Source organism: Streptomyces sp. NPDC051677 (genome assembly GCF_044453465.1).
Lineage (GTDB): Bacteria > Actinomycetota > Actinomycetes > Streptomycetales > Streptomycetaceae > Streptomyces.
Window position 1 is genome coordinate 169,128 of record NZ_JBITCT010000011.1, and the last position, 55,162, is coordinate 224,289.

Genomic DNA, 55,162 nt, shown 5'->3' on the forward strand with positions numbered 1-55,162 from the left:
GTTCTTGACGACCTTGTACGGGCCGGACGAGACCGGGTGCTCCTCGTACTCGGCGCCGGTGTCCTTGGCCTTCGGGACGGGCGCGAACTGCGTCTGGGTGGCCAGGTAGGGGAACTCGCCCTCGGGCTTGTTCAGATGGAAGACGATGGTCCGGCTGTCCGGCGTCTCGATGGCGGCGAGGCCCTTGGGGTCCTTGTAGGGCCCCTGGTAGTCGGCCGCGCCGACCAGCCAGTCCCGCAGGTAGGGCGCCCCGCCGGAGAGCTCGGGGGCGAAGGACCGCTCGATGCCGTACTTGATGTCGGCCGAGGTGATCGCGGTCCCGTCCTCGTACTTCAGGCCCTCCTTGAGGGTGTACGTCCACACGGTGGCGTCCTTGTTGGGGCGCCCGGTGTCGGTGGCGAGGTCGGGGACGACCTTCGCGCCGGGGGCGCCGTTCTCGCGGTTGCGTGTGGTGAGCGTTCTGAAGACCAGGGTGGGGACCTTGCCGCCGCCGGAGGTGTAGAGGCGGGCCGGGTCGAAGTCCTGCTGCGGGTTGCTGTTCAGGATCGTCAGCGTGCCGCCCTGGTGCGGTGCGGAGTCGCTGGCGGAGGCCTTGGCATCGTTGTCCTCAGGACCGCACGCGGCGGCGCCCGCTGCCACCACCAGGCTGACGGATGCCGCGGCCACGCGGCGCGCTATGGGGGACGGATGACGCATCGAAGAGACGACCTCTCGAATGATGAGATGGAATGACGAGGAGTGAGACGGAAGTGAGCAGACGTCTGCCCGGCGCCAGGTCGTCGAAAAAGCCGTGCCCAAGGCACGGAAAAGGAAGAAAGATCGCGACGCGAACGCCAGAGGCGAGCGTCAGCTACAGAGAATGTCTGCCACGCAGAGTGTGGTCACGCCGATGAGCGCCAGCTCGATGGCGGCGCTGCTGTCGACGGAATGACTAGACCACATGCGCAGCAATATGGAGGAACTTACTGGGCATGTCAACGTGACTCATGCGACGCCCGTGCACCCGAGAGGGTCAACTCTTGGGATACGGCCAGGGGTTGGGCAGACAGTGAATCCCGTTGTGGTCGAGGAATTTCGTCTGCTGCTGCATGACCGGGGCGAGGTCGCCGTTCTTGTCGCACGTGACATGGTTGTAGTGGAGCCGGTGGCCGACCTCGTGGTTGATCAGCATCTGCCGGTAGGCGTACATCGCGTCGCCGTAGGTCTTCGAGCCCTGCGCCCACCGGTAGGCGTTGATCATCACCCGCTCGGTGGCCGCGGAGTCGCAGGAGACGTTGTCCTCGGTGGTGTCCAGGCTCGACTTGGCGCACCACTCGGCGGTGGTGCCGGGGCTGGCGAGCGTGATGACGAAGTCCGGTTTGCCCGAGTAGATCCGCTCGAAGGTGCGGGCGCCGTTGTGGGCCCAGCTGCGGTCGTCGTTGAGCGTCTTCTGCACGGCCTGCGCGAAGAGTTCGCCGTCGAGCCCGAGGCCCTGCTCCACGTCCACGCGGTAGGTGTACTTCTGCCCCGTGCCGGGCGCCTTGTCGACGCCCGGGATCGCGTCGAACTTCCCCGAGCCCTTGAGCTTGGCGCCGAGCGGGTACCGCATGTTCATCCGCTGCGCGTACGTCAGCGTGGCCACGCCGGGGGACACGGACGGGCTCGGCCGGTCGACGCCGCGCGCGGCGTCGTCGAGGCCGTCGCGGGCCTGCTCGGTGGCGGACTGCGACTGGAGGGCGTCGTCGTCGCGCCCGCCGGTGACCTGGCCGGCCACCACGACGGCCAGCACGGTGGTGACGGCGGCGGCCGCGATCCCGGTGAACGTGCGCCCTTTGGCGCCCTTGGCGTCTGTGGCGTCCTGGGCGGACTCGGGCCCGCCGGTGGGCGGCGGACCGTCCCGGTCGTCCCCGTCGAGCCCTGCCGGGGCGGCCGAACGGGAGACGGCGTTCCGCTCGGCGAGACCGGTGCGGCCGGCGTCCGAAGCGTCGAGGGAGACGTAAGGATCCTGTGCACGCGCGCGCGTGGCGGCGTACGGCGTCCCCGCGCGCGTGAAGACGTCGTCGCCCTCCTCGAAGGCGTCGAGGTAGTCCTGGCGCGGGCCCTGACGGGGCCCCTGGCGCGGGTCGCCCGGAGGCATCGGTCGCTGACGCGGTATCACGGGCTGCCCGGTACCCGTCTGCCGTCCTCTCAAGTCACCCCAGCCGCCCCCGGTTTCACGCTGCTCGGGGTGGCCGCCCCGCACCTGCGGGAACCCGTGGGCGGGCGTCCCGTCGGGGAAGCGGGGCAGTCCGTCCGCGGGGGTGCCGTCGTGGCCCGGGGGCGGCGTCTGCACGCGGGCGCCCCGGGAGTCCCCTGGCATAGGCGCCGGGGGAGCCTCCTGCGGCGCGCCGGAGGCGCTCTTCGCGGCGCCCTTGGGCGCGGGTCCACGCCGGCTGTGGCGTCCCACGTCGGCCTCAGCCCCCCGTGGTCTCGGTCGAGGTCGCGGCCCCGGTCTCGGCGAGGAGCTCCCGGACCGCCGTCGCCACCGTCTCGGGGTACTCCATCATCGCCACGTGCCCGGCGTCCGGCAGCGTCAGCAGCCGGGAGTCACGGAAGGCGCGGGCGGCCCGCTGGGCCATGCGGAAGCCGACGAGCTGGTCGCGGCCGCCGTAGACGAGGAGGGTCGGGGCGAGGACGCGCTCGGCCTGACGCCACAGCCCGTGCTGGCCGCCCAGGGTGTACGCGCTGAGCAGCCCGCGCGTGGAGCGCGTCATCGCGTCCCAGAAGTACGGCAGCTGCAGTCGCCGCTCCAGCTCCTCCACCGCATGCCGGAACGCCTCCGGAGAGACCCGTCCGGGATCGCCGTAGCAGAGCGCCGTGACGCCTCGGACGCGCTGTTCGGCCGTCCACTCGCGGGTGAACCGGCTGAAGAGCGCGGCCACGCCGGGCAGACCGACCAGGCCGGTGGGCACCGCGGTCCGCTGGACGCGTAGCTCGGGCAGCGCGGGCGAGACAAGCGTCAGCGTCCGCACCAGGTCGGGGCGGACCGCGGCGACACGCGTGGACACCGCGCCGCCGAGGGAGTTGCCGAAGAGGTGGACGGGCCCGCGGCCGGCCGCGTCGAGGTAGCGGATCACGGCACGCGCGTGTGCCGTGATGGAGTAGTTGCCGTCGTCCGGCGGCGGGGAGTCGCCGAAGCCCGGCAGATCGACGGCCTCGCTCGCCACCACCCCGTCGAGCAGCGCCATCAGCGCCGACCAGTTCTGCGAGGAACCGCCCAGGCCGTGCACGTACAGCGCGGGCTCGAGACCCGCGCGCGCGGGCGGCCGGGAACGGATCGTCAGCGTGACGCCCGGCAGCCCCACCGACCGGACTCGCTCACCCTCGGCGACCCGCACGGCAGTCGCCTTCGGCAGCACACTGGTGGGCGGCACGGAGGGCAGCTCGGTCGAAGACATGCGGCAATGTTACGAGACGATCACGCGCAGCCTTGTGTGTTCGCCGTCACACGCACGGGTCGAACATAGGTCGAGACCGACACCGCACCGGCACCGCTCGTACGCCATACCAGCGCGAATCAGGGGCACTCCGCATACGGATCGCATAGCGTCCGAAACGGGTGTCTCCTAGGCTCGTACCGAGGGCACCCGCTTGTGGCCCTGCAGCTCGCAGGGGCGTTCGGAGGAAGGGAGCCCACCATGGCCGTTGACCCCACCGACCCGGAGACGTTCGAAGAGGACGACGACTTCGGGGAGATCGACGTCGAGGCGCCGGAGAACGACGCCGCCGAGCAGTACACGGACGTCGCGGCGGAGCGCGACGACCCTCTGGAGGACGTGGACCCCGGCCGGGCCAACGAGGCCGATCTCGTCGAACAGGCCCGCGTCGTCTCACTCGACGAGGACGACTATCGCTGACCGGCGACGAGCTGGAGCGGGCCGGAGTATGCCCGGAACATACCGGTTCAAAACCATCTCTACCGCTTTTGCTGCCGTCCGGTCCGTGAAATTCTGCGCTCGCACCGCGCACACCACGGTTACCGAAAAGTACGATGGCGGCGCGGCGCTCACCGCAAGAGGACCACTTTGGGAGGCGGCGTGACAGCCATCGAGCAGACAGAGGCGGCGCGCCCGCGGGGCACACGCCTGCCGCGCCGTGCCCGACGGAACCAGCTGCTGGGCGCCGCCCAGGAAGTCTTCGTCGCGCAGGGCTATCACGCGGCCGCGATGGACGACATCGCCGAGCGGGCCGGCGTCAGCAAGCCGGTGCTCTACCAGCACTTCCCCGGCAAGCTCGACCTCTACCTGGCTCTGCTGGACCAGCACTGCGAGTCCCTGATCCAGGCCGTGCGCGGCGCGCTCGCCTCGACGACCGACAACAAGCAGCGCGTGCGGGCCACGATGGACGCGTACTTCGCGTACGTCGAGGACGACGGCGGCGCCTTCCGTCTGGTCTTCGAGTCGGACCTGACGAACGAGCCCGCGGTGCGCGAGCGCGTCGACAAGGTCGCCACCGAGTGCGCCGAGGCGATCTGCGACGTCATCGCCGAGGACACCGGTCTCTCGCGCGCGGAGTCGATGCTGCTCGCCTCGGGTCTGGGCGGCCTCGCGCAGGTCGTGGCCCGGTCCTGGCTGCACAGCGACCGCAGCGTCCCGCGCGACCAGGCGGTGCAGCTACTGGCCTCGCTGGCCTGGCGAGGCATCGCCGGCTTCCCGCTGCACGGCACCGATCAGCACTGACCGCAGGGCGCTCGGCTTTTTGTTCCCGCCCGCTGTTCGCTCCTGGCGTGGACGGCCACGCCGTGTACGTCCCCTCACCGGGCTAATGTGTGCTGCGTACGGCGCGGACGCCCGCGCACCTCATGACCGTCGGAGGGACATAGCCGTGGAGGTCAAGATCGGCGTGCTGCACGCGCCTCGCGAGATCGTTCTGGAGAGCGGTCAGACTCCCGAGGAGGTCGAGCGCGTGGTGGCCGAGGCGCTGGCCGGGAAGTCGCAACTGCTCAGCCTCGTGGACCAGCACGGCCGCAAGGTCCTGGTTCCGGCCGACCGTCTGGCCTACGTCGAGCTGGGCGAGCCCGCCCCGCGCAAGGTGGGCTTCGGCGCGCTGTAAGCCGGCGGACCAGCTGTAGCCGCAGAACAGGAGAGGGGCCCGACCGGCGTCGGGCCCCTCTCCTGTTTCTCGTTCACGGACGGCACACAGGTCGACCACAGATGAGGATTGCATTCCGCAGGTCACGGGTATGACGGGCTACGACCTTGGTGCACGGCCCAGCCGCTCGGGAGGGACCTACATGATCTTGGAAGCGCTCGGCTCCGCTGTGCTCGGTCTGGTGCTGGCGTGGGCGGCGGTCCACCGCCTCTCCCACCGCCTGCCGGTCCGCACCCTCGTCCTCGCGACGGGCGTCGCCGGAGCCCTGTTCGGTGACTTCGTCACCCACAGCGCGCTGGGCTCCGGCTCCGTCCTCGCGAGCCTGCTCGGCGCGGCGGTCGTCTCCGCCGCCTCCCTCTCCCTGCTGCTGCGCCCGTCCGGCCACTTCCGCCGACGATCGGCGCCGGCGCAGGTCTGAGTCTTCTAGGCGGCCAGCCCCAGCGCCGCCATCCGCTTGGTGTGGGCCTCGGTGATGCGGGAGAACATCCGGCCCACCTCGGCGAGGTCGAAGCCGTCCGCGACGCCGCCCACGAGCATCGTCGACAGGGCGTCGCGGTCCGCGACCACCCGCTGGGACTGCGACAGGGCCTCACCCATCAGCCGCCGCGCCCACAGCGCGAGCCGCCCGCCGACCCGCGGCTCCGCGTCGATCGCCGCTCGCACCCGGTCCACGGCGAAGCCGGCGTGTCCGGTGTCGTCGAGCACCGCCAGCACCAGGGCGCGGGTGTCGCTGTCCAGACGCACCGCGACCTCACGGTAGAAGTCACTGGCGATCGAGTCGCCGACGTACGCCTTGACGAGGCCCTCCAGCCAGTCGGAGGGCGCCGTCTGCCGGTGGAAGCCGTCGAGCGCGGCGACGAACGGGTCCATCGCCTGCGTCGGCTCCTCGCCGATCTCCGTGAGCCGGTTGCGCAGCCGCTCGAAGTGGTGGAACTCGGCGGACGCCATCTTCGCCAGCTCCGCCTTGTCCTCCAGCGTGGGCGCCAGCTTGGCGTCCTCCGCGAGCCGCTCGAACGCCGCCAGCTCGCCGTACGCCAACGCACCCAGCAGATCCACGACCGCGGCCCGGTACTGCGGGTCGGCGGAGGCCGTCGCCCAGTCCTGGGCGGCGATACCGGTGGCGGTGTTCTCGGGCTTGTCAGAGGTCGTCATGAAGCGCACAATAGCCCGCTCGCCGCACGGTGGAAGTCCCTGGTCAGTCAGTGTGACAACGAAGACGTACGGGACCACGCCAGGCACTGTGACAACCACAACGTGACCGAATCGGCCATCACATGTGCACGATTCCGGGGTATGGTGGTAATGCGCCTGCCGAATATTCGACGGGCCGCACGTATGAGGATGCCCGGTCGGTGGCCCGATCGGCTCCGACCCGACAGCCCTCCCTGACCGTACGGCACTGTGCGTACGACGATCGGAGGGAACCCCTCAGCGGTACGAGCGCTAGAGCGTCGGCAGAGGTCCCGTGCCATACGGCAGTGCCCCCAAGGGCCGCCCGTAGGGCAGCCGACGTCCCCCGGCACGGTCCGTCAAAGACCCCCGCGCTCGCCTCGCACCGCGCACACAGAAGAGGCAGCACCCTGACTACGACGTTTCGAGAGCTCGGAATCCTTTCCGAGACCGCCGAGGCCCTGGAGGCCGTCGGCATCACCACCCCCTTCCCCATCCAGGAGATGACGCTCCCCGTGGCCCTCACGGGCACGGACGTCATCGGCCAGGCCAAGACCGGCACCGGCAAGACGCTCGGCTTCGGCCTCCCGCTCCTCGAGCGCGTGACCGTCCCCGCCGACGTCGAGGCCGGCCGCGCCCAGCCCGAGGCCCTCACCGACGCCCCGCAGGCGCTCATCGTCGTCCCCACGCGTGAGCTGTGCACGCAGGTCACCAACGACCTGCTGACCGCGGGCAAGGTGCGCAACGTACGCGTCCTCGCCATCTACGGCGGCCGGGCCTACGAGCCCCAGGTCGAGGCCCTGAAGAAGGGCGTCGACGTCGTCGTCGGCACCCCGGGCCGCCTGCTGGACCTCGCGGGCCAGAAGAAGCTCGACCTCAAGCACATCAGGTCGCTCGTCCTCGACGAGGCCGACGAGATGCTCGACCTGGGCTTCCTGCCCGACGTCGAGAAGATCATCAACATGCTTCCGGCGAAGCGTCAGACCATGCTGTTCTCGGCGACCATGCCGGGCGCCGTCATCGGTCTCGCCCGCCGCTACATGTCGCAGCCCACGCACATCAACGCGACCTCGCCCGACGACGCGGGCAGGACCGTCGCGAACACCAAGCAGCACGTGTACCGCGCGCACAACATGGACAAGCCCGAGATGGTCGCGCGCATTCTGCAGGCCGACGGCCGGGGGCTGGCCATGGTCTTCTGCCGCACCAAGCGCACCGCGGCCGATCTCGCCGACCAGCTCCAGCAGCGCGGCTTCGCCTCCGGCGCCGTCCACGGCGACCTCGGCCAAGGGGCCCGCGAGCAGGCGCTGCGCGCCTTCCGCAACGGCAAGGTCGACGTTCTCGTCTGCACCGACGTCGCTGCTCGCGGCATCGACGTCGAGGGCGTCACGCACGTCATCAACTACCAGTCCCCCGAGGACGAGAAGACGTACCTGCACCGCATCGGTCGTACCGGCCGCGCGGGCGCCAAGGGCATCGCCGTCACGCTCGTCGACTGGGACGACATCCCGCGCTGGCAGCTCATCAACAAGGCGCTGGAGCTCGACTTCAACGACCCGCCGGAGACGTACTCCACCTCCCCGCACTTCTTCGAGGAGATGAACATCCCCGCGGGCACCAAGGGTGTCCTGCCGCGCGCGGAGCGCACCCGCGCCGGGCTCGACGCGGAGGTGCTGGAGGACCTGGGCGAGCCGGGCGGCCGCGCCGGACGCGGTCGCGGTGACCGCAATGACCGCGGTGGCCGGGGCGAGCGCGGTGGCCGGGGCGACTCCCGCTCCGGCGCCGGCGAGCGTTCCGGCGCCGGTGAGCGTTCCGGCGCCGGTGAGCGCGAGCGTGCCGCCCGTACGCCGCGTCGCCGCCGTCGTACGCGCAACGGCTCCCCGCTCGACGCGACGTCGGCGCCCGCCGCGACCACGGCGCCGGAGCAGGCCGCACTGGCCGAGCCGGCGTCCGTGACGGAGGAGGCCGCCGGCCCGCGCACGCCGCGCCGTCGGCGTCGTACGCGCAGTGGGTCGGCGCAGGAGGCCGTCGCTGTGACGGCCACCGCCACCGCTGCGGCCGTCGAGCCCGTCGCCGAGGCCGCGGAAGCGGCCGTGACGACGGCGGAGAGCCCGGTTCTCGACACCCCGGAGTCCGCTCCGCAGGTCCCGGCGCAGCCGCGCCGTCGCCGTACCCGCAAGGCGGCCGCCGCTGCCGAGACCGTGGTCGACACGGTGGAGGCCACAGAGGCGCCCGAGGCGGTCGAGGCGGTCGAGGCGGTCGAGGCCAAGCCGCGCCGCCGCACCCGGAAGGCGGCGGCCCCGGCCGAGGCCCCGGAGGTCACCGCGGCCGTCGAGCCCGAGCCCCAGCCCGAGGTCAAGCCGCGCCGGACCCGTAAGACGGCTGCCGCGGCCCCGGCCGAGGCCGCGGTCGACACCGCCGAGGCGGTCGAGGCCAAGCCGCGCCGCCGCACCACCCGCAAGGCCACCGAGCCCGAGACGACGGTCACCACGGCCGACATCCCGGCCCAGGCCACGCAGGAAGCCGCAGCCACCAAGCCCCGCCGCACCCGCAAGACGGCAGCGACGGCCCCGGCCGACGCCGCAGTTGCGGTCGCGGTCGACACGGCCGAAGGCACGGAGGCCGAGGCCAAGCCGCGACGCCGCACCACGCGCAAGACGGCGGCCTCGGCCGAAGCCGCCGTGGACACGGCCGAGGCCACGGAGGCCAAGCCGCGCCGTACGCGCAAGACGGCGGCAACGGCCGCCACGGCTGCCGCGACCGTCGAGGCCCCGGAAGCCACCGAGGCAGCGGCCAAGCCGCGCCGGACCCGCAAGGCAGCGGCCACGGCTCCGGCCGAGGCCGTGGTCGCGGTCGACGCGGCCGAAGGCACGGAGGCGAAGCCCCGCCGCACCCGCAAGACGGCAGCCTCGGCCGCCAAGGCGGCGGAGACGGAGCCGGTCGCGGAGGCCGCAGAGGTCAAGCCGCGCCGGACCCGTAAGACGGCTGCCGCGGCCCCGGCCGAGGCCGCGGTCGACACCGCCGAGGCGGTCGAGGCCAAGCCGCGCCGCCGCACCACCCGCAAGGCCACCGAGCCCGAGACGACGGTCACCACGGCCGACATCCCGGCCCAGGCCACGCAGGAAGCCGCAGCCACCAAGCCCCGCCGCACCCGCAAGACGGCAGCGACGGCCCCGGCCGACGCCGCGGTCGCCGAGGCCGAGGCGAAGCCGAGGGTGCGTCGCACCCGCAAGGCGACGGCCGCCGCGGAGCCCGCGGACGGCTGACCGACCGGCACGGTACGACAGTCCGACGGCCCGGCCCCTCCTCGGTGAGGGGCCGGGCCGTCGGCGTGCGCGGCACGCGCTCCCGGTAGCCTCGGCACGTGACCACGCCGAGCAGCAGCACCCCCTTCCCCCCGCCCCCCGGCGCGCGTGCGTACTCCCTGCGGACCGAGCGGGGCGAGTTCGCCGTCGTCGACGCGCCCGTGGCCGCCGGTGTCGAGCCGCGCGGTGTCGCGCTGCTGCTGCCAGGCTTCACCGGGAGCAAAGAGGACTTCCACCAGGTGCAGGAGCCGCTCGCGGCCCGCGGCTACCGGAGCATCTCCGTGGACGGGCTGGGGCAGAACCAGTCCGACGGGCCGGCCGAGGACGAATCCCCCTATGCCCAGGCGGAGTTGGCGCGGGACGTACTGGCGCAGGCGGCGGCCCTCGGCACGCCCCTGCACCTCGTCGGGCACTCCCTCGGCGGTCAGATCGCCCGCGCCGCCGTCCTCCTCGACCACTCCCCCTTCGTCTCGTTCACGCTGGTCTCCTCGGGTCCGGCCGAGATCTCGGAGTCGCAGCAGCGGCGCGTGAAGCTGCTGCACGAAGCGCTCGCGGTGATGACGATGCCTCAGGTGTGGGAGGCGATCCTGGCGATGGGCCCGCCGGAGGAGGTCGGCGGACCGGCCCGCGGCTTCGGCGACCCGGAGCAGTTGCGGCTGCGCTGGCTCAACCACAAGCCCGCCCAACTCCTCGTCACCGGCCGCCAGTTGTGCGCCGAGCCGAACCGGGTCGCCGAACTCGCCGCCGTCCCGCTGCCGTTCCACGTCCTGTCCGGCGCACGGGACGACACCTGGCCGGTCACCCTCCTGGACGGCATGGCCCTAAACCTGCGTGCGCACCGGACCGTCGTGCCGGCCGCCGAGCACTCACCGAACCTGGACCAGCCCCTGCCGACGGCCCGCGCACTCGCCGATTTCTGGGACAAGCACCTCCGGCAGATCTAGACCGCGACGGATCCAGCACGGCTAGTACTGCGTCTGCACGTGCTCCCAGAAGCCGTCCCGCAGGGCGCGTCTCAGGTCCGCCTGGCCGCGCAGGGAGTACTGCAGGATGCCCTCGGCCTCGACGAGGAGGTCCTGGTCGACGGAGCCGGGGAGGTAGGGGTGGCCCGGCAGCAGCTCCGCCAGGGCCTCCCTGCCCCGCGCGGCGAGCCACTTCGCCGCGATCTGCGCGCCGGCGAAGCGGACGGCCTCGCGGCTGGGCCGGCTCGCGCCGTTCGCCTCGTAGGCGGGGACGGTGCGCCGCGCGACGTAGGGCTTGAAGAAGTCGAGGTCGAGGGTGCGCTGGCTGTCGACCTCCCAGAGCAGCGGCTCGGCCTGGTTGCGGCCTTCCGGCGCCTCGATGCCCCAGAGGTGGACGCGGGCGCCGTACCCCTGCGCGGCCTCCACCGCCGAGACCAGGTCCTCGTCGCCGCCCAGCAGGGCCGCGTCGCTGATGGCACGATGGCGGGCCAGTGACTCCAGGTCCGTCCGGATCAGGGAGTCGACGCCCTTCTGCTGGTTGTTGGCGTTCAGGTTGCCCAACCGCACCTTGACGTCCGGCAGTTCGGCGATGGACTGCTGCTCGGCGGTGTGGATGCGGCGCCGGGCGCCGTCGTACCAGTAGACGCGCAGCAGCCGACTGTCGGCGAAGATCGAGCGGGCCCGGTCGATGAGCGCCTCGATCAGGCCCTCGGCGTCGAGGTCGAAGGCGCGGCGGTCCTCGGTCCCGGCCACCAGGCGCCCCGCGGCCGCGTACAGGTACCCCGCGTCGACGAAGATCGCGTGGGTCGAGGGCGTCTTGGCCACCTCGGCGAGCATGCGCGTCAGCAGCTCGTTCGTGCGGTCGATGCGGGCGGCGAGGGCCGGGAGGTCGTCGTTCATCGCCTCCATTGTCCCGGTGGTCACGCTGCGAACACAACCGGTCCCGTTCAGTCTCCGCAAACCCTCTTACCCGTTAGTAGTTAGCTGTTCGAAAAATTTCTTTAGCGTAGGGAATGTTTGTAACACGCACCGCGTTGACTCCTCATGTACGCAGCAATCCCCCTCCGGGGATGACCAGACGAAGGGAGAAGCAGTGCGCTTCGAAATCATGCGACTCGACGACGTCGACGGCACGCCCGTGGACAGCACCGTCGTGGACGCCGCCTCCGTCAACCGGATCGTTCAGCAGGCCGCCGCCATCGGGCAGCGGCTGTGGATCCGTCCGGCCGACACCTCGGCCTCGTAACACGGGTCCTTCCACACAGGTTTCAGAGCCCCCTGCAGCCGGCTTCAGTTCAAGCGGCCGTAGGGGGCTCTGCGCGTACCGGCGCCCCGCTCAGCTCGCCCGGATCACCTGGGTGACGCCGTTGATGATCTGCTGCACGGCGATCGCGGAGAGCATCATGCCCGCGAGCCGCGTCACGAGGACGACACCGCCGTCCTTGATGACACGGATGATCAACAGCGAGTAGCGCATCACCAGCCACAGCACGGCATGAATGGCGAGGATCGCCGTCCAGACCGACACCTGGGAGGCCACGCCGTCGGCCTTCTGCACGGCGAGGATCACGGACACGATCGCGCCCGGTCCGGCCAGCAGCGGCATGCCCAGCGGGACGAGCGCGACGTTGACGTCCTTGGTCTGCTTGGGTTCGTCGGTCTTGCCGGTGAGCAGGTCGAGCGCGATCAGCAGGAGCAGCAGCCCGCCCGCGATCATCAGCGCGGGCACCGAGACGTGCAGGTAGTCGAGGATCTGGTGACCCAGGAGCCCGAAGACGGTGATCACACCGCCCGCCACACAGACCGCCTGGAAGGCCATCCGCTTCTGCACCTTGCCGGGTCGCCCGGCGGTCAGCGCGAGGAAGATCGGGGTGATCCCCGGGGGATCCATGATGACGAAAAGGGTGAGAAAGAGAGAGCCGAAGACAGCGACGTCGAACATCAGTACAGAAGCCTTGCGCGAAAGGGGGTGAGTGGAGGGGCGGGGCGAGCGTCAGGCTCCGCCGGTCCCCGGCACCGGAAACGCCCCCGCGGCCCGTCGGGTGATCTCCCCGTACACCTCGGGGTCGGTCGTGTACTCGCCGAGCACGCACGTCTTGCGGCTGCCGTGGTAGTCCGACGAGCCGGTGACCAGCAGCCCCAGATCGGCGGCCAGCCCGCGCAGCCGTGCCCGGGTGTCCGCGTCGTGGTCCATGTGGTCGACCTCGATGCCGTCGAGGCCGGCCGCGGCCAGCTCGGCGATCGCCGCCTCCGGCACCGTGCGCCCCCGCTTGTCGGCGCCGGGGTGCGCGAAGACGGTGACCCCGCCCGCGCCCTTGACCAGCCGGATCGCCTCGAAGGGGTCGGTCTCGTGCTTCTCGACGTAGGCCCGGCCGCCGTCGGACAGCCAGTCCTCGGTGAACGCGTCGCTCACGGTCGGCACGACGCCCAGCTCGACCAGCGCGGTGGCGACGTGCGGCCGCCCGACGGACCCCTCACCGGCGATCCGCTCGACCTGCTCCCAGGTGACGGGCACACCCAAGGCGTTGAGCTTGGCGACCATCCCGCGCGCCCGCGGCACCCGGTCGTCGCGCACCAGCTCACGCTCGGCGAGCAGGACGGGCTCCTCGGGATCGAAGAGGTAGGCCAGCATGTGCATGCTGATGCCGTCGATACGACAGGACAGCTCGGCGCCGGTGACGAGCGTGAGCCCCCGCGGCAGCGCGGCGATGGCCTCGGCGTATCCCCGGGTGGTGTCGTGATCGGTCAGGGCGACGACGTCCAGGCCCGCGGCGGCGGCGTTGCGCACCAGCTCGGCCGGGGTGTCCGTACCGTCGGAGGCCGTGGAGTGACAGTGCAGATCGATACGCACGACGCGGACTCCAGGCGATGACAGGACGGACGGGGACGCTCCAGCATAGCGCCGATTCGAACACCCCTGTCACACCCGAAGCCGGGGTTCGCCCCCTACACACACGGCACGAGCCACTCACCCAAGGGGCGCGGGCTGTATCAATGGCGGCTGCGCCGCGCGGGCGCGACCGGCCACGACGGCGCGGCAGGGAGCCACAACCGCCGGCCCACACGGCACCGCCCGGCCCCGCGGAGCGTCACGGCTTGAGCAAGCGCGGGGACAACGCCCCGCACGGCACCAGCTCGACCTCCGCCCCCGCGTCCCGCAGGTCCGTCAGCACCAGCTCGTCGTACATCAGCAGCCCCGACTGCTCGGGCCACACGACCGCCCACAGCCACAGCCCCCGCGCCTCGCCCGCGAAGACAGCGCGGTCGTCCGGAGTGGCGGAGACATGCCACAGGGGGGTCGGCCGGCCCGCGGCCAGCACCTTCGCCTGCGGGGGTTTCTCGACGCTCATATAAGGGCCCGGGTCCGGCCCGTCGACACCGGCGTACCGTGCGCCGAGGCCGACGCCCAGCTCCTCGGCGACCAGGATCAGCTCGCCCATGCCGCCGAGCGGGCCGGGTCCGGAGCAGGCGACGACGGTGGCACGGCCTCCACTGCGGTCGTCGCCGGCGTACGTCACGCCCGTGAAGAGCCAGCCGACCGGCAGCGGCCACGGCATCCACACCGGGACCTGCGTGCGGTGCACGACAACACTGAGGGCCTCGACGCTGGGCGGGATCACGGGCTGCAGCGGATGCACCGTCCCGTGCACATCGCACTGCCAGGAGTCGGAGAAGAGTCCGGGAGCCCTGACCCGGCCACCACACTTCGGGCAACTGGGTTCGCCCCTCATAGGGCCCCACGGTCCTACCCGAGCCCGCCCACGTCAAGGACGATCACCCGTCCGGACGGAACCAGTTGAACCGGCAGCATTTACGTGTAGCTTGCATTAATTAGCTGAGCTAACTTACTATGTGCATACACCAACCATCTCAGCGGGTGAGGGGAACCATGGACACGTTCGACGCCGGAGCCGGGAGCATCCTGCGGCAGCCGAAGGCGGTGTGGGCGACGGCCGGCGCGTCCGTCGTCGCCTTCATGGGCATCGGCCTCGTCGACCCGATCCTGCCGTCCATCGCCCAGGGCCTGGACGCCACGGCCGGCCAGGTCTCCCTGCTCTTCACCTCGTACTTCCTGATCACCGCCTTCGCGATGCTGGTCACCGGCTTCGTCTCCAGCCGCATCGGCGGCCGCCGCACGCTGCTGCTCGGCCTCGCGCTCGTCGTCGTCTTCGCCGGCCTCGCCGGCACCTCGGGCTCGGTCGCCGAACTGGTGGGCTTCCGAGCCGGCTGGGGGCTCGGCAACGCGCTCTTCGTCTCCACCGCCCTCGCAGTGATCGTCGGCGCGGCGGCCGGCGGCAGCGCGGCCGCCATCCTGCTGTACGAGTCCGCCCTCGGCCTCGGCATGGCCTGCGGGCCGCTGCTGGGCGCGCTGCTCGGCGACGCCAGCTGGCGCTACCCCTTCTTCGGCACCGCGTTCCTGATGGCGATCGGCTTCCTGTGCATCACGGCGTTCCTGAAGGAGCAGCCGAAGCCGGCCCGCAAGACCTCGCTCCTGGACCCGATCAAGGCGCTCGGCCACGGCGGACTCGCCTCCGCCGCAGCCTCCGCGTTCTTCTACAACTACACGTTCTTCACCGTGCTCGCCTTCACCCCGTTCGTACTGAACATGACCCCGTACAAGTCGGGGGCGGTGTTCTTCGCCTGGGGACTGCTGCTCGCCGTCTTCTCGGTGATCGTGGCGCCGCGGCTCCAGAAGCGGTTCGGCTCGCTGCAGGTGCTCGGCGGCTCGCTGGTGCTGCTCGCCGTCGACGTGCTCGCCCTCGGCTACGGCGACCACACCACGGCGATCGTCTGCACGATCCTGTCGGGCGCGTTCATCGGCGTGAACAACACGGTCTACACCGAGTTGGCGCTCGGCGTCTCCGACGCCCCGCGTCCGGTGGCGAGCGCCGGCTACAACTTCGTGCGGTGGTTCGCGGCTGCCGCTGCGCCCTACTTCGCGCCGAAGATCGAGGAGTGGACCGACGCCCGCATCCCGTTCGCCGTCGCGGCCGTGACGGCGGTCCTCGGCGCGGTCGTGGTCGTCGTGCGACGGGAGGCCCTCACGCACGAGGCGGAGGAACTGCAGCCGCGGCACGCGGCCGAGGACGGGGTGGCCGTCTTCGCGAACTGAGCCGGCCGACCCAACTGAAGGTTTTCAGGCACGTGTTGGTGACTTCGGTCACCCGGCCTCAGTCGAGCGGGACGGACCTGCGGGAGGGATCCCGCAGGTCCGTCCCGCTCGTCAGCCAGCGCTCCTGGAGGGCCTGGGCGCCGTGCACGCGTTTCCAGGCGGCCTCGTTCGGGGTCATGGGAAGCAGGGGCAGGAAGCGCACCGGGTCGAGGGGCTCGCCGAGGTCGAGGTCCTCGACCAGACCGCCCGGCTCGGCGACCAGGACCGAGGTGAACGGGGCGCCGGGCCACAGGGGTTCGCCGACGTCGAGGGAGGCGCCGGGGGCCACGACCACGCCCTCGACCTGCGGGGACGCGGCGAGCACGGCGAGCGGGCGGAGCACCTTGTCCGTGTCGGCGGCACCGGGGCGGACCGACAGGACCAGCTCCGCGCGCGGGCCCTTGACCGGGTCCGCCAGCACCGCCGTGGGGTCGCTCATCGGCTGCGCGGACATGCCGAGCGTGGCGTAGCGGACGACGTCGCCCTCGTGGAAACGCAACACCTCGACGCGGTCCGTACCGAGGAAGGTGACCGCGGCGCGGGCGTCCGGCTCGCCCAGCGCGGTGCGCAAACGAGCCTCGACCAGAGGAAGAACATCAGCCATGCGGCGAGCATAGAACTGGTCGGCGCAGGGCAAAGCAGCGCCTTGACACTTCGGTCGGCTGGTACTCTGGGCCGGTAGTTCGGGGCAGCACGCTGAAGCGTCGCGATCTTGCCCCGACGCAGACGAGACTCCCTTACGAGGGACCGGCTGGAGGAGGTGGGGCTGTCATGGATCGAAGTCACCCGTGCAGTACCACTCGCTCTTCCGGCCGCTGATGCAGCTGCTCTGGCCTCTTCGCCTCCGGCTGGTCGCCAACTCTCGCGCTCATCTTCATGCCGAAGAGCACTTCGTTTCGTTCTTGCCTGATCTGTCTGATCTGAATCTGATCTGAATCAGTAGCGAAGCTCGCCACCGCGACGGAGCGGTGCTCCCCGCTTTGTGGACGTGCCAAACATCCTTCCCCAGTCTTGAGGGCCGGGGAGACCCAGTCAGGACGTCCCCATTCCGGGCAGTTCCACCCGTCGTGGCGGTCTTTCTTTGCTCGTCGCGAAGGAGCCTGCCATGTCGATGATCCGCGACCTCCGTGCCGTCGTCCGCCCCGCCCGTCCCTCCCTGCGCAAGGGGGGCGGGCGCATGGACAGCGGCGCCTACGACACCACCCGTGACCCGGCGACGCCGTCGGCCGTCGTCGACTGCGCCGTCTACCGTGACGGCTCGCGCGTCGCGTTCCCGCAGCCGCCGACCCCGCAGGAGGCCATGCGTCAGGTGCGGCGCGACGGAGGCTTCGTGTGGATCGGCCTGCACGAGCCGACCGAGGCCGAATTCGCCGGTATCGCAGCCGAGTTCGGGCTGCACCCGCTGGCCGTGGAGGACGCGGTGCAGGCGCACCAGCGGCCCAAGCTGGAGCGCTACGACGACTCGCTCTTCACCGTCTTCAAGACGATCCACTACATCGAGCACGACCGGCTCACCGCCAACAGCGAGGTCGTCGAGACCGGTGAGGTCATGTGCTTCACCGGCAAGGACTTCTTCATCACCGTCCGGCACGGCGGCCAGGGCTCGCTGCGTGCGCTGCGCCACCGGCTCCAGGACGACCCCGAGCTGCTCGCCAAGGGCCCCTCGGCCGTGCTGCACGCGATCGCCGACCACGTCGTCGACGGCTATGTCGCGGTCGCCGACGCCGTGCAGGACGACATCGACGAGGTCGAGACGGAGGTGTTCTCGCCGGGCCGCAAGGGCACCCCGCGCGGCACGGACGCCGGGCGGATCTACCAACTCAAGCGTGAGGTCCTGGAGTTCAAGCGTGCGGTGTCGCCGCTGCTGCGGCCGATGCAGCTGCTGAGCGAGCGGCCGATGCGGCTGGTCGACCCCGACATCCAGAAGTACTTCCGGGACGTCGCCGACCACCTCGCCCGGGTCCAGGAGCAGGTCATCGGCTTCGACGAGCTGCTCAACTCGATCCTCCAGGCCAACCTCGCGCAGGCGTCCGTCGCGCAGAACGAGGACATGCGCAAGATCACCTCCTGGGCCGCCATCATCGCCGTGCCGACGATGGTGTGCGGGGTGTACGGCATGAACTTCGACTACATGCCCGAACTCCACTGGAAGTTCGGCTACCCGGTCGTCATGGCGGTCATGGTGGGCATGTGCGTCGGCATCCACCGCACGCTGAAGCGCAACGGCTGGCTGTGAGTGCCGCCGGGCGGGCCCTGGCTAGGCTGGCGTCATGACAAGAGAGCTGCTCGACCAGGCCCTCGTCGAGGAGGCCACCAAGAAGTCCGGCCTCATCTGGGTCCGGGGCGCCGGCGAACCGGCCGCGCGTGCGCTGTGGCACGTGTGGCACGAGGGCGCGGCCACGCTGGTCGGCGACGGGCCCGGTGAGCAGCCGCTGCCGGGGCTCGTCGAGGGCGGCTCGGCCGAGGTCACCGTCCGCAGCAAGGACAAGGGGGGCCGGCTGGTCTCGTGGACGGCGACGGTCGTCCAGCTCGCGCCCGGCGGCGAGGCCTGGGAGGCCGCCGTCGCCGACCTCAAGGGCAAGCGGCTGAACGCCCCCGACGGGGAGGCGATGACCGAGCGCTGGGCACGGGAGTGCAGGGTGCTCCGCCTGGAGCCGACGGGGGCCACGCTGCCCCTGCCGGACGGGGATCTGGCGGCGCGGCCGGTGCCGTCGCCCGCCACCACACGTGAGCCGATCCCGGCGGGGCTGCCGAAGCTGCTCCTTGGGAAGAGACGCGGCAAACGGTAGTCACGACGTCGGCAGCTGCTTGCCGTAGTCCACCGTCTCGTCCTTCGCCGGTTCCTTCAGGGCGAAGTCCTTGCCCCAGGCGGAGAAGCTCAACGTGCCCGCGCCGCCGGCCCGCACCAGGCGCAGCGGGTACGGCTCGCCCTCCAGGGACACGTCCAGCGTGCCGCCGGAGCCGCCGTCGCCGGTGATGCGGATCGTGCGGACGCCGGACTGCTCGTGGTGGCCGTCCGTGTCCAGTGCGCCGTGCAACGTCAGCAGGCCGTCGAGGAGGAGGTCCTTGTCCGTGAAGCCGCTGAACTTCTTGTACGAGGGGTCGCCCGCCGGCACCTTCACGAACTTGCCCTCGAGCTTGTCGCCCGCCGCCTTGTCCGAACCGCCGTCGTCGGACGTGCCGTCCTCGTGGTTCCAGAACTCCGCGTCGGCCTTCAGGAACAGCTGCTCGCCGACCCGCAGCAGCTGGAAGGTGGCCCCCTCCGCGGTGACCGACCCGCTGCCGCCGTCCGCCTTCAGGCTCATGTCGAGCTTGTACGTCTTCCCGCTGGTGACGACGCTCCCCGACAGTCGCACCGCGTCCACGGCGCCGGCGGCCGTCCGCGCCTTCGTCTGGATCTCCTTGGCGGGCAGCTTGCCCACGCCGTTCGTGCCCGCGTCCGGATCCTCGCTGCACCCGCTCGCTCCCAGGCCCACGACCAGTGCGCACACCGCGCTCACCAGTGCGGTCCGACGAGTACGGCCCTGGGAAATCGCAGTCACAGAGAAGGCTGCCTTTCTGCGGGGGTGTGCTGAGCGGCGTACGGCAGCGTACCGGGGTCGCGGGGCGCCGGCGGAGCCAGTCCGTCCGGACCGCCCACCAGGGCGTCTCCGATCGGGACGGGCTAGCCTGAAGCCCGCACGAGCGGGCAATTGGGAAAAGGACGGAGGTGCGGACATGGCAGCGGGCACACCGCGGATCTTCGTGTCGCACCTCGCCGGCGTCCCCGTCTTCGACCCGAACGGCGACCAGGTGGGGCGCGTGCGCGATCTGGTCGTCATGCTGCGCGTCGGGCGGCGGCCCCCGAGGGTGCTCGGGCTGGTCGTCGAACTGTCCACGCGGCGCCGCATCTTCCTGCCCATGACCCGGGTGACCGGCATCGAGTCCGGCCAGGTCATCACCACCGGCGTGGTCAACGTCCGGCGCTTCGAGCAGCGGCCCACCGAGCGGCTCGTCTTCGGCGAACTGCTGGACCGGCGCGTCAGCCTCGTCGAGGCCGGGCAGCCGGGAGAGGAAGTCACCGTCCTCGACGTGTCGCTGCGGCAGCTGCCGGCCCGCCGGGACTGGGAGATCGACCGCGTCTTCGTGCGCAAGGGCCGGAAGGCGAGCGCCTTCCGGCGGGCCAGGGGCGAGACGTTGACGGTGGAGTGGTCGGCCGTCACCGGGTTCTCGCTGGAGGAGCACGGGCAGGGCGCGGAGAGCCTCCTCGCCACCTTCGAGCAGCTGCGTCCGGCCGACCTCGCCAATGTGCTGCACCACCTGTCGTCGAAGCGGCGCGCCGAGGTCGCCGCCGCCCTCGACGACGACCGGCTCGCCGACGTCCTGGAGGAGCTCCCGGAGGACGACCAGATCGAGATCCTCGGCAAGCTGAAGGAGGAGCGCGCCGCGGACGTCCTGGAGGCCATGGACCCCGACGACGCGGCCGACCTGCTCGCCGAGCTGCCGACGGCGGACCAGGAGCGGCTGCTGAGCCTGATGGAACCCGCCGACGCCGCCGACATGCGGCGCCTGATGGCGTACGAGGAGCACACCGCGGGCGGGCTGATGACCACCGAGCCGATCGTCCTGCGCCCCGACTCCACCGTCGCCGACGCCCTCGCGCGGGTGCGCAACCCCGACCTCTCCCCCGCCCTCGCCGCCCAGGTCTACGTCTGCCGCCCGCCCGACGAGACGCCGACCGGCAAGTACCTCGGCACGGTCCACTTCCAGCGCCTGCTGCGCGATCCGCCGTACACGCTGGTCAGCGCGCTCCTCGACGAGGATCTGCAGACTCTCGCGCCGGACGCGGCGCTGCCGGTCGTCGCCGGGTTCTTCGCGACCTACGACATGGTCGCGGCGCCCGTCGTGGACGAGGCGGGGTCGCTGCTCGGCGCCGTGACCGTGGACGACGTCCTGGACCACATGCTGCCGGAGGACTGGCGGGAGACGGAGTTCCACCTCGCCGAGGACGGCGCCGGCGGCGGGACGGACGGCGAAGGGGCGGGTCCGCATGACTCCCGAGCGTGAGAGCGGGCGCGGCGAGCGCACCCCGACGGCCGGCGCACCCCACAACCGCACCCCGGCCGGCGCCACGGCGACCAGCCGTCCCCGCGCCCGGCTGGACCAGCCGCGCCCGCCCCGGCGGCGGCTGCTGCCCGAGTGGGACCCGGAGGCCTTCGGACGGCTGTCGGAGCGCATCGCACGGTTCCTGGGCACCGGGCGGTTCATCGTCTGGATGACGATCGTCATCATCGTCTGGGTGCTGTGGAACATCTTCGCCCCGCGCGACCTGCGCTTCGACAACTACCCGTTCATCTTCCTGACCCTGATGCTGTCGCTCCAGGCCTCCTACGCGGCCCCGCTGATCCTGCTCGCGCAGAACCGGCAGGACGACCGCGACCGGGTCAACCTGGAGCAGGACCGCAAGCAGAACGAGCGGTCCATCGCCGACACCGAGTACCTGACCAGGGAGATCGCCTCCCTGCGGATCGGCCTGGGCGAGGTCGCCACCCGGGACTGGATCCGCTCGGAGCTGCAGGACATGGTCAAGGAGCTGGAGGATCGGCGGGACGGGCACCGCGAACATGCCGTATTCCCGGCAGAACGGTCGCGGGGACGTGACGTAGACGACCGGTGACGGGCTTTCCGGGGCCAGGCTACCGGGCCGTACCATCGACCTATGGTTAGCGAAGACGCGGTGCGCGAGGCACTGGCGACGGTGAACGACCCCGAGATCAACCGGCCCATCACCGAACTCGGGATGGTGAAGTCGGTGGAGATCGGCGCGGACGGGGCGGTCGCGGTCACCGTGTACCTGACGGTCTCCGGCTGCCCGATGCGCGAGACCATCACGCAGCGCGTGACCGACGCGGTCTCGGCCGTCGAGGGCGTCACCCGCGTCGACGTCACCCTCGACGTGATGAGCGACGAGCAGCGCAAGGAGCTGGCGAGCGCCCTGCGCGGCGGCCAGACCGAGCGCGAGGTCCCCTTCGCCAAGCCCGGCTCCCTCACCCGCGTGTACGCGGTCGCGTCCGGCAAGGGCGGCGTCGGCAAGTCCTCGGTGACGGTGAACCTGGCGGCGGCGATGGCGGCCGACGGCCTCAAGGTGGGCGTCGTCGACGCCGACATCTACGGCCACAGCGTGCCGCGCATGCTGGGCGCCGACGGCCGTCCGACCCAGGTCGAGAACATGATCATGCCGCCGTCGGCGAACGGCGTGAAGGTCATCTCCATCGGCATGTTCACCCCGGGCAACGCCCCGGTCGTGTGGCGCGGCCCGATGCTGCACCGGGCGCTCCAGCAGTTCCTGGCGGACGTGTACTGGGGCGACCTGGACGTGCTGCTGCTGGACCTCCCGCCGGGCACCGGCGACATCGCGATCTCGGTGGCCCAGCTGGTCCCGAACGCGGAGATCCTGGTCGTGACGACGCCTCAGCAGGCGGCGGCCGAGGTGGCCGAGCGGGCGGGCTCCATCGCCGTGCAGACGCACCAGAAGATCGTCGGCGTGGTCGAGAACATGTCCGGCCTGCCCTGCCCGCACTGCGGCGAGATGGTCGACGTCTTCGGCACGGGCGGCGGCCAGAGCGTGGCCGACGGCCTGACCCGCACGACCGGCGCGAACGTCCCGGTCCTCGGCTCCATCCCGATCGACGTCCGCCTGCGCGAGGGCGGCGACGAGGGCAAGCCGGTCGTCCTGACCGACCCCGACTCCCCGGCGGGCTCCGCCCTGCGCGCGATCGCGGGCAAGCTGGGAGGACGCCAGCGCGGCCTGTCGGGGCTGTCGCTGGGGATCACCCCGCGCAACAAGTTCTAAATCGTGTCCGCAAAGTAGCGCCGGCTGCCCGGAGGGCAGGGCTCGCGGCGTCCGGTGCGTGCGATCGCAAGGCGGAGGGTCACCCTCGTACCGGGTGTACGTGGGCGATCCCGACAACGCGGCGAGCGGGCGTGCCGGGCGTCGCGAGCCAGGCGGGACTTTGCGGACACGACCTAGGCCCGTTCCAGGCCGGTCGCAGGCCGGTCGCAGGCCCGTCCTTCGTGCGACAGCGGGGGCGCCGTCCGCCATGGACGGCGCCCCCGCTGTCGTACAGGGTCGCGTGCCTGATCAGGCGTATGCCTCGATGTCCTTGATCATGGCGAAGCCGAGGCCGTACGCGCTCATGCCCCTCCCGTACGCCCCCACGTGCACCCCTTCCCGCGTCGAGCCGGCCAGCACCCAGCCGAACTCGGACTCGCGGTAGTGGAACGAGGTCGGCACGCCGTCGACCGGCAGGGACAGCGTCGACCAGTCCGAGCCCGCGAGATCGTCGGCGAGGACCCAGGCCGTCTCGGTCTGCTGGTCCAGCCAGTCGTCGCGCAGGCTGTGGTCCATCTGGCCCGGCCAGGTGAAGGACAGCAGGCCCACGCCCGCGAGCCAGGCCGCCGAGGACACCGAGGTGGCCTCCAGCAGGCCCGTGCCGTCCGCGCTGCGCCGCACGGGGTTCGCGGCGACGGTCACGACGACCGCGAACTTCCCGCGGTCCTCGCCGGCCGTCTCGTGTCGTACGGAGGGCTCGTCACCGTGTCCGATGGAACCGTGCTCCACGGCCCCGTCGGCCGCCGTGCCCACCTGCATCAGCCAGCGCGGCCCCGTGAAGGCCTCGTCGAGGCCGTACCAGGGGAAGGGTGCCTCCAGGTAGCCGTCGACCGTACGCCGGGCGGAGGGGACCTGTTGTCCGCCCTCCGCGGCCGGCGTCTGCGCGACTGCCCGACTCGTCGTCTCCATGTGCCCGGACGCCTCCTCGTTCTCGACGGAGCGACCGGCCCGCCCCCCTTCGGGCGTACTCGTCCGCTCCGCACAACAACCAGGCAGCATAGCCACCCCGCTCCGGGCTGCCGGGAAACCGCCCGGCGCGTGGAGCGTGCGCCCCCTCACATCGGGGGGCGCGGGTGACTCAGGTGGCGTCCGCGTCGAACGGCGGCCGGTCGTCCTTGCCGGGCTCCTCGGGCTTCTTGGTCATGTCGATGCGACCGCCGTCCGAGGAGGAAGAACCCGAGGACGAAGAGCCCGAGGACGAAGAGGAGGAGGCGTCGGTGTCGCGGCTGTGGACCGCGTCCGTGACCTCCGCCATCTCCTTCTTCAGGTCGAAGCCGTTGCGGATCTCCTTCAGCCCCAGCTCGTCGTTGTCCAACTGCTTGCGGATGAACGTCTTGGGGTTGAGGTCCTCGAACTCGAAGTCCTTGAACTCCGGGCCGAGTTCGGTGCGGATGTCCGCCTTGGCGCTCTCCGAGAACTCTCGGATCTTCCGGACGGTGCGCATCACGTCCTGGATGACCTTCGGGAGCTTGTCCGGACCGAAGACGAGCACGGCCAGGACGATGATCGTCACCAGCTCGAGCGGTCCTATGTCATTGAACACCTGAAGCTCCTTGCGATGTCCGCGGTCCTCGGCCCTCGGCCCTCAGTGGTCAAGTTCGGGTCTTCCGTGGTCCGGGCCGGGTCCACGGTACCTGTCGCACCTGTCCGACCGGTACCGTCCCGGGGCGTCCGAGTAGGTGTACGCGACCGGTTTTCCGCGTTGTTTGCCTTGTGGAGCCGGGTTTCGGCGTCCGACCTGTGACGTTTCTGTCAATCGTGGGGATGCCGGACCTCAGCCGGCGCCTGACGAACCGAGGACCAGTGTGAGGGTGCGTTGCGCTCCGCCGCGCTCGACGGTCAGTTCCAGCCGGTCGCCCGGGCGGTGGGCACGGGTCTTGACGATCAGCTCCTCACCGGAGTGGACGCGCTGGCCGTCGACCTCCGTGATGACGTCCCCGGCGCGGATGCCTGCCCGGTCGCCGGGGCCGCCCGCGGTGACCGGGGCCCCGCCGTCGGCGCCGCCGGTGCCGACGCGGGCGCCGTCGCCCGCGTAGTCCAGGTCGAGGGTGATGCCGATGACCGGGTGGGTCGCCTTGCCGGTGTTGATGAGCTCCTCGGCGACGCGCTTGCCCTGGTTGATCGGGATGGCGAAGCCGAGGCCGATCGAACCGGCCTGGGCGGTGCCGGAGTCGCTGCCGTCGGCGGCGGAGCGGATGGCGGAGTTGATGCCGATGACATGGCCCTGCTTGTCGAGGAGGGGCCCGCCGGAGTTGCCGGGGTTGATCGGCGCGTCGGTCTGCAGGGCGTCGACGTACGACACGTCGCTGCCGTCGCCGCTGCCGCCGCCGGCGGTGATGGGCCGTTCCTTCGCGCTGATGATGCCCGAGGTGACGGTGCCCTCGAGGTCGAAGGGGGCGCCGATGGCGACGACCGGGTCGCCGACCTGGACGTTGTCGGAGTTGCCGAGGTAGAGGGGCTTCAGCCCCTTCACCCCGGTCACCCGCACCACGGCGAGGTCGTAGCCGCTGTCCCGGCCGACGACCTCGGCCTTGGCGGTCGTGCCGCCGTTGAAGACGACGGTGATCTCGCCGTTGCTTCCGGCGGGCTCGACTACGTGGTTGTTGGTGAGGATGTAGCCGACCGAGTCGAGCACGAAGCCGGTGCCGGTGCCGGACTCGTCGCCGCCGCTGACGTGCAGCGTGACGACGCTGGGCAGGGCCCGCGCGGCGATCCCGGCCACGCTGTCCGCGGCCCGCCCGGTGGGCTCGGCGGAGGCCTGCGGCAGCTGGACCCCGTTGAGCCCGCCGTTGCGCTCCAGATAGGCCCCCACGGCGCCGCCGAGGCCCCCTGACACCAACGCGACGGCCAGCGCGCCCCCGACCAGCCTGCGCCGCACCTGCCTGCGCCGCTCGGCCGCGCTGAGCACGTGCACACCGGCCTGCTGAAGGGGCCCGCCCACGAGCCCGCCGGGCGGGGGCCCTTGGGCAGCGGCGGCCCCGGGCAGAGGCGCTCCGGCAAAGGGGGTGGGCGACCAGGGGTCGTACCGGTGCCAGGGCGTGGGGCTGGTCGGAGGCGGGGAAGCCGGGAGAGGGCCAAGACTCGGGCCGGCGTCGGCTACCGGCCCGAGGGCAGGTGCGGTGTCGGCCTGGCCGGCCGGCGGCATGGTCGCCGCCGGGTGCTGAACGGGCGGCGCGAGCGCCCAAGGCCCAGGCTCGCCTACCGGCCCGAGAGGAGGCAAGGCGTCGGCCTGACTGGCCGGCGGTATGGTCGCCGCCGGGTGCTGAACGGGCGGCGCGAGCGCCCAAGGCCCAGGCTCGCCTACCGGCCCGAGAGGAGGCAAGGCGTCAGCCTGGCCCGCCGGCGGTATGGTCGCCGCCGGGTGCTGAACGGGCGGCGCGAGCGCCCAAGGCCCAGGCTCGCCGTACGGCGGTGTGCTGTAAGGGTCCGGGTCATGCAGCGGCTTGGGCCGCCCCTCCCCGACGGACGGCGCAGCGGCCCCCACGTCGGCCGAGAAGCCCGCGTCTGCATGAACACCCGAACTGGCCACCACCGGCCCGTCAAAGCCAACGACGTCCCCCACAACATCCGAACCAGCCGAGCCCCCCGGAACGGCCGGGCCCGCCGAAACCTCAGAAACGGCCAGGTCCGCCAAGACCGGTGGGACTGCGGGGTCCGCCGAGACCGCCGGATCCACCGAGATCGCGGGGTCCCCCGAGAACTCAGAGACGGCCAGGCTCGCCGAGACTGCCGGGTCCCCCGAGACTGCCGGGTCCCCCGAGACCGCCGGGTCCGCCGAGACCTCGGAGCCAGCCGGGTTCGCCGGGGCCCCCGAGGCGCCCAGGTCCGCCGAGATTGCGGGGTCCGCCGGGATCCCCGAGACCGCCGAGGCTGCTGGGTCCGCCGGAACATCCCGGTCCGCCGAGACCGCGGACCGGGCCAGGTTCGCCGGGGCTCCCGGGTCCGCGAGGACATCCCCGTCCCCCGAGACCGCCGAGACCGCCGAGACTGCGGGGTCTGCCAGGACATCCCCGTCCGCCGAGACCGCGGAGCCGGCCAGGTTCGCCGGGACCCCCGGGTCCCCCAGATCCGCTTGGGGGATCGTCGTGCTTGTCGGGCGGCTCAGTTCGTAGTCGCCGTCGTTGCTGGGGGCGTGGGTAGCGTCGGCCGGGCCGGAGGACAGGTCGGAGTCGGCGTCGCTGGGGGCGTGGGTAGCGTCGGCCGGGCCGGAGCCGGTGGCGGGTCCCGCTGCTGTGTCTGCTGTGTCTGCTGTGTCCGCAGGATCCGCCGGGCTGTTCTGTCCGCTCGGCGCCGGGTCGGCCAGTTCGAAGTCGCCCTCGGGTGTCCGGGATGACTGCGGTCGAGGCCGGCTCCACCACTTCGCCCTCGTGGGCTTCCCCTCGTCCATGCTCTCCCCCACACTCCCCCCGCCACGGCACCCGGCCCGGCGAACTCCGCCTTCACGCCCGGCTGCCTGGCAGGGCGCGGTCCACCCCGGATTCAACCAGGTTCGCGGCGGAGCGGCGCAGGGCCCCGGTCAGCGGGTGCGCTGCGAGTAAGGGGAGGACGAAGGGGACGGAGCGGAGGTGCTGTCGGGGGCGGGCGCGGTGAGCAGTCCGAGGCCGGTGATCTCGGGTGGGGTGGTCCAGGAGGTCAGGGCCACCGGCGGGATCGCGCCGAGCGGACGTATCAGCGGGGACATCGCCGCCGCGCCGGCCACCATGGGGCTGGTGAGCCGGTGCAGTGCCTGCTCGCCCCGGTCGCCGGCAGGCGTGGGCACGCCCGGCAGCAGCGGCGCGGAGACCTCGGTCGGGGCCACCGGGCTGTCGCCGGACTGGCCGCCCTGGGAGAGCAGGGGACCCACGGCACGGCGCCGCTGGCTGTCCGTTGTCGCCGAGGAGCCCGTGCTCGGGGTGCGGGCCGGTGTCACGTTGCTCCCGTTGCCCGAGCCGGCGCGACCGTCCGCGGTCGTGTCGACCGGTGCGACGGTGGTCATGCCGCCCAGCGCGATCGCGGCCAGCGACACCGCGCCGGCGGCGACGAACGCGAACCGCATGCTCCGCGACCGCTCGGTGTCATGGCGGTCGCCGCCACGGCCGACGGGGTGGATGCGGAAGCCCCGGTCCGAGGCCGGGGACGGTGACAGGACGGAGCCGTGATCACGGGCCGGTACATAGCCGAACTCGAACGGCTCGTCCCGTCTGGGTCCTCTTACTCCGAAGACTCCGTCGGCGAAGCCTCCCCCCGCGCCCCCGCCGAACGGCGAGCCGTCGCCGTCCGGATCACCCCCGGGGAGCCCCTGGAGACGGGCCAGGAAGCTCTCGGAGGGGGCCGGCGGGGCGACTTCCGCGAAGACGTTCTTCAGCCGGCGCTGCGCGTCGACCTCCGACTTGCACTTCGGGCAGGTCGCCACATGCGCCAGTACCCGCTCGCGGGTGTCATGACCGAGCTCGCCGTCCACCAGGGCCGAGAGCCGGTCTCCGAGGTGCTGCTCCGCGAGGAGCCTCTCGGCTGCGTTGTTCCGGGATTCACTCACGCGGTCGCGCCCCCTCCTCCCAGAGCGGGAACGCGGGCCGCGAAGGGGCGGCGCTCGGCGCGCGCGTCGGGCGCGCGGTGCGCGAGCGCCTTGCGCAGCTGCGAACGGCCGCGGTGGATCCGCGAGCGGACCGTGCCCAGCTTGACGCCGAGGGTCGCGGCGATCTCCTCGTAGGAGAGGCCTTCGATGTCGCACAGGACGACCGCGGCGCGGAACTCGGGCGCGAGGGTGTCGAGGGCCTGCTGGACGTCGGCGTCGAAGTGGGCGTCGTTGAAGACCTGCTGCGGGGTGGGCTCCTTGCTGGGCAGCCGCTCGGCCGCGTCGTCGCCCAGCGCGTCGAAGCGGATGCGCTGCTTGCGGCGGACCATGTCCAGGAAGAGGTTGGTGGTGATGCGGTGCAGCCAGCCCTCGAAGGTGCCCGGCGTGTACGTCGACAGGGAGCGGAAGACGCGGACGAAGACCTCCTGGGTGAGGTCCTCGGCGTCGTGCTGGTTGCCGGTCAGACGGTAGGCGAGCCGGTAGACCCGGCCGCTGTGCATGCTGACGATCTCCTCCCACGTGGGCGGAGTCCATGCCTGCCCGTCCGCGTCGGTGGAGAAGGTCGCGGTCTGGGCGCGGCCGGCGGTGCCGGCGGCGTGGCTGGAGTCAGCAGCGGTGTCGTTCACGGATTTCGGCCTGCCCGCCGACCTGAGAAGGCGCCGCAGCGCTCCTCCCTGATGCACAGGCGCGGCCGCACCTCCCCTGTCGGCTCTGGTGGTGTCCAGTGGAGCCCCTACCATAGCCACCTCGCCCGTTAGCTCCGGATAAGCGGTTTTACGAGAAATTGATCTGTGCTGGGACGGCTCATGCTGCTGCGTCAGCACTTGCTCGACGCCCGGTCCCTCATCGTGATCCAACTGTGTCCCCCCGTCGGCGTTCCCACCCCTTCAAACGCCCGGTCCCATCTGCGGGTTCCCGGCGGCAACGGATACAGTCACGCCGAGGCAACCACGGGGACAGGAGAGGGTCATTACCGGCAACCGGCAGGCAAGCTGGGCGTTCGCCGACGCCTATGCCGCCGAGGACGAAGCGCTGCTCTGGGCCCGTGACCGGGCCCGTGAGGCAGGGCTGCGCTCGGTGTCGCCCAGCACGGGCGCCGCGCTGCGGATGCTCGCCGCCACCGTGGACGCGAAAGCGGTCGCCGAGATCGGCACCGGGACCGGCGTCTCCGGGATCCACCTGCTGTACGGGATGCGTCCGGACGGCGTCCTGACGACCGTCGACCCCGAGCCGGAACACCAGCAGTTCGCCCGGCAGGCCTTCCGTGCCTGTGGCTTCGCCAGCAACCGGGCCCGGTTCATTCCGGGCCGGGCGCTCGACGTCCTGCCCCGCCTCGCGGACGCCGGCTACGACCTCGTCTTCTGTGACGGCGACCGGCTGGAGCTTCTGGAGTACCTCGCTGAATCGTTGCGCCTGCTGCGCCCGGGCGGGCTTGTCGTCTTCGAGGGCGTCTTCGCCAACGGCCGCACGGTCGACTCCGGTCCGCAGCCGACGGAGGTCATAAGGATCCGGGAGCTGTTGCGGGCGGTGCGGGAGAGCCAGGAGCTGGTGCCTTCCCTGCTGCCGGTGGGCGACGGGCTGCTGTGCGCGGTCAAGCGCTGAGGCCGCGGTCCGGCTTTGGGCCTTTCGGGCCAGGCGGCGCCGGTCAACCGCGGAAAAGCCCGGAAACCTGACAAACCAATCGCTCCGGCATCCTCACGGCTGCCGGAGCGATTGAAAGAGTGGGGTCGCTTGCGCGTCAGCCGACGACCTTCTTGAGGGCGTCGCCGAGTGCGTCGGCCTCGTCAGGGGTCAGCTCGACGACGAGTCGACCGCCGCCTTCGAGCGGAACGCGCATGACGATGCCCCGCCCCTCCTTGGTCACCTCGAGCGGGCCATCACCCGTTCGCGGCTTCATGGCCGCCATGCTCGTTCCCCTTCCTGAAACCAGCTCATCGCCAAAGCCGACGGCCCATGGAGGGCAGCCGCGGTCCAGCGTGGGACACACGACACCGGCATCGAACACATTGCTTCCAGGCCATTATCCCGCATCTCAGGACCCGATGACCAACATCAGTCGGCATCGCTTGGGCAACGCGCGCGAGCAAAACCACTCAATTCGGCGATGTGACTGCGATACTGCGCGCCCGCACGGACTTCCACGCACCGGAAACCGTCCCGAATTCTTTGACGCAGGTCACACGCCGGGTCCGGTCCTCGGACGACGATCTCCGCCATGCTGTCCTCGTACACCGGACGTACTGACCAGTAGTACGTCGGAGCCGCGACACGGAGGGGATACGCCATGGCCGACACCGTGCTCTACGAGGTGAGCGACGGGCTCGCGACGATCACGCTGAACCGCCCCGAGGCGATGAACGCGCTGAACATCGCCACCAAGGCCGCCCTCCGGGAGGCGGTCCGGTCCGCCGTGACCGACGACGCCGTACGGGCCGTGCTGCTGACGGCGGCCGGTGAGCGGGCGTTCTGCGTGGGGCAGGACCTCAAGGAGCACATCGGGCTGCTGGCCGAAGGCTCCGGGAAGGTCATGAGCACGGTCAAGGAGCACTACAACCCGGTCGTGCGGGCGCTGACCGAGGCGCCGAAGCCGGTGGTCGCCGCGGTGAACGGGGTCGCGGCGGGGGCGGGCTTCGGGTTCGCGCTCGCCGCGGACTTCCGTGTCGTGGCCGACACGGCGTCCTTCAACACGTCGTTCGCGGGGGTGGCGCTCACCGCCGACTCGGGGGTCTCCTGGACCCTGCCCCGGGTGATCGGGCCGGGGCGGGCCGCCGATCTGCTGCTCTTCCCGCGCAGCATCACGGCCCAGGACGCGTACGAACTCGGCATCGCCAACCGGGTCGTCCCCGCGGACGCGCTGCGCGAGGAGGCCGAGAAGGTGGCGCGCGCACTGGCCGAGGGGCCGACGGTCGCCTACGCGGCGATCAAGGAGGCCGTCGCGTACGGGTTCTCGCACTCGCTCTCCGAGACGTTGGAGAAGGAGGACGAGCTGCAGAGCCGGGCGGGGGCGTCCGAGGATCACGCGATCGCCGTGCAGGCCTTCGTCAACAAGGAGAAGCCGAAGTACCTGGGCCGCTGACTCACGGGGCGATGCGTGCAGCGCACGTCTCCAGGTGGTCGTTGACCAACCCGCACGCCTGCATCAGTGCGTACGCCGTCGTCGGGCCCACGAAGCGCAGTCCCCGTTTCTTCAGGGCCTTCGACAGGGCCGTCGACTCGTCCGTCACCGCCGGGACGTCCGCCAGGGTTTTCGGGGCCGGGCGGGCGGTCGGGTCGGGGGCGTGGGACCAGATCAGGTCGTCCAGGTCGCCGGAGGCCCACTCGGCCAGGACGCGGGCGTTGGCGAGGGTGGCGTCGATCTTGGCGCGGTTGCGGATGATGCCGGGGTCGGCGAGCAGGCGCTCGCGGTCCTCGTCGGTGAAGACGGCGACCGAGGCGATCTTGAAGTCAGCGAAGGCGGTGCGGAAGCCGGGGCGGCGGCGCAGGATCGTGATCCAGGACAGGCCGGACTGGAAGGCCTCCAGGCTCAGGCGTTCGAACAGTGCGTCGTCGCCGTGGACCGGGCGGCCCCACTCCTCGTCGTGGTAGGTCACGTAGTCCGGTGTGGACAGGGCCCAGGGGCAGCGCAGCGCGCCGTCCGCGCCCGCGAGGGCCGCGCCGTCGCTCACTGGTGGTCCTCCGGGGCCTGCTTCTCCATGGAGACGTGCGGCGGCCCGGCCGGGGTCCTGGCGCCGGCCAGGGCGGACTCCAGGTCGGCGATGCGGGCGTCGCGCTCGGCGAGTTCGGCGGCGAGGCGGCTGAGGGCGTCGTCCACGTCGGCCATGCGGTAGCCGCGGGCGGCCAGCGGGAAGCGGAGGCGGTCGATGTCGGTCCGGTCGACCGGGCGGTCCGGGGGCAGCGGGTCGTGCAGCCGCTCGGGGGCGACCTCCGGCAGCGGGCCGGTGCCCTCGCCGCCGCCCACCACGGCGAGGGTCACCGCGGCGACCACGACGGCGAGCGCGATGACCAGGAACAAGAACATAACCATCGGTGGGTCCCCACACTCGGTGTGCTCGGAGTGGATGTGTGTGGGTCCGATCGTGCCATGCGGGTCCGACAGCTAGGGTCGCAGGCGGTGGATGTGCAGGCCGGACTAGGAGAGGTCACAGGGGATGCTCAGGCTGGGCAGGCGTGAATTCGGCGCGCACGAGCCGGTGATCATGGCGATCGTGAACCGCACCCCGGACTCCTTCTACGACCAGGGCGCGACCTTCCGTGACGAGCCGGCCCTCGCGCGCGTGGAGCAGGCGGTGTCCGAGGGCGCCGCCGTCATCGACATCGGCGGCGTGAAGGCCGGGCCCGGTGACGAAGTGACGGCTCAGGAGGAGGCCAGGCGGACCGTCGGCTTCGTGGCCGAGGTGCGGCGGCGCTTCCCGGACGTGATCATCAGCGTGGACACCTGGCGGGCCGAGGTCGGGGAGGCGGTCTGCGAGGCGGGCGCGGATCTCCTGAACGACGCGTGGGGCGGCGTGGATCCTCGGCTGGCGGAGGTGGCGGCGCGGTACGGGGTCGGGCTGGTGTGCACGCACGCGGGCGGCGCCGAGCCGCGGACGCGTCCGCACCGGGTGACGTACGAGGACGTCATGGCCGACATTCTGCGGGTGACCGTGGGGCTGGCGGAGCGGGCGGCGGGGCTGGGGGTGCCGAGGGAGTCGATCATGATCGATCCCGGGCACGACTTCGGGAAGAACACCCGGCACAGCCTGGAGGCGACCCGGAGGCTCGGGGAGATGGTGGAGACGGGGTGGCCGGTGCTGGTGTCCCTGTCGAACAAGGACTTCGTCGGGGAGACGCTGGACCGGCCGGTGAAGGAGCGGGTGGTGGGGACCCTGGCGACCACGGCCGTGTCGGCGTGGCTGGGGGCGCAGGTGTACCGGGTGCACGAGGTGGCGGAGACGCGGCAGGTGCTGGACATGGTGGCGTCGATCGCCGGCCACCGGGCTCCGGCGGTGGCGCGGCGGGGACTGGCGTAACCCCGCCGCGCTCACCGAAGACCGTCGTCAGCGGCCCGCCTCCTTGGAAACCAGGGCCACCGCCTCTTCCACGTCGTCCGTGACATGGAAGAGGAGGAGGTCCTTCTCCGCCGCCTTGCCCTGGGCGACCAGGGTCTTCTGCAGCCAGTCGATCAGGCCGCCCCAGTACTCGGTCCCGAAGAGGACGATCGGGAAGCGGGTGACCTTCTGGGTCTGGACGAGGGTGAGGGCCTCGAAGAGCTCGTCGAGGGTGCCGAGGCCGCCGGGCAGGACCACGAAGCCCTGCGCGTACTTCACGAACATCATCTTCCGCACGAAGAAGTAACGGAAGTTCAGGCCGATGTCGACGTACGGGTTGAGGCCCTGCTCGAAGGGGAGCTCGATGCCGAGGCCGACGGAGACGCCGCCCGCCTCGCTCGCGCCCTTGTTGGCCGCCTCCATCGCGCCCGGGCCGCCGCCCGTGATGACGGCCCACCCGGCGTCGACGAGGGCGCCGCCCAGACGTACGCCCGCCTCGTACTCCGCGGAGTCCACGGGGGTGCGGGCGGAGCCGAACACGCTGATGGCCGGGGGGAGTTCGGCGAGGGTGCCGAAGCCCTCGATGAACTCCGACTGGATGCGCAGGACCCGCCAGGGGTCGGTGTGAACCCAGTCCGAGGGAGCCCGTTCGTCCAGCAGTCGCTGGTCCGTGGTGCTCGCCTGCACCTGATCCCGCCTGCGGAGGACCGGTCCCAGGCGCTGCTCGTCCGGCGGCTGCTTCTTGCCCTCGGGGTTGCCTGTAGCCATGGTGAGCTCCCTCCGCTTGCGGGTTGTTCCATCTCAGCGTAGATCTACGCGGGTTACGGGCGGGGGACGTCGGCGTGTCCGCCGTGAAGCGTTGGCGGGCCGGGCCGGCGGATCAGGCCGTCAGCCAGGTCCGCAGGCGTTCCTCGCCCGCCAGGATCTTCGCTGTTTCGACGCGTTCGTCCCGCTTGTGCGCCAAGTGCGGGTTGCCGGGGCCGTAGTTGACGGCGGGGACGCCCAGGGCGGAGAAGCGGCTGACGTCCGTCCAGCCGTACTTGGGCATCGGGGTGCCGCCGACCGCCTTGATGAAGGCCGCCGCGGCCGGGTGGGACAAGCCGGGCAGGGCGGCGGGGCTGTGGTCGTCGACGACGAACTCCTCCACTCCGCAGTCGGCGAAGACCTCGCGGACGTGCGCGACGGCCTCCTCCTCACTGCGGTCCGGCGCGTACCGGAAGTTGACGGTGACGACGCAGCTGTCGGGGATGACGTTGCCGGCCACTCCGCCGGCGATGCCGACCGCGTTGAGGCCCTCCCGGTATTCCAGGCCGTCGATGACCGGGTAGCGGGGCTCGTACGCGGCCAGACGGGCCAGGATCGGGGCCGCCGCGTGGATGGCGTTGGAGCCCATCCAGGAGCGCGCCGAGTGGGACCGCTCGCCCTTCGTCTTCAGCAGGACCCGCAGGGTGCCCTGGCAGCCGCCCTCGACCTGGCCGTCGGAGGGTTCGAGGAGCACCGCGAAGTCGCCCGCCAGCCACTCCGGACGGGCCTCGGCCACGTGCTTCAGGCCGTTGAGGTCGGCGGCGACCTCCTCGTTGTCGTAGAAGACGAAGGTCAGGTCGCGGTTGGGGGCCGGGACCGTCGCCGCGATGCGCAGCTGGACCGCGACGCCCGCCTTCATGTCGCAGGTGCCGCAGCCCCACAGGACCCCGTCCTCGTCCAGGCGCGAGGGGACGTTGTCGGCGATCGGGACCGTGTCGATGTGCCCGGCGAGGACCACGCGCTCCGCACGGCCCAGGTTCGTGCGGGCGACCACGTTGTTGCCGTAGCGGTCCACCGTCAGGTGGGGCAGCGCGCGCAGGGCGGTCTCGACGGCGTCCGCGAGGGGCTTCTCGGTGCCGCTCTCGGAGGGGAGGTCCACGAGCTGTGCGGTGAGCAGCGCGGCGTCCAGCGTGAGGTCAAGCGGGGTGTCGGCCATGCCGTCGACCCTAACGCGCCAGTCGGCGGTCCCGCTGTTCCCCGCTGTGCGCACCTGCCTCCTACTCCTCAGTACTCTCCAGTACCTTGTACGCGTGCCAGAGCCGTCCCCTTCCCCCAAGCGCCGCGGCCGCCTCCTTCGTTTCGGGGCGGCCTGCGTGGTCCTGTCCGCCGTCGCGGGTTATGTCGTCGTGCAGTACGTCACCGGCGGCACCGGTGATCCGGGCTGCAGAGTCGTTTCTGGCGACGCGAACGGGACGAGTTACGAGTTCACGCCCGAGCAGGCGGTGAACGCGGCCACGATCGCCGCCGTCGGCACCGACCGGGCCATGCCCGAGCGGGCCGTGGCGATCGCGCTCGCGACCGCCATCCAGGAGTCGGGGCTGCGCAACCTCGCGCACGGCGACCGTGATTCGCTCGGCCTGTTCCAGCAGCGGCCCTCGCAGGGCTGGGGCACCGAGCAGCAGGTCACGGACCCGGCGTACGCGGCGAACATCTTCTACGAGCACCTTGCCAAGGTGCGCGGCTACGCCGAGCTCCCGTTGACCGTGGCCGCGCAGCGCGTGCAGCGCAGCGGCTACCCGGAGGCGTACGCCAAGCACGAGCCGGACGCCACGGTGCTGGCCGCCGCGCTGACCGGGACGTCGGCGGCCACGCTGACCTGCGACGGTCGGGCGGGCGCCACGACCGCCACGGGCCCGGCCGCGGTGCGGGCGGCGCTGGCACGGGACTTCGGGCGGGCCACGCGCCAGGAGGCGGGTGCGGCGGAGTCCGATGCCGAGGACGCCTCGGCCGCCGGCGCCGAGACCCCCGTCGCCCAGACGAGCGGGCGGACCGTGACGCTGCCCGTGTCCGAGGCCACCACCGGCGGTGGGCGCAGTGCCGGCGAGTGCGGCTGGCAGCTCGCGCACTGGGCGGTGGCCAACGCCTCGGCCCTGCGCATCGAGCGCGTCTCGTACGCGGGCCGGGAGTGGGTCTCCGGGAACACCGACAGCAAGTGGCGGGCGACCGGTTCGACCACCGCGGAGGCCGCCGGGACGTCCGGCGAGGCCTCGGGGGCGGGCGGCGACACCGACAGCGTGCGGATCGTCACCGCTCAGTAGTACGGGTCCTCACCCGTCCGGGTCGTGTGCGGGCCGTTCGGACGGGCGGGTGCTCAGGTTTTCGCGCCGTCACCCTCGCGCGCTGCGAAACCCTTGAGGACAAAGGGCTTCAAGGGTTTGGCGGACTTTCACATCGGGCGGTTTTTGCCCGTTTTTATCCGCAGCCGATAATGCGACGCATTGCCAACTCTTTACGTCGGCCGTGCGCAACCTTCGCGGGCTTCGAGCGGTAGTCACTGCGTCCGGGCCCGGACAGACAGCCAGTCAGTGAGTCAGTCACAGACAGTTCTTGTTCTCTCCCGTCGAAGGAGCATCATGTCCCTCCCCCTGACCCGCCGGATCGCCCGTGCCGCGCTGCTCGTCGCTGCAGGAGCGGCCGCCGGGGTCGGTGCGGCCGGCTCCGCCAGTGCGGCCCCCAGCCTTCCCGCCGCTCCGAACCTCGGCGGACTGACCGCCCTGGACACGGCGAACGTCGGCAACACGGTCGACGGCGCGACGCAGCACGTCACCGGGCTCGCGGGTGAGACCGGCGGCAAGGCCGTCAAGCAGGCGGCGCCGGCCGCGAGCAAGACCGGCGGCAAGGCCGTGAAGATGACGGTGCCGGCGGCGCAGAAGACGGCAGGCGAGGCGGCGGGCTCCGCCGGGGACCTCCTCGGGGACACCGCGTCGACCGCCACGAAGGGCGGGCTGCCGACGGACTCGCTCGCCAAGGGCGGGCTGCCGGGTGCGGAGACCCTGCCGGTGAAGAGCCTGCCGCTGGGCTAAGACGCCCGCACCGCAGCGAGAAGGGACCCGGGGCTGCCCCGGGTCCCTTCTCGCTGCCCGTCGGCCGCGGGCTGGCGGGGGCTGTTCGCGCCCACGCGGCGGAGCCGCAGATCGATACAGCCCCGCACCCCTCAGGTCAGTCGTTCCACCGCTGCCCGAACGCGCTCGTCCGTCGCCGTCAACGCCACACGGACGAACTGCTCGCCCGCCGTGCCGTAGAAGTCGCCGGGGGCGACCAGGATGCCTCGGTCCGCCAGGTGGGCGACCGTGGCCCAGCAGGACTCGTTCCTCGTGGCCCAGAGGTAGAGGCTGGCCTCGCTGTGTTCGATGCGGAAGCCGTGCCCGATCAGCGCCGCCCGCAGGGACGCGCGGCGGGCCGCGTAGCGCTCGCGCTGTTCGCGGACGTGGACGTCGTCGCCGAGGGCCGCCACGACCGCCGCCTGCGTGGTCGCCGGCGTCATCATGCCGCCGTGCTTGCGGATCTCCAGCAGCGGGCCGAGGACGGCCGGGTCGCCCGCCAGGAACGCCGCCCGGTAGCCGGCCAGGTTGGACCGCTTGGAGAGGGAGTGCACGGAGACGATGCCCTCGTACGAGCCGCCGTTGACGTCCGGGTGGAGGACCGAGACCGGGTCGGCCTCCCAGCCCAGCTCCAGGTAGCACTCGTCGGAGAAGAGCAGGACGCCGTGCTCGCGGGCCCAGGCGACGATCCGCGTCAGCTCCTCCTTGCCCAGCACCCGGCCCGTCGGGTTGGACGGCGAGTTGAGCCAGAGGAGCTTCAGGCCCTCGGGGTCCAGGGCCGTCGGGTCGTCGTAGACCTCGTGGTCGGCGCGGGCCAGGCGGGCGCCGACCTCGTACGTCGGGTAGGCCAGGCGCGGGTAGGCCACGCGGTCGCCGGGGCCGAGACCCAGCTGGGTCGGCAGCCAGGCCACGAGCTCCTTGGAGCCGACGATCGGCAGGACGTGGCGGTGGGTGACCTCGCGGGCGCCCAGCCGGCGCTCCAGCCAGCCGGTGATCGCGTCGCGCAGCGCCGGGGTGCCCCACACCGTGGGATAGCCCGGCGAGTCCGCCGCGTCGATCAGCGCCTTCTGGATCAGGTCGGGCACCGGGTCGACCGGGGTGCCGACGGAGAGGTCGACGATGCCGTCCGGGTGCGCTGCGGCCGTCTTCTTGTACGGCTCCAGCTTGTCCCAGGGGAAGGTGGGCAGGCGGTCGGAGACTACGGAGGACACGGTTACGGGCTCACTTTCGTACGTACGGCAAACGCCTCGGTCCCGTACGGCGATCGGGCGTGATCAGGCCGTACGGGACCGAGGCGGCGCGTTGTGCGGGCCGCTGATGCGGATTACTCGGCCTGCGGCGGCAGCGCGGCGACGAAGGGGTGGTCGCGCTCGATCAGACCCAGCTTGCTGGCGCCGCCGGGCGAGCCGAGGTCGTCGAAGAACTCGACGTTCGCCTTGTAGTAGTCCTTCCACTCCTCCGGAGTGTCGTCCTCGTAGAAGATGGCCTCGACCGGGCAGACCGGTTCACAGGCGCCGCAGTCGACGCATTCGTCCGGGTGGATGTACAAGGACCGCTGGCCCTCGTAGATACAGTCGACCGGGCACTCTTCGATGCACGCCTTGTCCTTCACGTCGACACAAGGCTGCGCGATGACGTAGGTCACGCTGTCGTTCCTCCTCGATAGGGCGCTGGCGGGCCTCCTCAGGCTCCGCCGCCTGGCGCGCGGGAGCGCGGCGTCGTCGATGCCCGCCTCTAGTATCTCCGTTCTTGGCCATGATCCGAACAGGAGGGGTGAACTGACCAGTGGGAATATCGTCTGCCGGACGCCTTGAGGTCCGTATCACCACTGCTGACGTGGGAAAACGTGTCTCCGTCCGATGTCTGACCAGCCCTGGGGTAACCGAGGGGAAATTCACCGACACGGTGGGTGTTCTCACATCATGGGACGCCGGTGTGCTCACGATCACACGGAAGAGCGGGGAGACCGCCCTGATTGACGAGTCCTCGCTGGTCGCCGGGAAGGTCGTGCCGGGCGCGCCCGCCCGGCGCCGGGGCCCGGCCGCCTCGTACGAGGAGCTCGCCCGGGTCGCCGCGCGGGCGTGGCGGCCCGTGGAGAGCGAGCGGCTCGGCGCCTGGGAGCTGCGGGCCGCCGCCGGATTCACCCGGCGCGCCAACTCGGTGCTGCCGCTCGGCGACCCCGGCGTGCCGCTCGACGCGGCCCTGGACGTCGTACGGCGCTGGTACGGCGAGCGCGGGCTGCCCGCCTATGTGCAGACGGCGACGGGGGCCGAGGGCGCCCAGGAGTTGCTGTGCGCGGAGCTGGAGCGGCGCGGGTGGGTGCGTGAGGTGACGGCGGAGCTGTGGGTCGGCGCGCTGGCGCCGGTCGCGGACCGGGCGGACGCTGAGGGTGTGGCGCTGGCCCGGGAGGCCGACGAGGCATGGCTGGCGCGGTATCAGCGCAAGGGGGTGAGCGAGGTGGCCCTGAAGGTGCTCGGGAGGGGGCCGTCGGTGTGGTTCGCCTCCGTGCCCGGGGCGTCCGGCGAGGCTCCGGCCGCGATCGGGCGGCTGGTCGTGGACGGGCGGTGGGCCGGGTTCGCCGCCGTCGAGGTCGACCCGGAGCAGCGGCGCAAGGGGCTCGCCACGACCGTGATGGCCGCGCTGGCCCGGCGGGCGCTCGCGGAGGGGGCGTCGGCGGCCTGGCTGCAGGTGGAGACGGAGAACGCGGGGGCGCGGGCGATGTACGCCGGGCTGGGCTTCGGCGCGCATCACGCGTACCACCACTATCGGGAGCCCTCGCTGGAGTCGTCGCTGGAGTCGTCGTGAGCGGGTTCGACGCCGGGTTCGGCTTCGGTGAGGTGCGGCGGCGGTTCGCCGAGGAGGCGCGGGCCGAGCGGCCCGATCTGGCCCTGCTGTGCCTGCTGATCGGCGCGGCGGCCGATCCGGAGCTGGACGAGGCCGGTCTGGACGCCGCCCAGATCGAGCTGGACCGGCTGGCGGGGCAGCTGCCGTACCGGCCCGGCGGTCCGCGGGCGTGGGCGGTGGCGCTGCGGGAGCTGCTCGGCGAGGGGTACGGGTTCGGCGGCTCCGCCGCGGACTACGACCGGCTGGAGTCGTCGCTGCTGCACCAGGTGCTGGTACGGCGGCGGGGGCTGCCGATCCTGCTGTCGGTGGTGTGGGTGGAGGTGGCGCGGCGGGCCGGGGCGCCGGTGTACGGGGTCGCGCTGCCCGGGCACTTCGTGGTCGGGTTCGGGCCGCCCACTGACCTTGAGCGGCAGGTGCTCGTCGATCCCTTCGACGGGGGGCGGGTGCTGTCGGGCGGCGACGCGGAACTGCTGGTCGCCGGGGCGACAGGGGCTCCTCTGGAGCCGTCGATGCTGACGCCGGCCGAGCCGTTGGAGGTGGTGACGCGGATTCTGAACAACGTCCGGTCGTGGGCCGCGGCTCGTCCTGAGCGGTCGGATGTCGCTCTGTGGGCCGTGGAGTTGGCGTTGGCGGTGCCTTCGCATCCGGCCCGGCTGCGCTACGAGAAAGGGCAGTTGCTGGTGCGGCGGGGGGATTTCCTGGGCGGGGCCGCGGAGTTGGAGGAGTACGCGGAGCTGGTGGAGGTCGTGGACGAGGGGGCGGCGGAGCGGGTGCGGAAAGAGGCGTTCGCTGCGCGGGCGATGCTGAACTGACGCCTCAGCGCCGTGGGGGTTCTGCGGTCGTGCCAGTGCCGGTGCCGGTGCCGGTGCGTTGTGGCTGGTCGCTCCCCCTACTCTCGGCGGAGTCGCACATCGAAACAGGCCCGCGCCCCTGGGCGTGCTGCCCCCTGGCCTTGCCTGGTCCCTGGCCTTGTCTGGACGGCTCCCGCCCGCGACTCGGGCTTCACAGCCAGCCCTTCTCCCTTGCCGTCCGGACCGCCTCTGCTCTGTTGCGTACGGCGAGTTTCTGGATCGCTGTGGAGAGGTAGTTGCGGACCGTGCCCTGGGAGAGGTGCAGGGCTGCCGCCAGTTCCGCGTTGGTCGAGCCGTCGGCCGCTGCGCGCAGGACCTCGCGTTCGCGGTCGGTCAGGGGGTTGGCGCCCCCGGCCAGGGCCGCTGCCGCGAGCGTGGGGTCGATGACCCGCTCGCCCGCCAGGACCTTGCGGACGGCCTCCGCGAGCTGCGCGGCGGGCGCGTCCTTGACGAGGAAGGCGTCGGCGCCGGCCTCCATGGCGCTGCGCAGGTAGCCGGGGCGGCCGAAGGTCGTGAGGACGACCAGCTTCAACCGCGGGAGCTCCTTGTGGAGTTGGGCCGCCGCCTCGATGCCGGTGCAGCCCGGCATCTCGATGTCGAGGAGCGCCACGTCGACGTCGTGGGCGTGGGCGGCCGCGAGCACCTCGTCGCCGCGGGCCACCTGGGCGACCACCTCGATGTCCTCCTCCAGGCCGAGCAGGGCCGCCAGGGCCTCGCGGACCATCGACTGGTCCTCGGCCAGGAGGACCTTGATCGTGCCACCACTCATGAGCGGGATCCTACGTGGCCACCGGTCCTGCCGGGACCCGGGCGGTCAGCCGGAAGCCGTGCTTGACCCGGCCCGCCTCCAGGGTGCCGCCCGCCTTCTCCAGACGTTCCGTCAGGCCGGTGAGGCCGTTGCCGGGTCCGTTGCCGGAGCCGCCGGAGCCGTCGTCCTCGACGGAGAGTTCGACGACGGGGCCGTCAAGGGTCTGGCGGCGCACGAGGTCCACCGTGCAGCGGGCGGCGCCGCTGTGGCGTACGACGTTGGTGATCGCCTCGCGCAGGGTCCAGGCGAGCGCGGACTCGGTGTCCTCGGGGACGCCGTCGAGGTCCGGTTCGGCCGGGATCGCCGCGGTGATCCCGGCGGCCGTCAACGCGACCTGCGCGCCCGCGAGTTCGGGGGCCAGACGGGGGCGCCGGTAGCCGGTGACGGCCTCGCGGACGTCGACCAGGGCCTGGCGGCTGACCTGTTCGATGTCGGCGACCTGCTGGGCCGCCTTGTCGGGGTGGTCGGGGAGCATCCGGCCGGCCAGCTCGCTCTTGAGGGTGATGAGGGAGAGGGAGTGGCCGAGGAGGTCGTGCAGGTCTCTGGCCAGACGCAACCGTTCCTCGTTCGCGGCGAGTTGGGCGACCGTGGCACGAGCCTTGCGCAACTCGACCGTGGTGCGGACCAGTTGGCTCACGCCGGTCATCGCGAAGCCGATGAGCACGACCAGCACGAGGAGGTTGAGCGCCTCGTCCTCGCCGGTGCGCAGGCCGACCACGAGCAGCACCGCGCCCGTGGCCGGGATCGTCCAGAACGCCACCCGCAGCGGGAGTGCGATCCCGCAGGCCACGGAGACGTAGCAGAACAGACCGAGCCAGGCGGAGCCGAGGGTGAGGCAGAGGACGACGGCGAGCACCGCCATGGAGCCGATCAGGGTGGTGATGAGCTTCGAGGTGTAGGGCGCGGCCCCCATGTCCCGGAAGAGCAGCGACAGGTACACGGCGACGAACACCGCCAGGCCCAGCCAGCCGGCGACCGTGGCGCCGGTGGTGTGGTTGCCGGAGACGAGGTCGTGGACCGGCGAGCTGAGGAACACCAGCCAGACGCCGATCCACAGCAGCTTGCGCCGCCACAGCTCGCGCCGGTTGCGGGCCGCCTGGCCCAGTGCGATCGGCGGCCCCGGCCGGGTCTCGCCGCACTGGTCGTCGGTCATGACGCTCACGCCTTCAGCGTGTCCTTCCGGTACAGCCAGGCCGCGCCGCCCGTGAACAGGGCGAAGAAGACGACCAGGATGACGATGTCCTTGGCATGCGGGGCCTGGCTCTGTTCGATCGCCTGCCCCAGGGCAGCGTACGCGTGCGTGGGCACCCACTTGGCGATGTCCTGCAGCCAGGTCGGGAAGGTCGTCGTGGGCATCCACAGACCGCCGAGGATCGACAGGCCGAAGTAGGTGATCATCGTGATCGGGCGGACCGCGTCCCCGTTCGCGAGGTAGCCGATCGCCACGCCCAGGGCGGCGAAGACGAGGCTGCCGGCCCAGATGGAGCCGGTCAGCGCCAGCCACTGCCAGGCGTCCAGCCGTACGTCCTTCACGACCGAGGCGACGGCGAAGACCACGACGATGGACGGAAGGCTGACCACGGCGGCGCTCGCGGTCTTCGCCAGGACGTAGCCGCGGCCGGGGAGGGTGGTCAGGCGCAGCTGCCGTACCCAGCCGCTCTGGCGCTCCTTGGCGATGCGCTCGCTGTTGCCCATCAGGACGGCCGTGAGGGCGCCGAAGGAGGCCATCGAGACCATCACGTAGGTCGGGAGGGTGAGGCCGGTGCCGTCGATCTTCTCCGTGCTGTCGGAGCTGCCCGCGATGAGCAGGAACAGGACCGACGGGTAGATCACCGAGAAGAACAGGAACTTGCGGTTGCGCAGGGCGCGGATGAGTTCCAGCTTGATCAGGCCGTTCACTTCGACTTCGCCTCCTCGGCGGTGGTGAGGGCCACGAAGGCCTGCTCCAGGCCGAGCCCGGCGACTTCGAGGTTGCGGGGGTAGAGGCCGAGGCCGTAGACCGCGTGGACGGTGGCGTCGGCGTCGGTGGACTGGATGCGGACGGTCCGGCCGGACACGTCCAGGGTGCTGAGGAACGGCAGGGCGCGCAGGGCGGCCTCGTCGATGTCGCCCTCCAGGTCGAAGGCGATCCTGCGGGCGCCGGCCTTGGCCTTGATCTCGGCCGCGGTGCCGTCGGCCAGGAGGCGGCCCCGGTGCAGGACCAGGACGCGGTCGGCTATGGCGTCGGCCTCTTCGAGGTAGTGGGTGGCGAACAGGACCGTGCGGCCCTGATCGGCCTGCTCGCGCATGGTGGCCCAGAACGCCTGCCGGGTGGTGACGTCCATGCCGGTGGTGGGCTCGTCCAGGACGATCAGGTCGCTGTCGCCGGCGGTGGCGAGGGCGAACCGGACGCGCTGGGCCTGGCCGCCGGAGAGCTTGTCGACCTTGCGGTCGGCGATCTGGGTGACGCCGGCCCGGGCCAGCACGTCGGCGGGCCGGTACGGCTTGGGGTGCAGGGCGCAGGCGAGCCGGACCAGCTCGGCGACCGTCACCTCGTCCATCAGGCCGCCGCTCTGCAGCATCGCGCCCACGCGGCCGGCGACGATCGCCTCGCGCGGGGTCGCGCCGAAGAGGCGGACGGCGCCGCTGTCGGCGTGCTTGAGGCCGAGCAGCAGGTCGAGGGTGGTGGACTTGCCCGCCCCGTTGGGGCCGAGCAGCGCCACGGTCTCCCCCGGGCGCAGGGTGAGGCTGAGGCCGTCCACGGCCCGCACCTCGCCGAAGCTCTTGCTCACCTGGTCGAATCCGACCACCGGCGCTGTCGTCGTCGTCATGACGGCAATCGTCGCGCCGGGGGCCGGGCGGGCGGCAGTGTCGGCCGTCCGCAGTGCCGCATGACAGATGTCATGCGGCACCGCGGTGTGTCGACTCGGGCGTCAGCTCGGGTTCGTCTCGATGACCGCGGTCCGGTCCGTCTCGCTCTTCAGGGCCGGGCGCAGGGCGCCGATGACGTCCTGGACCGTGACGGCCGTCTTCTGGCCGGTGCCGCGGGTGATCAGCACCGTGTCGAAGGTGCCGCCGTACAGCTCCTTCAGCGCGGCCTGGTCGTAGCTCTCGACGAGCTTGCCGTTGATCGCCTTGACCTGGAGGAACTTCCACAGCGAGTTCTTCGGGCTGAAGGAGATGCTGTGCAGGCCGTCCTTGGTCTGGAGTTTGACCTTGCCGGACATCGCCGGTTCGGCGAACTCCTTCATCATGCGGTCGACCTCGGCGTTGGACACCGTGGGCTGCTTGGTCGTCGTCGGCACGGTCACCGGGGTGGTCGTGCCGGTCTCGACCTGGCTGCGGTAGGCCTCAACCACGGCAGACTCGGCCTTCGACGCGTCGATGCCCTTGCCCGCCTTGCCGTAGACGGCGACGGCCTTGCCGGACTCGAACTTGATGGTGCCGTCGGTGGCCGAGCCGGAGCCGCCCGCCGCGCTCTCCAGAGCGGCCTGGAGCTTCTCCTCGTCGACCGGCATCGCGGGCTCGACCTCACGGTGCTGCCCGAACAGCGAGCCGATCACGGAGACGGGGTTGTAGTCGCTCTTGGCGGCGTCGTCGACCGTGGCCTGCATGTCGAACTGCAGGCCCGACTGGTCCGGCTTGAGGGTGACGGTGCCGCCGCCGACGGACAGCTTCAGCGGCTGGGCGGCCCGCTTCTCGAAGGCGTCGTCGAGCTTCTTGACGGCGTCGTCGCGGGTGCCGCCGCCGATGTCGACGCCGAGCACGGTGGTGCCCTTGGGCACGTCGGAGTGGTTCATCAGCAGGCCGGCGCCGTAGACGCCGACGCCCGCGACGACCACCAGGCCGCCCAGCAGGGGCAGCTTGCTGCGGCCCTTCTTCTTTTTCTTCTTCTTGGAGTCGCCGCCCCCGGACGCGCTCTGCGGGACGGCGGCCGTCCCGTTCGGCGGGGTGTGCGGCACCGGCCCGTCGGCGTGCGTGGCGCCGCCGCCCGGCCCGCCGGAGGGCACGACGGGGATGCCGCTGGTGACGGTGTGTCCGGAGACGTTGTCGACCGGCCTGCCGCCGTAGCCGCCCGCGCCCGGGTCGGGGGCGGGCTTCTGCGGGGTGAGGATCGCGGTGTCGTCGCTCAGTCCCCCACCGGGGAGACGACCGGTCCCGGTGCCGGCGCCGACGCCGGGACCGCCAGGAACGCCGGGGCCACCCGGCCCACCGGGAGCACCAGGGGCGGTGGAACGCGGGCCGCGGGGGCCGTTGGGGTGGCCGGGGCCGCCGGGAGCGGTCGGCGCGCCGGGCGCGAGGGTCCCGCCGGGGGTGCCCGCAGCGCCGATCGCGCCGCCGCCCATCGGGGGGATCATCGGGCCGTCGCCGGTGACCGGGCCGCCGGTCGGGCCCGCGGGACCGCCCTGCGGGCCGCCTCGGCCACCGGGACCGCCGGGTCCGTCCGGCCCGTTGAAGTCGTACGAGCCACCGGGCCCGGCCGGGAAGCCGCCCTGCCCGTTCTGGCCGTTGTCGGAGAAGTACGGCAGGTTGTCGCGGCGCGGCTCGGCGCCGCCACCCTGCTGGCCCTGACCCTGACCTTGCGGGAGCTGCCCCTGCGGGAGCTGACCCTGACCTTGCGGGAGCTGCCCCTGCGGGAGCTGACCCTGGCCAGGGGTCTGCCCCTGAGCCGGTGCCTGGCCCGGGCGGGAGCCGTTGCCCAGGGGGCCTGCGGCGAGCGCTTCGGTCACGTCGAAGGAGCCCGTGCCGCCGCCGTGTCCCGGAGCCACGGGGCCACCGGTGGCGCCGCCGGGGAGTCCCGCGCCGTTGGCGCCGCCGGAGCGGGCGCCGCCGGGCACGCTCATGGAGCCGACCACGCCACCGGGACGCCCGGCGCCCGGCCGCGCGCCGCCGGGCGCACCGGCGGCGGGGCCCTGCGGGCTGCTCGCGGGCGCGCTCGTCCCGGCGGCCGAACCGCCCGGCAGACCGGCCCCGTTGGTGGAGCCGCCGCCCTGACCGCCCTTGGCGGGTCCGGACTTGCGTGGCGCGAACCAGTCGCTCGTCTTCTCGTCGGCGCCGGGCGCCGGTTCGGCGGGCAGCTCGAACGAGGCGGTCTCCGACGCGACGGAACCGACGGGCCCGACGGATCCGACGGGGCCCGCGGGAGCCGCCGACTGCGTGTCGGGGCCCGTGCGGGCGCGTCCGTTGGGCTTGTCGTCGCCCGTGCCCGCGTTCGTACTCTCGGCGTCCGCGACGGGTTTACGCACGACGACCGGCGGAATCGGCCGCGATCCGGGGATGTTGATGCGGATCCGCGTCGTCAGCGTGGTCTCGGTCTTGCGATCCTCCGGCTGCGCGGCCGAACGACCCGCGTCAGCACCGCCGTCGGACACCACAGGGGTGCCGTACGGCGGCGTGCCCGAGGGGTATGCGGCTCCGCCGCGCCCGTTGGACCCGTTGGGCCCGGAGGACGGACTGTCAGTTTCACGACTCAAGGCAGGTTCTCCAGGTTGGCTCCGCCGCCCGCCACGACCTCACGGGCAGCTCGGCGGCGCGCACCACCATACTGGCCACTTCTGGCCCGTATCCCACGACCGCCGGGGAAACCCACACGGGACTCCCACGCGCCCGCAAGGGTGAAGTGGTACGTCACTTGCCAAGTCGGACCCCGTCGCCGCCCGGTTGCCGCCCCAAACCGATCGTGGCGCAGATCACAGCAAGTGCCATGCCACCGAGCAGGAAGAGGTACGAGCCGCCTCCCGCGCCGAACAGGAAGTCGCCCTCGGGACGGCCCGCGGTGCACAGGATGACGGAGATCATCCAGCCGGCGGCGGGTGCGACGGCCCCGGCGCGGGTGTTGAGGGCGCGCGCCCCGCCGACGAAGAGGCCGGCCGCGCCGACGAGCGCGAGGAGCAGTCCGCCCGGGAACCAGCCGGCCTGGACGAGCGCCCCGGCGAGACCGGCGACCGCGCCGAGTAGCACGAGCCCCAGGTAGGCGACGATCCGTCCGGCGGGGGGCATCTGAAGCGGCTGGGCGAGCATCGAACCACGATCGGACATCAGGCAGCCCCCTCGGTTCCGGCGATGCCGGAGAGGCCGGAGAGGCCGGCGAAGAGATCGGTCTCCGGTCTCCGCGCGGGCTCGCCGCGTACGAGTTCGTAGTACTCGGTCGTGAAGAGAGGCTGCGCGAGCTCGTTGGAGAGGGCGAAGTACCGCTCTCCGGGGGCGACTTCGACCTGTGTGGCGTGCGCGCGCATCGCGGCGGCCTTGGCGGCGGCGTACGCACCGTCGCCCTCGCCGCCGTCGATCTCGGCGGTGACGCGGTCGTCGTCCACGACGCCCGGTACGTCGGAGACGACGGCGCTCGCGGTGAAGGGCAGCCCCGGCAGCTCCTCCTGGAGCCGGGCGAAGGCGGCCTCGGCGACGGAGCGCGGGACGCGGTTGAAGTACACCTTGGGGATGCGCCACCCGGCGTCCTCGGCCAGCTCCGCCGCCCGCAGGGCGACGCGGTGGGCCTGGATGTGGTCGGGGTGGCCGTAGCCGCCGTTGTCGTCGTAGGTGACGAGGACCTGGGGGCGCACTTCGAGGATCACCTCGACAAGGGACGCGGCGGCTTCGTCGAGGTCGGCCTGCCAGAAGCAGGCGGGGTCGTCGTTGTCCGGGAGGCCCATCATCCCGGAGTCGCCGTGCCGTCCCGCGCCGCCGAGCAGCCGGAAGTCGTCGACGCCGAGCTCGGCCATGGCGGCGGTGAGCTCACGCAGCCGGTGCGCGCCGAGCTCGGCCCCGGCGAGGTGGCGCAGCTCCGGCGGGATGACCTCGCCGCGCTCACCAAGGGTGCAGGTGACCAGCGTCACATGCACACCCTCGGCGGCATACCTGGCCATGGTCACGCCATTGTTGATCGACTCGTCGTCCGGGTGCGCATGCACCAGCAACAGACGCCGGGCGGGCAGTTCCTTCATGGCGCCACCCTACGAGGCCGCCGCCCATCCCCGGCTGTCCGCCCGGCCGTCTCCCCCTCAGGCGTTTCCGTCCGCGAAGATCTCCTCGGCGGACGCCACGGTGACGGCGCGGGTGAGCCAGCGGCGCAGGAGGTCGGGGTCGTCACAGCCGGTGACGCGTTCGCGGACCTCGTCGGGGACGTCGAGACCACGCGCCTCCAGGACGAGCAGGACGTCCTCGGCACGGCCTTCGGCACGGCCTTCGGCACGGATCTCTTCGGAAATGGATGACTTGTAGAAGGAAAGGTCCACGGCCATCAGGTTCCTCCAGAATTCTGCAGCCCGGCGCGTGCTGTCCAGGCCTTGTGTGGTGAGTTCGATAATGGGGGCGGCGACGGCTTCGGGCACGTCCTGCAGAGCGGTGGACAGGGCCTTCAGTATCCCATCGACGGCCGGATCCTTCGCGTGAGTGATGGCGGCGAGCGAGGCCAGCGCCGGGTCGGCGCGGGCCTCTTGCGGATCCGTGATGAAGGGCATGTTGTGCGGCCCGGCCACGAGCGGGCGCAGGGTGAGAGACGCCCACCACCCAGGGCCGATGGGAACGGGTCGGGCGGCCCACTCGGCTGTGGCCCCGTCCTGGCAGACGACCAGCAACAGCGGCGGGGTCTTGTATTTCGTATAGAGGAAGGCCAGGTAGTAGGCCCAGCTGGCGGGTTTGTTCGGGTCCTTCGCGCTCTGCGCTTCGACGGCCAGCAGCAGCGACTCGGTGCCGTCGAAACGCAGAAGCGTGTCGACACGGCGCTCGACTGGCTGAATCTCGGTGAGATCGGTTGGCAGCACCGTGACGGACGCAGGCTGGATGGACGGGAGGCCGAGGACTTCGGAGACACCGGCGAACAGGCCGGGGTACTCCTGGAAGATGCGGTGCATCGCCTCGTGGGACGAGTTGACCATGTGGTGCCTTTGCTTGGTGGGGTCTTCAGAGGGCCGTTGCCGACAGTTCCCGGCAGTCGCGGCAGCGGGCACCCGGCTCGGGTGCGCGGAGGCCGCGGTCGCAGCCGTCGCAGTTCCGCATCTGGTGCCGGACAGCCGGCGGCGGGGCGGGGGCGCGGTACGGCGGGAGGGGTGGGAGCTGGGCGGTCAGGCGGTGGGCGAGGAAGGCTGCGGGGCGACGCAGGGGGTCATCGGGGAGGTCCGCGGTCAGGGCGTGGCGGATGGCGGTGGAGGCGACCTCTCGTTCCAGCCAGGCGGCGACTCCGGGGGCGAGGTGGTCGACGTCGGTGGCGGAGAGGAGGAGGCGGGGATCGCGGCGGCGGAGAGTGGCGAGGAGGTCCACGGCGGTCCGCAGGAGCGTGGGGGCGGGGTACGCGGGCTGCGGGACCGCCGGCAGCTGCTTCTTGCGGGGTGCGGGGCGTCGAGCGGGCGGCCTGGAGGGCTCGGGCGCGCTGCCACGGCGTCCGGGCTGGTTGCAGGAGACCGTGCGGGTGACGATGCGGCCGTCCGGGATGCGTTTGCGCTCGCGGCGCAGATAGCCGTGCTTCTCCAGTTCGCGCAGCGCTGCGGCGATCCGGGTCGCGCCCTCGGGGAAGCGGGCGGTGAGGGTCTTGATGTCGACCCGGACGCCTGACGGGAGCGACTGGAGGTGTACGGCGAGCCCGATCGCGAGAAGCGACAACTCCCGATGCTGGGCGAGGTGGTTGCCGATCACCGTGAAGCGGGTGGTGTGGCGGGTGTTGTCGTGGGTGAGTCCGCCCGCGTGGGGGTGGTTTTTGCCCGCGTTACGGGACTCGGCGCATGGCTGCGCGCTAGGGTTCTGCTCATCCATCGGGAAGCTCTTATCTTCCTTGGTGGTCAGGCCCTCGCACTGGGATGGCAGTCCCGGCGGGGGCCGTCGCATGTCTGCGGTTGTGTGGTGGTGATGCTCCGCCGAGCGTAGGGCAGACAACCCGCCCCAATTCCACTCCAGTTGGCATATTCACTCGCGGGAGTGAGTTTGCGCTGCGGGCGGGAGGGGTGGGGCTTGGTGGGGTTCTTTCGCCTCGGTTCTTGTTCGGAGAAAGCCGCCCGCGACACCGAAGCACGACGCGTCGGGTTCCGGCGGGTGCGCGACTTCCGCCCACACCGTCTTGCGCGGACGCATCTCCCCGACGGGGCGCTCAACGGCCGTCCGACGTCGGACCCGAGGCAGCTCCGCATCCTTGAGCTGCGTTATGGCACCATCCGGGCGCAGGCTCTCCGGCCGGGGGAGTCGCTGAGCCTCATCGAGACACTGCTGGGGGAAAGAGCAGCTACAGCGGTGGGCCCGACGGCGAGTCCTGTGTCGAGGTCGCGCCGACCCCGCCGCCGTCCACGTCCGCGAGTCCAAGTACGCCGACGACAGCCCCCGCCTCGCGCTCTCGCCCGAGGCGGGGGCCGTGTTCGTGCCGTCGGTCTAGAACTTGATGCTGCTGATCATGCTCGCCACGCTCGTCGTCAGGTCGCTGATCGTCGGTGCGATCGTCGAGGAGGCCAGGTAGAAGCCGAGCAGGATGCAGACAACCGCGTGACCGCCCTTCAGGCCTGACTTCTTGACCAGCAAGAAGACGATGATCGCCAGCAGCACCACCGCCGAAATCGAGAGTGCCACGGCGGCTCACCTCCAAGAACCCGGGAACGTGGGGGCAAAACAGAACAAGGGAACTTGTAAATCCATACATCAGCCAGCAGGTTCATACCCACACAGCGCTAGTGATCATAACTATGTGTGGGTGCGCATCTCGCGGCGCACAGCCGCACAAGGGGGTCGCATGGCCAATATGGTCGGGCCATGACGACCGAGTCCGACTCCTTCCCCCGCCGGCACGCCCGCACCCAGCGTTTCACCCTCGGCGCGCCGCGTTCGTTCACCGTCGCTCCCGACGGCTCCCGTGTCGTGTTCCTGCGCTCCGACTCCGGGACGAAACGGGCGAACTCCCTCTGGGTGCTCGACCCTGCGGACGGGACGGAACGCCCCGCCGCCGACCCGGACGCCCTCCTCGGCGGCGCCTCCGAGGACCTCTCGCCGGAGGAGCGGGCGCGTCGCGAACGCAGTCGCGAGGGGGGTGCGGGCATCGTCGGCTATGCCACCGACGAGGCCGTCGAGTTGGCGTCTTTCGCCTTGTCAGGGCGGCTTTTCACGGCCGAGCTGCGGGCCGGGACGGCGCGCGAGATCAGCGTTCCCGGGCCGGTGATCGACCCCCGCCCGTCCCCCGACGGACGGCTCGTCGCGTACGTCGCCGGGGGCGCCCTGCGGGTGGTGGGGGCCGAGGGCGAGGACGACCGGGCGCTGGCGGAACCGGAATCGGACACGGTCTCGTATGGATTGGCCGAGTTCATCGCGGCCGAGGAGATGGGGCGTTCGCGCGGGTTCTGGTGGGCTCCGGAGTCGGATCGACTGCTGGTCACGCGCGTGGACGACACGCCGGTGGAGCGGTGGTGGATCTCGGATCCGGCCCAGCCGAAACGTGACCCACAACACGTGCCCTATCCGGCTGCCGGGACGGCCAACGCTGACGTACGGCTGTTCGTGCTGGGCCTCGACGGGGTGCGCACGGAGGTCGTCTGGGACCGTGCGCGGTACCCGTATCTGGCGCGAGTGCACTGGTCAGGGGCGGGGGCGCCGCTGCTGCTCGTACAAGCGCGCGACCAGCGCAGTCAGTTGTTCCTGGCGGTGGACACCGACTCCGGGACGACCCGGATGGTACATGCCGACGAAGATCTGATTTGGCTGGATCTTTTCCCTGGAGTGCCGTGCTGGAGCCCTTCGGGGCAGTTGGTCCGGATCGCCGACGAGGGCGGCTCCCGGGTGCTCACGGTCGGCGAACGCCCGCTCACGGGAGCCCAGTTGCATGTGCGGGCGGTGCTGGACGTCACGGCCGACGACGTGCTGGTCTCCGCCTCGGCCGGGGAGGGCGCGGCCGTGCCGGAGATCGGCGAGGTGCATGTCTACCGGGTCAACGAGCTCGGCGTGGAGCGCCTCTCCCAGGAGCCCGGCGTGCACTCGGCGGTGCGCGCGGGGAACGTGACGGTGCTGGTGTCGGCGACGCCGGACCGGCCGGGGAGCGTGGCGCGGGTGCTGCGGGACGGTAAGCCGGCGGCGACGGTTCGGTCCTATGCGGACGATCCCGGCCTGTCTCCCCGCGTGATCCTCACCGAGGGGGGCGCACGACGGATCCCGTGCGCCGTGCTTATGCCTACGGACTACCCCGGTGACGCCTCGTCCGGCGCCGCCGCCCCCCTGCCCGTCCTCCTGGACCCCTACGGCGGCCCGCACGGGCCCCGCGTCCTCGCCGCGCACAACGCGCATCTGACCTCGCAGTGGTTCGCCGACCAGGGCTTCGCGGTGGTCGTCGCCGACGGGCGGGGCACGCCGGGCCGCTCCCCCGGCTGGGAGAAGGCGATCCACCACGACTTCACGGTCAGCCTCGACGACCAGATCGAGGCGCTCCAGGACCTGGCCAAGAGCCATCCCCTCGACCTGTCCCGGGTGGCGATCCGCGGCTGGTCCTACGGCGGCTGGCTCGCGGGCCTCGCGGTGCTGCGCCGCCCCGACGTGTTCCACGCGGGCATCGCGGGCGCGCCGGTCACCGACTGGCGGCTCTACGACACCCACTACACCGAGCGGTACCTCGGCGACCCGGCCACCTCGCCGGCGACGTACGCGAAGAGCTCGCTGGTCACCGACGACGGGCTGTCCTCCCCCGCCGAACCGCACCGCCCGCTGATGATCGTGCACGGCCTGGCCGACGACAACGTGGTCGTCGCCCACGCGCTGCGGCTGTCCTCCGCGCTGCTGGCGGCGGGCCGCCCGCACGAGGTGCTGCCCCTGTCGGGCGTCACCCACATGACCCCGCAGGAACAGGTAGCGGAGAACCTGCTCCTCCTCCAGGTGGACTTCCTGAAGCGGTCGCTGGGCCTGTACTAGTCACCCGGGGCGCCCGGGGCACGGGCAACGGGCCGGGAGACATGGCGCTCCCGGCCCGTTTACGGCACCCGCACGGCCGTACGCTGTTCAGCCTGACGCGTCCGTATATCGGAATCGGGTCAGCCAAGTTGCCTGCGTGTTAACGCGGTTGATGGGTGAATGTGCGGCTATGGGGCCTCGTTTCCATGATCGACCCCTGCGAAGTGGCAGGCGGAGGCATGAGCTGCGGGCCCGCCGACGAGCCCGAACCGCACCGGAACGGCCAGCTTCGGCACCTCCACCGCGCAACGGTCCCGCGCCTTCCAGCAGCGGGTGCGGAAGCGGCAGCCGGAGGGGATGTTCGTCGGGGACGGGACGTCGCCGGTCAGGATGATCCGCGCCCGCCGCTCCCGCGCCTGAGGGTCCGGGACGGGGACCGCGGAGAGCAGGGCCTGGGTGTAGGGGTGGGTCGGGTGGTCGTAGATCTCGTCGTCCCTGCCGATCTCCACGATGCGGCCGAGGTACATGACCCCGACCCGGTCCGAGATGTGACGGACGATCGACAGGTCGTGGGCGATGAAGAGGTAGGCGAGGTCGAACTCGCTCTGGAGCCGCTCCAGCAGGTTGATCACCTGCGCCTGCACCGACACGTCCAGCGCGGACACCGGCTCGTCGGCGACGATCACCTCGGGGCGCAGGGCCAGCCCGCGCGCGATGCCGATGCGCTGGCGCTGGCCGCCGGAGAACTGGTGCGGGTAGCGGTTGACGTACTCCGGGTTGAGGCCGACGACGTCGAGGAGGTCCTGGACCTTTCTGCGCCGGTCGCCCTTCGGGGCTGCCTCCGGGTGGATCTCGTACGGCTCCCCGATGATGTCGCCGACGGTCATACGCGGGTTGAGGGAGGTGTATGGGTCCTGGAACACCATCTGGATGTTGCGGCGGACCGCCCGCAGGGCTCTGCCCGACAGCCGGGAGATGTCCTCGCCCTTGTAGCGGACCCGGCCCTCGGTCGGCCGCTCCAGGCTGACCAGCATCTTGGCGACGGTGGACTTGCCGCAGCCGGACTCCCCGACGATGCCCAGGGTTTCGCCCCTGCCGAGGGTGAAGTCCACGCCGTCGACGGCCTTCACCGACCCGACCTGCTTCTTGAACAGGATGCCCTGGGTGAGCGGGTAGTGCTTGTACAGCCCGCTGACCTCCAGAATCGGCTCAGCCATGCAGGCACTCCCTCCAGAAGTGGCAGGCGCTCGTGCGGTCCGCCTCCGGCCCGTCGACGTCGTACAGGGGCGGTACGTCCGTGCGGCACACGTCCTGGGCCGTCGGGCAGCGCGGGTTGAAGGAGCAGCCCGGCGGGATGTTCATGAGGTTGGGCGGCAGGCCCTTGATGGCGTAGAGCTCCCGGCCCTTGTGGTCCAGGCGCGGGATGGAGTCGAGCAGGCCACGGGTGTAGGGGTGGGCCGGGGCCTGGTAGACGTCGTGGACGGGGGCCGACTCGACGATCCGGCCGGCGTACATGACCGCGATGCGGTCGGCGACGTCGGCGACCACGCCGAGGTCGTGGGTGATGAGGATGAGGCCCATGCGGTACTCGCGCTGCAACTCCGCGAGCAGGTCCATGACCTGGGCCTGGACCGTGACGTCGAGGGCGGTGGTGGGCTCGTCGGCGATGATGAGCGCGGGTTCGAGGGCCAACGCCATCGCGATCATGATGCGCTGGCGCATGCCGCCGGAGAACTGGTGCGGGTAGTCCTTGACCCGCTCCTTGGCGGCCGGGATGCGGACGTGGTCCATCAGCTCCACGGCCTTGGCCCGTGCGTCCCTGCGCGACATGCCCCGGTGGACGA

At 71.7% G+C, this 55,162-nt stretch carries 56 protein-coding genes and 1 pseudogene (2 of these 57 only partly in view); 22 read left to right on the top strand and 35 right to left on the bottom strand.

All coding sequences use genetic code 11. The features are described from left to right. The 4 genes from ACIBAF_RS15630 to ACIBAF_RS15645 form a co-directional block, all read right to left on the bottom strand. Positions 1-696, bottom strand: the 5' end (the start) of a protein-coding gene (locus ACIBAF_RS15630) for an ABC transporter substrate-binding protein (protein WP_399463743.1). Its footprint begins 1,023 nt before the window's first position; the window shows 696 of its 1,719 coding nt (coding positions 1-696); it begins with the start codon at positions 694-696; its stop codon lies beyond the left edge, outside the window. Positions 697-846: 150 nt separating this feature from the next. Next, positions 847-942: an Ms4533A family Cys-rich leader peptide gene (locus tag ACIBAF_RS15635; protein ID WP_399463744.1), complete on the bottom strand. Its 96-nt coding sequence runs from the start codon at positions 940-942 to the stop codon at positions 847-849. Positions 943-1,012: 70 nt separating this feature from the next. Further along, the gene (locus ACIBAF_RS15640; protein ID WP_399463745.1) at positions 1,013-2,311 is read right to left on the bottom strand and encodes a DUF3152 domain-containing protein; all 1,299 of its coding nucleotides are present in this window, start codon (positions 2,309-2,311) and stop codon (positions 1,013-1,015) included. Between the two features lie 121 nt (positions 2,312-2,432). Then, positions 2,433-3,416 carry an alpha/beta fold hydrolase gene (locus ACIBAF_RS15645; RefSeq protein ID WP_399463746.1) on the bottom strand — a complete coding sequence of 328 codons (984 nt, stop codon included), beginning with the start codon at positions 3,414-3,416 and terminating at the stop codon, positions 2,433-2,435. A 240-nt stretch (positions 3,417-3,656) separates the two neighbouring features. Between ACIBAF_RS15645 and ACIBAF_RS15650 the strand changes: the two genes are divergently transcribed. From ACIBAF_RS15650 to ACIBAF_RS15665, 4 genes are all read left to right on the top strand, one after another. Further along, positions 3,657-3,875: a hypothetical protein gene (locus tag ACIBAF_RS15650; protein ID WP_399463747.1), complete on the top strand. Its 219-nt coding sequence runs from the start codon at positions 3,657-3,659 to the stop codon at positions 3,873-3,875. Between the two features lie 180 nt (positions 3,876-4,055). Beyond that, positions 4,056-4,697 (top strand): TetR/AcrR family transcriptional regulator, encoded by a 642-nt coding sequence (locus ACIBAF_RS15655; RefSeq protein WP_399463748.1) that lies wholly within the window; start codon positions 4,056-4,058, stop codon positions 4,695-4,697. Between the two features lie 145 nt (positions 4,698-4,842). Beyond that, entirely contained in the window at positions 4,843-5,070 is a 228-nt protein-coding gene (locus ACIBAF_RS15660) for a DUF3107 domain-containing protein (RefSeq protein WP_020130831.1), read from the top strand. Positions 5,071-5,251: 181 nt separating this feature from the next. Then, positions 5,252-5,527, top strand: a complete 276-nt coding sequence (locus ACIBAF_RS15665) for a hypothetical protein (RefSeq protein WP_319673684.1) — start codon at positions 5,252-5,254, stop codon at positions 5,525-5,527. A 5-nt stretch (positions 5,528-5,532) separates the two neighbouring features. Here ACIBAF_RS15665 and ACIBAF_RS15670 read toward each other — a convergent pair whose 3' ends face one another. Next, on the bottom strand, positions 5,533-6,270 hold the full coding sequence (locus tag ACIBAF_RS15670) for a ferritin-like fold-containing protein (protein ID WP_399463749.1): 738 nt from the start codon (positions 6,268-6,270) through the stop codon (positions 5,533-5,535). Positions 6,271-6,782: 512 nt separating this feature from the next. On the opposite strand from ACIBAF_RS15670, the gene ACIBAF_RS15675 reads away from it, so the two are divergent. Both ACIBAF_RS15675 and ACIBAF_RS15680 read left to right on the top strand, forming a co-directional pair. Next, on the top strand, positions 6,783-9,545 hold the full coding sequence (locus ACIBAF_RS15675) for a DEAD/DEAH box helicase (protein ID WP_399463750.1): 2,763 nt from the start codon (positions 6,783-6,785) through the stop codon (positions 9,543-9,545). Between the two features lie 98 nt (positions 9,546-9,643). Then, a complete protein-coding gene (locus tag ACIBAF_RS15680) occupies positions 9,644-10,528 on the top strand; it encodes an alpha/beta fold hydrolase (RefSeq protein WP_399463751.1) in 885 nt (294 codons plus the stop codon). A 21-nt stretch (positions 10,529-10,549) separates the two neighbouring features. On the opposite strand, the gene ACIBAF_RS15685 is transcribed toward ACIBAF_RS15680, so the two are convergent. Further along, the gene (locus tag ACIBAF_RS15685; protein ID WP_399463752.1) at positions 10,550-11,446 is read right to left on the bottom strand and encodes an NYN domain-containing protein; all 897 of its coding nucleotides are present in this window, start codon (positions 11,444-11,446) and stop codon (positions 10,550-10,552) included. A 193-nt stretch (positions 11,447-11,639) separates the two neighbouring features. On the opposite strand from ACIBAF_RS15685, the gene ACIBAF_RS15690 reads away from it, so the two are divergent. Then, the gene (locus tag ACIBAF_RS15690) at positions 11,640-11,792 is read left to right on the top strand and encodes a hypothetical protein (RefSeq protein ID WP_007384531.1); all 153 of its coding nucleotides are present in this window, start codon (positions 11,640-11,642) and stop codon (positions 11,790-11,792) included. A gap of 90 nt (positions 11,793-11,882) precedes the next feature. On the opposite strand, the gene ACIBAF_RS15695 is transcribed toward ACIBAF_RS15690, so the two are convergent. From ACIBAF_RS15695 to ACIBAF_RS15705, 3 genes are all read right to left on the bottom strand, one after another. Next, entirely contained in the window at positions 11,883-12,488 is a 606-nt protein-coding gene (locus ACIBAF_RS15695; RefSeq protein ID WP_079659837.1) for a MarC family protein, read from the bottom strand. Between the two features lie 51 nt (positions 12,489-12,539). Next, positions 12,540-13,397 carry a PHP domain-containing protein gene (locus ACIBAF_RS15700; protein WP_399463753.1) on the bottom strand — a complete coding sequence of 286 codons (858 nt, stop codon included), beginning with the start codon at positions 13,395-13,397 and terminating at the stop codon, positions 12,540-12,542. Positions 13,398-13,635: 238 nt separating this feature from the next. Further along, positions 13,636-14,277 carry a DUF6758 family protein gene (locus ACIBAF_RS15705; protein WP_319347657.1) on the bottom strand — a complete coding sequence of 214 codons (642 nt, stop codon included), beginning with the start codon at positions 14,275-14,277 and terminating at the stop codon, positions 13,636-13,638. A gap of 158 nt (positions 14,278-14,435) precedes the next feature. On the opposite strand from ACIBAF_RS15705, the gene ACIBAF_RS15710 reads away from it, so the two are divergent. Continuing rightward, on the top strand, positions 14,436-15,659 hold the full coding sequence (locus tag ACIBAF_RS15710) for an MFS transporter (protein ID WP_399463754.1): 1,224 nt from the start codon (positions 14,436-14,438) through the stop codon (positions 15,657-15,659). A gap of 58 nt (positions 15,660-15,717) precedes the next feature. On the opposite strand, the gene ACIBAF_RS15715 is transcribed toward ACIBAF_RS15710, so the two are convergent. Then, complete coding sequence (locus tag ACIBAF_RS15715; protein ID WP_399463755.1) at positions 15,718-16,302, bottom strand: suppressor of fused domain protein; 585 nt, start codon at positions 16,300-16,302, stop codon at positions 15,718-15,720. Positions 16,303-16,803: 501 nt separating this feature from the next. Here ACIBAF_RS15715 and ACIBAF_RS15720 point away from each other — a divergent pair. Next, positions 16,804-17,934, top strand: coding sequence for a magnesium and cobalt transport protein CorA (locus ACIBAF_RS15720; RefSeq protein ID WP_334577422.1), 1,131 nt, complete (start codon positions 16,804-16,806; stop codon positions 17,932-17,934). A 34-nt stretch (positions 17,935-17,968) separates the two neighbouring features. After that, entirely contained in the window at positions 17,969-18,487 is a 519-nt protein-coding gene (locus tag ACIBAF_RS15725) for a hypothetical protein (protein ID WP_399463757.1), read from the top strand. On the opposite strand, the gene ACIBAF_RS15730 is transcribed toward ACIBAF_RS15725, so the two are convergent. Further along, entirely contained in the window at positions 18,488-19,240 is a 753-nt protein-coding gene (locus ACIBAF_RS15730) for a hypothetical protein (RefSeq protein WP_399463758.1), read from the bottom strand. 175 nt (positions 19,241-19,415) lie between these two features. On the opposite strand from ACIBAF_RS15730, the gene ACIBAF_RS15735 reads away from it, so the two are divergent. The 3 genes from ACIBAF_RS15735 to ACIBAF_RS15745 are packed head-to-tail and all read left to right on the top strand — an operon-like array spanning position 19,416 to position 22,530. Then, positions 19,416-20,744, top strand: coding sequence for a magnesium transporter MgtE N-terminal domain-containing protein (locus ACIBAF_RS15735; protein ID WP_399463760.1), 1,329 nt, complete (start codon positions 19,416-19,418; stop codon positions 20,742-20,744). Then, positions 20,728-21,354 (top strand): DUF1003 domain-containing protein, encoded by a 627-nt coding sequence (locus ACIBAF_RS15740; protein WP_399463761.1) that lies wholly within the window; start codon positions 20,728-20,730, stop codon positions 21,352-21,354. The genes ACIBAF_RS15735 and ACIBAF_RS15740 overlap by 17 nt, the downstream gene beginning before the upstream one ends. Positions 21,355-21,396: 42 nt before the next feature. After that, positions 21,397-22,530 (top strand): Mrp/NBP35 family ATP-binding protein, encoded by a 1,134-nt coding sequence (locus ACIBAF_RS15745; protein ID WP_399463762.1) that lies wholly within the window; start codon positions 21,397-21,399, stop codon positions 22,528-22,530. Positions 22,531-22,818: 288 nt separating this feature from the next. Here the strand turns inward: ACIBAF_RS15745 and ACIBAF_RS15750 are convergent, their stop codons facing one another. The 5 genes from ACIBAF_RS15750 to sigE form a co-directional block, all read right to left on the bottom strand. Further along, positions 22,819-23,478: a hypothetical protein gene (locus ACIBAF_RS15750; RefSeq protein WP_399463763.1), complete on the bottom strand. Its 660-nt coding sequence runs from the start codon at positions 23,476-23,478 to the stop codon at positions 22,819-22,821. A gap of 169 nt (positions 23,479-23,647) precedes the next feature. Beyond that, positions 23,648-24,112, bottom strand: coding sequence for a sec-independent translocase (locus ACIBAF_RS15755; RefSeq protein WP_399463764.1), 465 nt, complete (start codon positions 24,110-24,112; stop codon positions 23,648-23,650). Between the two features lie 231 nt (positions 24,113-24,343). After that, complete coding sequence (locus ACIBAF_RS15760; protein ID WP_399463766.1) at positions 24,344-26,053, bottom strand: trypsin-like peptidase domain-containing protein; 1,710 nt, start codon at positions 26,051-26,053, stop codon at positions 24,344-24,346. 1,032 nt (positions 26,054-27,085) lie between these two features. After that, positions 27,086-28,084 carry a zf-HC2 domain-containing protein gene (locus tag ACIBAF_RS15765; RefSeq protein ID WP_399463767.1) on the bottom strand — a complete coding sequence of 333 codons (999 nt, stop codon included), beginning with the start codon at positions 28,082-28,084 and terminating at the stop codon, positions 27,086-27,088. Continuing rightward, on the bottom strand, positions 28,081-28,863 hold the full coding sequence (gene sigE, locus ACIBAF_RS15770; RefSeq protein ID WP_399463768.1) for an RNA polymerase sigma factor SigE: 783 nt from the start codon (positions 28,861-28,863) through the stop codon (positions 28,081-28,083). Before sigE ends, ACIBAF_RS15765 begins: the two co-directional genes overlap by 4 nt. Positions 28,864-29,026: 163 nt before the next feature. On the opposite strand from sigE, the gene ACIBAF_RS15775 reads away from it, so the two are divergent. Continuing rightward, positions 29,027-29,725 carry an O-methyltransferase gene (locus ACIBAF_RS15775; RefSeq protein ID WP_079659873.1) on the top strand — a complete coding sequence of 233 codons (699 nt, stop codon included), beginning with the start codon at positions 29,027-29,029 and terminating at the stop codon, positions 29,723-29,725. A 136-nt stretch (positions 29,726-29,861) separates the two neighbouring features. On the opposite strand, the gene ACIBAF_RS15780 is transcribed toward ACIBAF_RS15775, so the two are convergent. Then, entirely contained in the window at positions 29,862-30,029 is a 168-nt protein-coding gene (locus ACIBAF_RS15780) for a DUF3117 domain-containing protein (protein ID WP_003966491.1), read from the bottom strand. A 378-nt stretch (positions 30,030-30,407) separates the two neighbouring features. Between ACIBAF_RS15780 and ACIBAF_RS15785 the strand changes: the two genes are divergently transcribed. Further along, positions 30,408-31,199, top strand: a complete 792-nt coding sequence (locus ACIBAF_RS15785) for an enoyl-CoA hydratase/isomerase family protein (RefSeq protein ID WP_399463769.1) — start codon at positions 30,408-30,410, stop codon at positions 31,197-31,199. A 1-nt stretch (position 31,200) separates the two neighbouring features. Here the strand turns inward: ACIBAF_RS15785 and ACIBAF_RS15790 are convergent, their stop codons facing one another. Further along, the gene (locus tag ACIBAF_RS15790) at positions 31,201-31,788 is read right to left on the bottom strand and encodes a DNA-3-methyladenine glycosylase I (RefSeq protein WP_399463770.1); all 588 of its coding nucleotides are present in this window, start codon (positions 31,786-31,788) and stop codon (positions 31,201-31,203) included. Further along, on the bottom strand, positions 31,785-32,141 hold the full coding sequence (locus ACIBAF_RS15795) for a DivIVA domain-containing protein (protein WP_399463814.1): 357 nt from the start codon (positions 32,139-32,141) through the stop codon (positions 31,785-31,787). Before ACIBAF_RS15795 ends, ACIBAF_RS15790 begins: the two co-directional genes overlap by 4 nt. Before the next feature lie 130 nt (positions 32,142-32,271). Between ACIBAF_RS15795 and folP the strand changes: the two genes are divergently transcribed. Beyond that, positions 32,272-33,132: a dihydropteroate synthase gene (gene folP, locus ACIBAF_RS15800; protein ID WP_399463771.1), complete on the top strand. Its 861-nt coding sequence runs from the start codon at positions 32,272-32,274 to the stop codon at positions 33,130-33,132. 27 nt (positions 33,133-33,159) lie between these two features. Here folP and ACIBAF_RS15805 read toward each other — a convergent pair whose 3' ends face one another. Together ACIBAF_RS15805 and dapE are read right to left on the bottom strand one after the other, a co-directional pair. Continuing rightward, complete coding sequence (locus tag ACIBAF_RS15805; RefSeq protein ID WP_399463772.1) at positions 33,160-33,918, bottom strand: TIGR00730 family Rossman fold protein; 759 nt, start codon at positions 33,916-33,918, stop codon at positions 33,160-33,162. Positions 33,919-34,030: 112 nt separating this feature from the next. Next, a complete protein-coding gene (dapE, locus tag ACIBAF_RS15810) occupies positions 34,031-35,110 on the bottom strand; it encodes a succinyl-diaminopimelate desuccinylase (protein WP_399463773.1) in 1,080 nt (359 codons plus the stop codon). Between the two features lie 94 nt (positions 35,111-35,204). On the opposite strand from dapE, the gene ACIBAF_RS15815 reads away from it, so the two are divergent. Both ACIBAF_RS15815 and ACIBAF_RS15820 read left to right on the top strand, forming a co-directional pair. Then, on the top strand, positions 35,205-36,212 hold the full coding sequence (locus ACIBAF_RS15815; protein ID WP_399463774.1) for a heavy metal transporter: 1,008 nt from the start codon (positions 35,205-35,207) through the stop codon (positions 36,210-36,212). Positions 36,213-36,527: 315 nt separating this feature from the next. Continuing rightward, entirely contained in the window at positions 36,528-36,977 is a 450-nt protein-coding gene (locus ACIBAF_RS15820) for an ATP-binding protein (protein ID WP_399463775.1), read from the top strand. Between the two features lie 131 nt (positions 36,978-37,108). Here ACIBAF_RS15820 and ACIBAF_RS15825 read toward each other — a convergent pair whose 3' ends face one another. Both ACIBAF_RS15825 and fdxA read right to left on the bottom strand, forming a co-directional pair. Then, a complete protein-coding gene (locus ACIBAF_RS15825; RefSeq protein WP_399463776.1) occupies positions 37,109-38,206 on the bottom strand; it encodes a bifunctional succinyldiaminopimelate transaminase/glutamate-prephenate aminotransferase in 1,098 nt (365 codons plus the stop codon). A 113-nt stretch (positions 38,207-38,319) separates the two neighbouring features. Further along, positions 38,320-38,640, bottom strand: coding sequence for a ferredoxin (gene fdxA, locus ACIBAF_RS15830; protein ID WP_079659886.1), 321 nt, complete (start codon positions 38,638-38,640; stop codon positions 38,320-38,322). Between the two features lie 140 nt (positions 38,641-38,780). Here fdxA and ACIBAF_RS15835 point away from each other — a divergent pair, with 140 nt between their 5' ends. Together ACIBAF_RS15835 and ACIBAF_RS15840 are read left to right on the top strand one after the other, a co-directional pair. Further along, positions 38,781-39,800: a GNAT family N-acetyltransferase gene (locus ACIBAF_RS15835; protein WP_399463777.1), complete on the top strand. Its 1,020-nt coding sequence runs from the start codon at positions 38,781-38,783 to the stop codon at positions 39,798-39,800. Beyond that, on the top strand, positions 39,797-40,651 hold the full coding sequence (locus ACIBAF_RS15840; protein WP_399463778.1) for a tetratricopeptide repeat protein: 855 nt from the start codon (positions 39,797-39,799) through the stop codon (positions 40,649-40,651). The genes ACIBAF_RS15835 and ACIBAF_RS15840 overlap by 4 nt, the downstream gene beginning before the upstream one ends. 190 nt (positions 40,652-40,841) lie before the next feature. Here ACIBAF_RS15840 and ACIBAF_RS15845 read toward each other — a convergent pair whose 3' ends face one another. The 9 genes from ACIBAF_RS15845 to ACIBAF_RS15885 all read right to left on the bottom strand — a co-directional run bounded on the left by ACIBAF_RS15845 (position 40,842) and on the right by ACIBAF_RS15885 (position 50,222). After that, entirely contained in the window at positions 40,842-41,459 is a 618-nt protein-coding gene (locus tag ACIBAF_RS15845) for a response regulator (protein WP_399463779.1), read from the bottom strand. A gap of 10 nt (positions 41,460-41,469) precedes the next feature. Continuing rightward, the gene (locus ACIBAF_RS15850) at positions 41,470-42,651 is read right to left on the bottom strand and encodes a sensor histidine kinase (protein ID WP_399463815.1); all 1,182 of its coding nucleotides are present in this window, start codon (positions 42,649-42,651) and stop codon (positions 41,470-41,472) included. Between the two features lie 5 nt (positions 42,652-42,656). Continuing rightward, the gene (locus tag ACIBAF_RS15855; RefSeq protein WP_399463780.1) at positions 42,657-43,397 is read right to left on the bottom strand and encodes an ABC transporter permease; all 741 of its coding nucleotides are present in this window, start codon (positions 43,395-43,397) and stop codon (positions 42,657-42,659) included. Beyond that, positions 43,394-44,308 carry an ABC transporter ATP-binding protein gene (locus ACIBAF_RS15860; protein WP_399463781.1) on the bottom strand — a complete coding sequence of 305 codons (915 nt, stop codon included), beginning with the start codon at positions 44,306-44,308 and terminating at the stop codon, positions 43,394-43,396. Before ACIBAF_RS15860 ends, ACIBAF_RS15855 begins: the two co-directional genes overlap by 4 nt. 102 nt (positions 44,309-44,410) lie before the next feature. After that, entirely contained in the window at positions 44,411-46,951 is a 2,541-nt protein-coding gene (locus tag ACIBAF_RS15865; RefSeq protein ID WP_399463782.1) for a hypothetical protein, read from the bottom strand. A 154-nt stretch (positions 46,952-47,105) separates the two neighbouring features. Continuing rightward, entirely contained in the window at positions 47,106-47,516 is a 411-nt protein-coding gene (locus ACIBAF_RS15870; protein ID WP_399463783.1) for a DUF6113 family protein, read from the bottom strand. Continuing rightward, a complete protein-coding gene (gene mshB, locus ACIBAF_RS15875; RefSeq protein WP_399463784.1) occupies positions 47,516-48,418 on the bottom strand; it encodes an N-acetyl-1-D-myo-inositol-2-amino-2-deoxy-alpha-D-glucopyranoside deacetylase in 903 nt (300 codons plus the stop codon). The genes ACIBAF_RS15870 and mshB overlap by 1 nt, the downstream gene beginning before the upstream one ends. Before the next feature lie 57 nt (positions 48,419-48,475). Beyond that, on the bottom strand, positions 48,476-49,351 hold the full coding sequence (locus tag ACIBAF_RS15880) for a hypothetical protein (RefSeq protein ID WP_399463785.1): 876 nt from the start codon (positions 49,349-49,351) through the stop codon (positions 48,476-48,478). Positions 49,352-49,376: 25 nt separating this feature from the next. Continuing rightward, on the bottom strand, positions 49,377-50,222 hold the full coding sequence (locus tag ACIBAF_RS15885) for a helix-turn-helix domain-containing protein (protein WP_399463786.1): 846 nt from the start codon (positions 50,220-50,222) through the stop codon (positions 49,377-49,379). A gap of 321 nt (positions 50,223-50,543) precedes the next feature. Between ACIBAF_RS15885 and ACIBAF_RS15890 the strand changes: the two are divergent. Then, positions 50,544-50,678, top strand: a pseudogene (locus ACIBAF_RS15890) (transcriptional regulator); the annotation flags it as partial. Positions 50,679-50,828: 150 nt separating this feature from the next. Here the strand turns inward: ACIBAF_RS15890 and ACIBAF_RS15895 are convergent. Then, positions 50,829-51,023: a hypothetical protein gene (locus tag ACIBAF_RS15895; RefSeq protein ID WP_319677061.1), complete on the bottom strand. Its 195-nt coding sequence runs from the start codon at positions 51,021-51,023 to the stop codon at positions 50,829-50,831. A gap of 180 nt (positions 51,024-51,203) precedes the next feature. On the opposite strand from ACIBAF_RS15895, the gene ACIBAF_RS15900 reads away from it, so the two are divergent. After that, the gene (locus ACIBAF_RS15900; protein WP_399463787.1) at positions 51,204-53,339 is read left to right on the top strand and encodes a prolyl oligopeptidase family serine peptidase; all 2,136 of its coding nucleotides are present in this window, start codon (positions 51,204-51,206) and stop codon (positions 53,337-53,339) included. A 167-nt stretch (positions 53,340-53,506) separates the two neighbouring features. Here ACIBAF_RS15900 and ACIBAF_RS15905 read toward each other — a convergent pair whose 3' ends face one another. Together ACIBAF_RS15905 and ACIBAF_RS15910 are read right to left on the bottom strand one after the other, a co-directional pair. After that, on the bottom strand, positions 53,507-54,535 hold the full coding sequence (locus tag ACIBAF_RS15905; protein ID WP_399463789.1) for an ABC transporter ATP-binding protein: 1,029 nt from the start codon (positions 54,533-54,535) through the stop codon (positions 53,507-53,509). Next, a protein-coding gene (locus ACIBAF_RS15910) for an ABC transporter ATP-binding protein (RefSeq protein WP_399463790.1) crosses the window boundary here: on the bottom strand, positions 54,528-55,162 show its 3' portion. It continues 349 nt past the right edge of the window; the window shows 635 of its 984 coding nt (coding positions 350-984); its start codon lies off the right edge, out of view; the stop codon is at positions 54,528-54,530. Before ACIBAF_RS15910 ends, ACIBAF_RS15905 begins: the two co-directional genes overlap by 8 nt.

Coding starts and splice junctions, on each gene's coding strand:
- ACIBAF_RS15635 (WP_399463744.1), bottom strand. CDS start 942: ATGTGGTCTAGTCATTCCGTCGACAGCAGCGCCGCCATCGAGCTGGCG.
- ACIBAF_RS15645 (WP_399463746.1), bottom strand. CDS start 3,416: ATGTCTTCGACCGAGCTGCCCTCCGTGCCGCCCACCAGTGTGCTGCCG.
- ACIBAF_RS15650 (WP_399463747.1), top strand. CDS start 3,657: ATGGCCGTTGACCCCACCGACCCGGAGACGTTCGAAGAGGACGACGAC.
- ACIBAF_RS15665 (WP_319673684.1), top strand. CDS start 5,252: ATGATCTTGGAAGCGCTCGGCTCCGCTGTGCTCGGTCTGGTGCTGGCG.
- ACIBAF_RS15675 (WP_399463750.1), top strand. CDS start 6,783: ATGACGCTCCCCGTGGCCCTCACGGGCACGGACGTCATCGGCCAGGCC.
- ACIBAF_RS15685 (WP_399463752.1), bottom strand. CDS start 11,446: ATGAACGACGACCTCCCGGCCCTCGCCGCCCGCATCGACCGCACGAAC.
- ACIBAF_RS15695 (WP_079659837.1), bottom strand. CDS start 12,488: ATGTTCGACGTCGCTGTCTTCGGCTCTCTCTTTCTCACCCTTTTCGTC.
- ACIBAF_RS15705 (WP_319347657.1), bottom strand. CDS start 14,277: ATGAGGGGCGAACCCAGTTGCCCGAAGTGTGGTGGCCGGGTCAGGGCT.
- ACIBAF_RS15710 (WP_399463754.1), top strand. CDS start 14,436: ATGGACACGTTCGACGCCGGAGCCGGGAGCATCCTGCGGCAGCCGAAG.
- ACIBAF_RS15715 (WP_399463755.1), bottom strand. CDS start 16,302: ATGGCTGATGTTCTTCCTCTGGTCGAGGCTCGTTTGCGCACCGCGCTG.
- ACIBAF_RS15720 (WP_334577422.1), top strand. CDS start 16,804: ATGTCGATGATCCGCGACCTCCGTGCCGTCGTCCGCCCCGCCCGTCCC.
- ACIBAF_RS15725 (WP_399463757.1), top strand. CDS start 17,969: ATGACAAGAGAGCTGCTCGACCAGGCCCTCGTCGAGGAGGCCACCAAG.
- ACIBAF_RS15735 (WP_399463760.1), top strand. CDS start 19,416: ATGGCAGCGGGCACACCGCGGATCTTCGTGTCGCACCTCGCCGGCGTC.
- ACIBAF_RS15740 (WP_399463761.1), top strand. CDS start 20,728: ATGACTCCCGAGCGTGAGAGCGGGCGCGGCGAGCGCACCCCGACGGCC.
- ACIBAF_RS15745 (WP_399463762.1), top strand. CDS start 21,397: ATGGTTAGCGAAGACGCGGTGCGCGAGGCACTGGCGACGGTGAACGAC.
- ACIBAF_RS15750 (WP_399463763.1), bottom strand. CDS start 23,478: ATGGAGACGACGAGTCGGGCAGTCGCGCAGACGCCGGCCGCGGAGGGC.
- sigE (WP_399463768.1), bottom strand. CDS start 28,863: ATGGTAGGGGCTCCACTGGACACCACCAGAGCCGACAGGGGAGGTGCG.
- ACIBAF_RS15780 (WP_003966491.1), bottom strand. CDS start 30,029: ATGGCGGCCATGAAGCCGCGAACGGGTGATGGCCCGCTCGAGGTGACC.
- ACIBAF_RS15785 (WP_399463769.1), top strand. CDS start 30,408: ATGGCCGACACCGTGCTCTACGAGGTGAGCGACGGGCTCGCGACGATC.
- ACIBAF_RS15795 (WP_399463814.1), bottom strand. CDS start 32,141: ATGTTCTTGTTCCTGGTCATCGCGCTCGCCGTCGTGGTCGCCGCGGTG.
- folP (WP_399463771.1), top strand. CDS start 32,272: ATGCTCAGGCTGGGCAGGCGTGAATTCGGCGCGCACGAGCCGGTGATC.
- ACIBAF_RS15805 (WP_399463772.1), bottom strand. CDS start 33,918: ATGGCTACAGGCAACCCCGAGGGCAAGAAGCAGCCGCCGGACGAGCAG.
- dapE (WP_399463773.1), bottom strand. CDS start 35,110: ATGGCCGACACCCCGCTTGACCTCACGCTGGACGCCGCGCTGCTCACC.
- ACIBAF_RS15820 (WP_399463775.1), top strand. CDS start 36,528: ATGTCCCTCCCCCTGACCCGCCGGATCGCCCGTGCCGCGCTGCTCGTC.
- ACIBAF_RS15845 (WP_399463779.1), bottom strand. CDS start 41,459: ATGAGTGGTGGCACGATCAAGGTCCTCCTGGCCGAGGACCAGTCGATG.
- ACIBAF_RS15850 (WP_399463815.1), bottom strand. CDS start 42,651: ATGACCGACGACCAGTGCGGCGAGACCCGGCCGGGGCCGCCGATCGCA.
- ACIBAF_RS15860 (WP_399463781.1), bottom strand. CDS start 44,308: ATGACGACGACGACAGCGCCGGTGGTCGGATTCGACCAGGTGAGCAAG.
- ACIBAF_RS15870 (WP_399463783.1), bottom strand. CDS start 47,516: ATGTCCGATCGTGGTTCGATGCTCGCCCAGCCGCTTCAGATGCCCCCC.
- mshB (WP_399463784.1), bottom strand. CDS start 48,418: ATGAAGGAACTGCCCGCCCGGCGTCTGTTGCTGGTGCATGCGCACCCG.
- ACIBAF_RS15880 (WP_399463785.1), bottom strand. CDS start 49,351: ATGGTCAACTCGTCCCACGAGGCGATGCACCGCATCTTCCAGGAGTAC.
- ACIBAF_RS15885 (WP_399463786.1), bottom strand. CDS start 50,222: ATGGATGAGCAGAACCCTAGCGCGCAGCCATGCGCCGAGTCCCGTAAC.
- ACIBAF_RS15900 (WP_399463787.1), top strand. CDS start 51,204: ATGACGACCGAGTCCGACTCCTTCCCCCGCCGGCACGCCCGCACCCAG.
- ACIBAF_RS15905 (WP_399463789.1), bottom strand. CDS start 54,535: ATGGCTGAGCCGATTCTGGAGGTCAGCGGGCTGTACAAGCACTACCCG.